This window comes from Edwardsiella ictaluri ATCC 33202 (genome assembly GCF_000264785.1).
Classification (GTDB): Bacteria; Pseudomonadota; Gammaproteobacteria; order Enterobacterales; family Enterobacteriaceae; genus Edwardsiella; species Edwardsiella ictaluri.
Map to the genome: position 1 here is coordinate 1 of NZ_AFJI01000064.1, position 57,671 is coordinate 57,671.

Here is a 57,671-nt window from a genome sequence, read left to right on the forward strand (position 1 = left end):
TCAGGCGGTTTTTTTATGGCTCCGTTCGGCTATAGCGGATCGACCTTCAGGCAGGAGACCGCATGACGGAAGCTGCCCTCCAGCAGCGGCCGGGTCTGTGCACACTCTGGCCCGGCCTGAGGACAGCGGGTGCGGAACACGCAGCCCGATGGCGGATCGATCGGCGACGGCAGCTCCCCCTCCAGCAGCTGAATCTGCTTATTGCGCTCCCTGTCGGGATCCGGCACCGGCACCGCCGACATCAGCGCCTTGGTATAGGGGTGCTGTGGGTTGTGATACACCTCATCATAAGTGCCCAGCTCCACCGCATGTCCCAAATACATTACCAACACACGGTCGGAGATATGCTTCACCACCGCCAGATCGTGCGCGATAAAGATCAGCGACAGCCCCATCTCCCGCTGCAGCGACTGCAGCAGATTGACCACCTGCGCCTGAATCGACACATCGAGCGCCGACACTGGCTCATCGCAGATAATCAGCCGGGGCTCCAGGATCAGCGCCCGGGCAATCCCTATACGCTGACACTGACCACCGGAGAACTCGTGCGGATAGCGGTTGATGAGGTTAGGCAGCAGGCCCACCTTCATCATCATCGCCTTCACCCTGTCGCGCACCTCTCCGCGCGCCATCTGCGGATAATAGGTACGCAGGGGCTCGGCAATAATCTCCCCAATGGTCATACGCGGGTTTAGCGACGCCAGTGGATCCTGAAAGATCATCTGGATATCGCTGCGCACCTCACGCCACTGCTTTTCATTCATTCCCAGCAGATCGCGCCCCAGCCAGCTAACGCTGCCGGAGGTCGCCTTCACCAGGCCGATCAGCGCGCGGGCAAAGGTCGACTTGCCGCAGCCTGACTCGCCGACAACGCCCAGCGTCTCCCCCTGATACAGGCGCAGGGTCACACCGTCCACCGCCTTCAGGCGCTTGGGCGGCTGCCAAAACCAGGCCTTGTTGTCCCGGATATCAAAATGGACTCGCAGATCAGCCACTTCCAACAATATGCTTTTGTCACTCATCGGCCCACTCATGCCAGTTCCTCCACCATTCTGAAGCAGGCGCGCAGGCGCCCATCGCCAAAGGCCGTCAGCGGTGGCGACGCATCACAGCTGGCATCGGCATAGGGGCAGCGCGGCTGAAACGGGCAGCCGGCCGGCAGACGTAGCAGGTTAGGCGGGTTGCCCGGGATGGTCAGCAGCGCCTCCCCGCTCTCTGCATCCAGGCGCGGCACCGCGTTCAGCAGCCCGATGGAGTACGGGTGCGATGGGTGATAGAACACGTCGCGCGCCTGGCCATACTCCATGGTACGCCCGGCATACATCACCAGTACCTTGTCACAGATACCGGCAACGACTCCCAGATCGTGCGTTATCATGATGATCGCAGTATTGAACTCCCGCTTCAGCTCATTGAGCAACGTCATGATCTGCGCCTGCACCGTCACATCCAGCGCCGTGGTCGGCTCATCGGCAATCAGCAGTCGCGGGCGGCACAGCAGCGCCATCGCGATCATCACACGCTGGCGCATCCCACCGGAAAATTCATGGGGGAACATGCGCATGCGCTTGCGCGCCTCCGGCATCTTCACCGCATCCAGCATCCGTACCGACTCATCAAACGCCTGCGCCTTGCTCATTCCTTTGTGCAGCATCAGCACCTCCATCAGCTGCTCACCCGCGCGCATATAGGGGTTGAGGGAGGTCATCGGGTCCTGAAAGATCATGGCGATCTCTTCGGCGCGCAGCCGATTAAGAGCCTTCTCCGGTAAATTTAAGATCTCGCGCCCATCAAAGCTGGCCGAGCCACCGATACGTCCATTCGGCGCCAGCAGTCCCATCAGAGCAAACGCGGTCTGCGACTTTCCCGAGCCAGACTCACCGACGATCCCCAGCGTCTCACCGGCGTCCAGCGAAAAATTAAGGTCGTTGACCGCCGTGACGTCGCCGTCCGGCGTTGCAAAGGTCACACGCAAGGAGCGTACATTCAATAAACCGGATTTCATCTCTATGCCCCTCAACGATCTTTCGGATCGAGGGCATCGCGTAGCCCATCACCGATAAAGTTAAAACAAAACAGCGTGATCACCAGAAAAAAGGCCGGAAAGATCAGCAGCCAGGGAGAGACCTCCATCGAGTTGGCCCCATCGCTCAGCAGGGCGCCCCAGCTGCTGAGCGGCTCTTGGGTACCCAGCCCCAGAAAACTCAGAAACGATTCAAACAGGATCATGCTCGGCACCAGCAACGACGCATATACCACCACCACACCCAGCACGTTGGGCACCACGTGGCGCAGAATAATACGCCACGTCGTTACCCCTCCCACCTGCGCCGCCTCGATAAACTCCTTGCGCTTCAGACTCAGCGTCTGCCCGCGGACAATACGCGCCATGTCCAACCAGGAAACCATGCCGATCGCGATAAAAATCAGCAAAATATTCTGGCCAAAAAAGGTCACCAACAGGATGACGAAGAACATAAAGGGAAACGAGTTGAGGATCTCCAGCATACGCATCATCACGGAGTCCACCTTACCGCCCAGGTAACCGGAGAGCGCACCGTACAGCGTGCCGACCACCACAGCCACCAGCGCAGCGGCAATCCCGACCATCAGCGAAATACGTCCACCAATGGCGACACGCACCAGCAGATCGCGCCCGGAGGAGTCGGTACCAAAATAGTGTCCCCCCTCCAACGCCGGCGCCGCCGACATCATCCCCCAGTCGGTATCGTCGTAGGCAAACGGCGACAGCATCGGGGCGAAGATCACAAACAGGGCAATCAGAAACAGAATACACAGGCTGACCAGCGCCGCACGGTTATGCATAAAGCGGCGCCGTGCATCCTGCCACAGGCTGCGCCCTTCCACGTCCAGCTGTTCGCTGAAGCTGCTCACCGCGGCGGCGCTGTTTTTATTGACTAACATAGGCGCCTCTTTCAGTAACGGATTTTGGGATCGATTACGGCGTACAGCACGTCAACGATAGCGTTAAATACAATCGTCAGGGTGCCTACCAGGATCGTCAGGCTGAGCACCAGTGAGTAGTCCCGGTTCAGTGCGCCATTGACAAACAACTGGCCGATCCCCGGCAGGCCATAGATGGTTTCAATGACCATCGAGCCGGTAATAATGCCGACAAAAGCAGGCCCCATGTAGGAGAGCACCGGCAGCAGCGCCGGGCGCAGCGCATGACGCAGCACAATGCGGTGCAGCGGCAGTCCCTTGGCCCGGGCGGTACGGATAAAGTTAGAGTGCAGCACCTCGATCATCGATCCCCGGGTAATGCGCGCGATACCGGCAATGTAGGAAAGCGAGAGTGCCACCATCGGCAGCAGTATGAACTTCAGGGCTCCGCCGTTCCAGCCGCCGCCCGGCAACCAGTGCAGCGAGATGGCGAAGATCAGCACCAGCAGTGGCGCGACCACAAAGCTGGGGATCACCACCCCGGTCATGGCAAAGGTCATCACCACATAGTCCCAGCGCGAGTTCTGCTTCAGGGCCGCAATGACCCCGGCAGAGACCCCCAACACAACCGCCATGAAAAAGGCGGCAAAACCCAGCTTGGCCGAAACGGGAAAAGAGGCGGCAACCAGCTCGTTTACCGAATAATCCTTATATTTAAACGAGGGGCCAAAATCACCCTTAGAGAGCTGCAGCAGATAGCGGCCATACTGCTTCCAAATGGGGTCGTTGAGATGGTATTTAGCTTCGATATTGGCCATCACCTCCGGCGGTAGCGTGCGTTCCCCGGTAAACGGGCTGCCCGGCGCCAGACGCATCATAAAAAACGAGATAGTGACCAGAATAAAAAGCGTCGGAATCGCTTCCAGAAAGCGACGGAGTATAAATTTTAGCATAGCCCAAACCCTGTACATCAGCCTCGCAGGCTGTCAGCCACGCCGACGGCCGGTCTCCCGGCCGCACGACGAGCAATTAATGTTGAACGATATAAAGATTTTTGTCGTAGACATAATCCAGCGGATCCTTGCCGGTATAGCCACCGACAAAAGGTTTCACCAGACGGGCGTTAACGTAGTAATAGACAGGAACGATAGCCGAATCGCGATCCAACTGCTGCTCAGCCTGCTGGTAGACTGCTGCGCGGCCAGCCTTGTCCGGCGCCTGCAGGGCGTTGGCCATAATGCGATCAAAGGCCGGGCTCTTATAGTGTGGGGTATTATTACTGCTGGTCGACAGCATCATATTGAGGAATGAGCTCGGCTCATTATAGTCGGCACACCAGCCGGCGCGGGAAACATCATAGTTCCCCTGATGGCGCGAATCGAGAAAGGTCTTCCACTCCTGGTTCTCCAGCTTCACATCGACCCCCAGGTTTTTCTTCCAGATCGAGGCGGCGGCAATCGCCAGCTTCTTATGCAGATCCGAGGTGTTGTAGAGCAGATTAAAGGTCAGCGGCTTACCAGGGCCATACCCCGCCTCAGTCAGCAACTTCCTGGCCTCCTGGCTGCGTTTCTCCTGCGACCAGCCAAACCAGGCCGGCTGTGTCAGCACGGCACCATCGGTATAGGGCGGTGTAAAGCTGTATGCCGGCAGATCGCCCTGATTCTTGATTTTGTTAACAATAATATCGCGATCCAGTCCCAGCTTGAGTGCCTCACGCACACGGGGATCGTTAAACGGCGGCTTCTGATTATTGATCTCGTAGTAATAGGTGCACAGATAGGGATCCACTTTCACCTGTTCGGGGATCTCCTTCTTCAGCTTCTGAAACAGCTCGATCGGCATATTGTTATAGGTCATATCGATCTCGCCGGCCCGATAGCGGTTCACATCGGTCACCTCCGATGCGATGGGCAGGAAGGTTACCTTATCGATGATCGTCTTCGCATTGTCCCAATACTGCGGATTTCGCTCCAGCACGATGCGCTCGTTGACGATCCAGTCTTTCAGCTTATAGGCACCATTGCTGACATAATTCTGCGGCAGGGTCCACTTGTCACCAAACTTCTCGACCGCCACCTTATTGACCGGTTTCATCGCATAGTGCGCGGTCATCTCCGGTAGATAAGGAACCGGTTCGCTCAGAGTGACCTGGAATGTATGATCATCCAGTGCCTTGACTCCCAGAGCCGATTTATCCCGCTTGCCGGCGATGATGTCACCAATATTCGCAACGTGGGCATACTGCAGGTAGCTCGCGTAGGGCGATGCGGTCTTGGGATCGGCCATCCGTTGCCAGCTATAGACGAAGTCCTCTGCGGTGACAGGGTCACCGTTGGACCACTTAGCATCCGGACGCAGGTAAAATACCCACACTTTATTATCTTTGCTCTCCCAACGCTGCGCCACGCCGGGGATCGTCTGCCCCTGGCTCTCGTGCTGCGTCAGCCCCTCCAGCAGATCGTTGGTCACGTTGTTTTCCGGCACACCTTCAATCTTGTGCGGATCGAGGGAGGAGACCTCCGAACCATTATTTCTGACCAGCTCCTGTTTGGCAGCCAGCTGTACACCGGCCGGTACCTCGGCAGCCTGAGCTACCACCGCTACGCCAAATGCGCTGAAAATACCGAGGGTTAACATACTTTTTTTAATGATGTGTTTGCTCATTACTACCACTCCCGTATTCAAAAGGAAGCCTGCGGGCAGGCAGGTCAACATCGTTATTTATTCACTGCGGTAATGAAGGAACGGTTCATTCGCTGCAGCTTGCCTTATACCGCCATCGCGGCGGCTGGCATTTATTGTTGCCGGGTAACAAAATAACGGCGACTTAGGCCGTGTGATGATGGATTGGGTCAGCATAACTACCAAGAGCGCGATTTTCTGTAGCATATTGAGCTGACAAGAATGCCGCCTGGAGTACCAACGCCCGTAAGATAGCGTGACATCCTGGGTGAGCCGCCTGATTACCATGTGAGCACCACTGTATTTCGTGCTTTCTCACAGACTGCCCTCCCCCATGATAAAAATCAATTGTAAGTCACTGATATAACATAAAATATAGGATTGTCACATTTTCTGCTGCCTAAAATTTCAATTTTTCGCAAAAAATCAAAACAATATTACAAGAAGTAAGATTTACATAGATAAAAGGACTGATTGAAATTAAGGTAGGTATGAAGAAACACCGGATAATGTACACAATGTTGTCCTCTATGTAGGACAATTTTACAAAAATAGGCACTACGGCGGCGAATTAACCCACCACCAAATACGCTCGCAAAATAAAGATAAGATGATTAAATATATTGTGTAGATATATCTATTACAGGGGCGGCGTCACCGCCGCCCTCTGTCGATTACAGCAGGCCGGGAAAAATAGCTTTCACCCCGGTGACGATGAATTCAATACCCAACGCCATCAGCAGCAGCCCCATGATACGCGTCACGACGTTGATCCCCGACTGCCCTAACAATCGCATCAGCAGTGGCGCAGCACGGAACAACAGCCAACAGCAGAAGGCGAACAGAATGATCGCCAGCGAAAAACCCAATAGATTTTGCCAACCGTGATAGCGGGAGCTCCAGACGATTGTCGAGCTGATGGCACCGGGACCGGCCATTAGCGGTAGCGCCAACGGCACCACGCCAACATTTTCGCGGATAGCCGTTTCCGACTTCTCCTGCTTATTCTGCTTATCCTCACCCAGCTTACCGCTGATCATCGACATGGCGATAGTCATCACCAAGATACCGCCGGCAATACGGAAAGAGTCGATGGAGATACCAAAGACATTCAGTATCGAATCCCCCAGCAGCAGCGCCGTAATCAGAATAATGGCCACTGAAAGATTCGCCGTAAGGTTAGTTCGGTTGCGCGCCGCGGCGGCCTGATAGCTGGTCATGCTGATAAATACGGGCAAGATCCCGACGGGGTTTACCAGGGCGAACAGGCCAATAAAGTATTTGATATACCCGGACAGATCCAGCAGAGGCTGAGTCACTATATGCTCCACAATATAAAGATGATGGTCATCGCGCGTAATGTAATTGAAATGACTGCGCCGATCTATCATTCCACCATAGAATTTTTACTATTTGCCGTCGATCTGCGCAGTATCATCTGCGGCAAAATCCGGTGACGGGATAACGGTTTTGTTGTTTTTTATACGTATAAAGCACTGAGTTTTAGCGTAAGATGATATTTATTCTCAACTAAACCATGCTGAATGGTGTCAGCTTGTCGTATTCGTGATTTTAATCACAAAACAAATACCCAAGAATGAGTAAGCTCGTCTGCATCAAAAAAAGATGGATACGGATGGCCATCTCGGCAAGGTGACAGGGTAATGCGTTCGAGACAATGCCACCTTACCATCCATGTTAAGGTGTTTTAGCAAATTAGCAGCCTGCCAGCAGCAAATGCCCGGCGCAGCAACGCACCAGTATCTATACTGGTCTGCCCTATGCGGCTGATTGACTAAAAAAGTTTAACATTATCAGGAGAGCATTCATGGCTGTAACCAACACCGCTGAACTCGATACGCTGGTCGCCCGTGTAAAAAAAGCCCAACGCGAGTTTGCCAACTTCTCTCAGGAACAGGTAGACAAAATCTTCCGTGCCGCCGCTCTGGCCGCCGCCGATGCCCGTATTCCGCTGGCTAAAATGGCCGTCGCTGAATCCGGTATGGGTATCGTTGAAGATAAAGTGATAAAAAACCACTTCGCTTCCGAATATATCTACAACGCCTATAAAGATGAAAAAACCTGCGGTATTCTGTCCGAAGACGATACCTTCGGCACGATTACCATCGCTGAGCCAACCGGTCTGATCTGCGGTATCGTACCGACCACCAACCCGACCTCCACCGCAATCTTCAAGGCACTGATCAGCCTGAAGACCCGTAACGGCATCATTTTCTCCCCGCATCCGCGTGCCAAACAGGCCACTAACAAGGCCGCCGATATCGTGCTGCAGGCAGCCATCGCCGCCGGCGCGCCGAAAGACATCATCGGTTGGATCGATGAGCCATCCGTCGAGTTGTCCAACGCGCTGATGCACCATCCAGACATCAACCTGATCCTGGCCACCGGTGGCCCAGGCATGGTTAAAGCAGCCTATAGCTCCGGCAAGCCAGCTATCGGCGTTGGTGCAGGCAACACGCCGGTGGTGATCGACGAAACCGCAGATATCAAACGCGCAGTCGCCTCCATCCTGATGTCCAAGACCTTCGACAATGGCGTAATCTGTGCATCTGAACAGTCTGTTATCGTCGTCGACTCCGTCTACGACAAAGTGCGTGAGCGTTTTGCTACCCACGGCGGCTACCTGCTGCAGGGTAAAGAACTGAAAGCCGTTCAGGATATCATCCTGAAGAATGGCGGACTGAATGCCGCCATTGTAGGCCAGCCGGCAGAGAAAATCGCTGAAATGGCAGGAATCAGCGTACCGGCAGGGACCAAGATTCTGATCGGCGAAGTCAGCATTGTTGACGACTCCGAGCCATTCGCACACGAGAAACTGTCTCCAACCCTGGCCATGTACCGTGCCAAGAACTTCGAAGACGCCGTAGAGAAAGCCGAGAAGCTGGTTGCCATGGGTGGTATCGGTCATACCTCCTGCCTGTACACCGACCAGGATAACCAGGGCGTGCGCGTAAACTACTTCGGCGAGAAGATGAAGACCGCCCGCATCCTGATCAATACCCCAGCCTCTCAGGGGGGCATCGGTGACCTGTACAACTTCAAACTGGCGCCCTCCCTGACGCTGGGCTGCGGCTCCTGGGGTGGTAACTCCATCTCTGAGAACGTGGGTCCAAAGCACCTGATCAACAAGAAAACGGTAGCGAAGCGAGCAGAAAACATGTTGTGGCATAAACTTCCTAAGTCTATCTACTTCCGCCGCGGCGCCCTACCGATCGCGCTGGAAGAAGTGGCAACCGACGGTGCCAAGCGCGCCTTTATCGTCACCGACCGTTTCCTGTTCAACAACGGTTATGCCGACCAGGTTACCAACGTACTGAAAGCGCATGGCATCGAAACCGAAGTCTTCTTCGAAGTTGAGGCCGATCCGACCCTGAGCATCGTGCGCAAAGGCGCCGAGCAGATGAACTCCTTCAAACCGGACGTGATCATCGCGCTGGGCGGCGGCTCGCCGATGGATGCGGCCAAGATCATGTGGGTTATGTACGAGCACCCGGAGACCCATTTCGAGGAGCTGGCACTGCGCTTTATGGATATCCGTAAGCGTATCTATAAATTCCCGAAAATGGGTGTTAAAGCCAAGATGATCGCCATCACCACCACCTCTGGTACCGGCTCTGAAGTTACGCCGTTCGCCGTGGTGACCGACGATGCGACCGGGCAGAAATACCCGCTGGCTGACTATGCGCTGACGCCGGACATGGCCATCGTAGATGCCAATCTGGTGATGAACATGCCGAAATCCCTGTGCGCCTTCGGCGGTCTGGATGCGGTAACCCATGCGCTGGAAGCCTATGTTTCCGTTCTGGCCAATGAATACTCTGACGGCCAGGCGCTGCAGGCCCTGAAACTGCTGAAAGAGTTCCTGCCTGCCAGCTACGCAGAGGGTGCCAAAAACCCGGTTGCCCGCGAGCGTGTACACAACGCCGCAACCATCGCCGGTATCGCCTTTGCCAATGCCTTCCTCGGGGTATGTCACTCCATGGCCCACAAACTGGGTTCCGAGTTCCACATTCCGCACGGTCTGGCCAACGCCCTGCTGATCTCTAACGTTATCCGCTACAACGCTAATGACAACCCGACCAAGCAGACCGCATTCAGCCAGTACGACCGTCCGCAGGCCCGTCGCCGCTACGCTGAGATCGCAGACCATCTGGGTCTGAGCGCACCGGGCGACCGCACCGCGCAGAAGATCGGGAGACTGCTGGCCTGGCTGGAGAGCATCAAGGCTGAACTGGGTATCCCCGCCTCTATCCGTGAAGCCGGCGTACAGGAAGCCGACTTCCTGGCGAAAGTGGATAAGCTGTCCGAAGATGCCTTCGATGATCAGTGCACCGGTGCCAACCCGCGCTATCCGCTGATTGCCGAACTCAAACAAATTCTGCTGGATACCTACTACGGCCGCGAGTTTGTTGAGCACGCGCAGGAGGAGAGCAAGGCCGTCGTCACTCCGAAAGCGGAAAAAAAAGCCAAAAAAGCCTGATTAACCCTGCTCCATGCCGATGCACGCTGATGCAATCGGCATAAATCACTGCCACGGGCTCCTTTCACGGGGCCCGTTTCATTGATATCCAAACCGCCTATCTATCACCCCCTGCCCATTACCACTGGCGTCCGTCTCCCCGCGTACCCAGACACCGGTACCGTCGCCGCAGCTCGCGGATAGACATAACCATAGCACCGCGCTCTGCGGCGTATAGAAGCCGCACCGTAGTCCACAGGACGCTGAAGCGGAATACGAGCCGAACATCACGGGCCTACTCTGCATCGAAGGGGCGACAGGGGCCATATCGACGCGAAGGACGCTATCGACAGCACTACGATGCGATGGCCTCAGCGACGCGTGCTGGAGAGACTGAGATAGGGGGAAAAGCGCGCCGCTGAGAGGAACTGCGCGGCGCAGATGGTGATAAGCGATGTGACGTTACCGGGAGGTCACACCGAGCATTTCCTTATAGTGCCGACGACAAACGGAGACATAACGCTCATTGCCGCCGATCACCACCTGCTCACCGTCTTTCAGCGCTCGCCCATCCTGATCCAGCCGCAGCACCATATTCGCCTTGCGGCCACAGTGGCAGATAGTCTTAAGCTCAACCAGCTTATCGGCCCAGGCCAATAAATATTGGCTACCAGGGAAGAGTTCCGCCCGGAAATCAGTACGCAAACCGTAGCACAGCACAGGAATATCTAAATCATCGACCACCATCGACAACGCCAGAACCTGTGCTTTAGTGAGAAACTGACTTTCATCAACCAGAACGCAGTGTACACATTGCTGCTGATGCGCCTGACGGATTTCGGCCAGAAGATCAGTCCCCTGATTATACAGCATTGCAGGTGAGTGCAGGCCGATACGTGAGCTGACCTGCCCCACCGCATAGCGATTATCTATTTCAGCTGTGAATACCAGGGTATGCATTCCCCGCTCGCGGTAGTTATAAGAGGACTGTAACAGTGCCGTGGATTTCCCGGCATTCATTGCAGAGTAATAAAAATAAAGTTGTGCCATCAAACAGCCTTAAACCGAAAAATCACCTAGTATAGGGGGATTCTACCATATATGCAGGGCCGCGTGATGTCCGGGTTATTCCCCGTGACCCGGCTCAGATGATGTGTAAAATCTGTACAGAACACGCTTATCTGTAGGCATAGCTGAGCGCGATTACAGAATAAATATGACATGACGCATACAAATAAGTGATCGACCTAACAGTTGTTTCAGGATGGTTTATGACAAGCGTACCATAAGCGTTTCCCGGGCAATTGTCCGCACAAAAGTAGAATCAGGGTGTATTTATATACATCAAACGGCTAATCAACAGGTAAAACCTGTACACAGAATGGTCTGGCCGACATCATGCGGCGATATAGATAATAGAGTGAAATATTAACAAGGTCAGCCCCTCAATATTTGACTCATACCGACGAATATTTTTCCATTCTTACAAAATTCACTATTGCGTTAAATAAAGTCGCACTCTATTATAAAGATGACGCCCCCACCAATATAATTTGAGATTAGGAAAATGAGCGAAGCATTAAAAATTCTTAACAACATCCGTACTCTCCGCGCCCAGGCCCGTGAATGCACTCTGGAAACTCTAGAGGAAATGCTGGAGAAACTGGAGGTCGTGGTAAAAGAGCGCCGCGAAGAAGACCAGCAAGCTCAGGCCGAGATCGAAGAGCGTACCCGTAAGTTGCAGCAGTACCGCGAAATGCTGATCGCTGATGGCATCGACCCGAATGAACTACTGCAAACCATGAATGCAACCAAGATTACCGGTAAAGCCAAGCGCGCTGCACGTCCGGCTAAATATCAGTATGTTGACGAAAATGGCGAAACTAAAACCTGGACTGGCCAGGGCCGTACGCCGGCCGTGATCAAAAACGCCATTGAAGAGCAGGACAAGTCACTGGATGACTTCCTGATCTAATCTACGCATACGGCATGCCTATGTTAAAAATAGCCTCTGATGAGGCTATTTTTGTTTTCCTCATCCCCCCTGCCCAACGCAACCGCCACGCTCCTCTTATTATTGCTAATGATTGTTTCTACTACGGGCCCCCTGCTGCCATTAGGAATAGTCTCATTCATGAATTTAATCAATTATAGGTATTAACTACCCCATACCTTTGTCTAGTTGCATTATGGCAAAAAAAATGACGCCCCTAAGAGCGCCACTTTTATTTTTTACCAATTTACTTGCTTAAATTCAGCCCCTTGATCCAGGCCGCAAAATCTTCACCCAACGCAGGATGACGCAGTCCATACTCAACAAACGCCTGCATATAGCCCAGCTTATTTCCACAGTCATGGCTACGCCCTTTCAGGTGGTAAGCCTCAACGGTTTCATTCTTCAGCAGCATGGCAATCGCATCCGTTAGCTGAATTTCCTCACCAGCTCCCGGTGGAGTTTTAGACAGCAATGGCCAAATATCCGGAGAAAGAACATAGCGGCCAACGATAGACAGATTAGACGGTGCCTTATCGCGTGGCGGTTTTTCGACCACCGCGCGAATAGCAATGCTTTCCCCTGCAGTCAATTGCGCACCGCAGCAATCCACCACACCATAATTAGATACATCGGCCATCGGCACCGGTTCAACCATAATCTGGCTGGCACCGGTGGACTCATAGCGACGCAGCATCTCACTCAGGTTATCGCTGCTTAAATCTGCGCTGTACTCATCCAAAATAACGTCAGGCAATATCACGGCAAAAGGCTCATCGCCCACCAGCGGATGTGCGCATAGAATAGCGTGACCTAAACCTTTAGCCAACCCCTGACGCACTTGCATAATAGTCACGTGTTTGGGACAAATAGCCTGAACCTCGGCCAGCAGCTGACGCTTAACGCGCTTCTCCAGGATAGCCTCCAGCTCAAAGCTGGTATCAAAGTGGTTCTCGATGGAGTTCTTCGATGAATGCGTGACTAAAATGATCTCATTAATACCGGCGGCAATACACTCATTCACCACATACTGGATCAGCGGCTTATCTACCAGCGGCAACATTTCTTTCGGAATAGCTTTCGTTGCCGGCAGCATACGCGTTCCCAATCCAGCCACCGGAATCACGGCTTTTTTTACTTTTCTCACTGACGTTGACATACAACTCCTCTATACGAATGGCGCATTGTTCGCTCGTCCATAAACGAACGATATGAATGCAAAACTCTCAGCGAGTATACCAGCTCGGTAATCGCGCGCATGTCTTTCATCTGTATTTAAGATCAAATGGATAAACAAACGACAGCACCGAGAATAGCGCCGGTTGATGAAAAAAAGATAGCGGAAAATACCGAAAGACACGGAGGATACCTACCGCGCTAGGCGCCTGGCGCCTGGCGCCGCAGTGGCTGTAGCGCCTGCTGCTCCGGAGCCGCCAGCATCAGACGAAGCTGCCCGACACTGCTCCATATTTGACACTGCCAGCTCCGGCTACGCAGACTGAGCTGGTTCATATGTACGCTCCCCAAGGTTCCCAGCGGCATACCGCCGTTCAGTTGGACCGTACGCTCACCCGCCTCCAGCCGGGCGTGTAACCCAGCGGTAACCAGTACCACGTTGCCGCTGACGGTATGGTAGTACCCCGCCAGCATCGGAAACTGTCCATGCAGCCCCGCTTTACGCAGCAGCTGATTGACACGTTTGAGGATCACTGACATATGCGGCAATGACCGCTCACGGGCAGCCTGCTGGCTCTGCAACAGGGCATTAAAGATAGCGCGGATCATCAACGCCGCGAGAGCGCCATACTCTGCGCTGCGCGTCGTATCCAGGCAATAAAACGCCATCTCCCGCGACGACAGCGGCGCGATATCTAGCACCAGGCCACAGCTTTCCGGATCCGTCAGCTGACGGTAGTTGACTCGGCAGCCGGCGATCATCTGCTGAACCGGTGGCTGGAGCTGGCGCAAAAGCCGTACAGCCTGCACGGGATCACGCTGCAGCGCGGCCCAATCATGGCTCAGGGCATTCTCCTCTAACGCCAGCGAATCGAACAATGCCGGGTAGAGGCAGGTCAGCAGCATCTGTCGAAAGCGGGTAAAATCGCGCACCGGCTTCAGCAGGACATCTTTTGCCCCGAGCCGCATAGCTCGGGCAACATCGCTGACCGACTCCGTCGCCGAAATCACCATCACCGGAGTCTGATTGCCGCGCATCAGCAGGTGACGCAGTAGCTCAATGCCATTCATTTCCGGCATGGATAAATCGCACAGGATAAGGTCGGGGCGACACTGTGCGTACAGCCTCAACGCCTCACGCCCGTTGACTGCTTCGCTGACCCTTACGCCCTGTGTAGCCAGATACCCAGCCAGCAGGCGTCGAAACACGGCATCGTCGTCGACGATCATAATCTGTTTATCGGTGAGCACCTGTGACATAGCCGGCCTCTCATACCCTGACTGATCCTAGTGTGGTTCAATATCGGCACACTTGCCCTGACGACCAGTGAAAATGTTATATATTGCGCGATTCACCGCAGTTTTCTAAAAACCAGATTTTTACTTATCTACAGCAGATATTGGTTATTATGACCAGAATATCAGAATAGAAGCCGGGCGATATTGCGCCTAACCTTTTCTCACCAATAGTTGCAAATGGTTATTCCTATGAAATTACGCCATCCTCTTGATGCGCCCTGCCCCTGCGGCAGCGAGCGCGCATTTTCTGACTGCTGCGCCCCTTATCTGAACGGAGAACAGCGGGCGACAACGCCGGAGCAGCTGATGCGCTCACGCTACAGCGCCTTTGTCACCCACCATGCTGACTATCTGATTGCCACCTGGCATCCCGATTGCCAAATGGCTGCGGAGCGCGATGCGATTATCGCCAGCTTTGACGACACTCAGTGGCTGGGACTCCGCGTTATCGCCAGTATGCCGGGCCGCGATGTACATGAAGGGTTTGTGGAGTTTATCGCCCGCTTCCATACGCCCTCTACACATACAAACGGTGCTATTCACGAACGATCGCGTTTTCTGGATCTCAATCACGCTTGGTACTATGTTGATGGAGCCCGGCCCACGGTAGGACGCAATGACCCCTGCCCGTGCGCCAGCGGCAACAAATATAAAAAATGCTGCGGACGCTAGGCTGCGTCCCGCCCTGAACGGGGGAATTGACACTCCCTTCTCGGTGGACGTCGTGATAACGGCCCGGCAAGAACAAGGATGCCAACACATGTCACAACCCGTTATTCAACGAAAAGTCCTGCGTACCGTCTGCCCCGATGCCAAGGGGCTGATCGCCAAAATTACCAATATCTGTTACAAGCATCAGCTCAATATTATTCAGAACAATGAGTTCGTCGACCACGCCAGCGGGCGCTTCTTTATGCGTACCGAACTTGAGGGGAGCTTTAACGATGCCACCCTGCTGGCCGATCTGGATGACGCACTGCCGCCGGGCTCCGCTCGCGAAATCATCACCACATCCCGTCAGCGCATAGTAATCCTGGTCACAAAAGAGGCCCACTGCTTGGGCGATCTGCTGATCAAGAGCGCCTATGGCGGACTGGACGTCGAGATTGCCGCCGTCATCGGCAACCACGCGACGCTACAGGCGTTAGTCGAAAAGTTTGATATCCCCTTCGTCCTGATCGGTCACGAAGGCCTCAGCCGTGAGGCGCACGATGCGGCCGTTGCCGAACAGATCGATCGCTTTGAACCGGACTATGTGGTACTGGCCAAATATATGCGGGTGCTGACCCCCGGCTTTGTTGCCCGCTACCCTGACCGCATCATCAATATTCATCACTCGTTTCTTCCTGCGTTTATCGGCGCCCGTCCCTACCACCAGGCCTATCAGCGAGGAGTGAAGATCATTGGTGCGACGGCGCACTTTGTAAACAATGATTTGGATGAAGGCCCGATCATCATGCAGGACGTTATTCACGTCGATCACAGCTATACCGCAGAGGAGATGATACGCGCGGGGCGCGATGTGGAAAAAAATGTGCTCAGCCGGGCCCTGTATCGCGTACTGGCTCAGCGGGTGTTCGTCTGTGGCAACCGCACTGTAATTTTCTGATTTGTTCATTTTTTCTCTGTTTTCTGTACGCCCGCACAGCAGTGCGGGCAAAAAAACGGCAAACAATTTTTTTTTCCTCTCCAGCGCTTTACAGCGCGGTGCGATTTGTTATTATGCGCCCCGCTTCCGGTGATAACGAAGCGCGACAATCTGGTGGGGTTCCCGAGCGGCCAAAGGGAGCAGACTGTAAATCTGCCGTCTCAGACTTCGAAGGTTCGAATCCTTCCCCCACCACCATTTCACCTCTTGAAATGGCGTCGCAAAACGCTCTAGCCCAGTGTCCGGCGCTGCCGGTTGACAATATCATTCCAAAAAGGTGGGGTTCCCGAGTGGCCAAAGGGAGCAGACTGTAAATCTGCCGTCTCAGACTTCGAAGGTTCGAATCCTTCCCCCACCACCATTCTTATGTTGTTCTCTGCTATACATCTCAAACGCCTATATCAAACCAGCACCCGATCCGGGGAAGGTGAGAACCTTCGACCAAGGTTCGCGTCGAGCAACGCGAGACAACGTTGCCCCAGGCAACGGCCCGCAGGGCGAGGCGCTACGCGCCGAGTCATCCTTCCCCCACCACCATTCTTATGTTGTTCTCTGTCATCCATTCCAAGCGCTTATTTCAGAGCAGAAGCACATGCGGGGAAGATAAGAGCCTGCACCCCCGCCCTACACAGCGCTTATCCCTTGCCATCCAACCGAATATTCGCTATATCTCACACTTTGCCTGCAAATTAAGGGAAATGATGCGTAATGCGATTTGTGTCTTTTGCGGGGCCAGCGACGGTGTGTCCGATCGCTACGTGGACAGCGCTCGCCATTTGGGGCGTACCTTAGCCCGTCAGGGACGAACACTGATCTACGGCGGCAGCGGTAAGGGGCTGATGGGAGCGCTGGCCAACGCGGCGCTGGAGGCCGGCGGCGAGGTTCACGGCGTGATCCCCCAGTGCTTAGTGGAGGCCGAAACGGCACATCACGGCCTGACGTCACTGGAGATCGTCCCCGATATGCACACGCGCAAAGCGCGTATGGCAGCCCGGGCCGATGGATTCATCGCCCTGCCGGGCGGCATCGGTACCCTGGAGGAGCTGTTTGAGATCTGGACATGGAGTCAAATTGGCTACCACAGTAAACCGGTAGGGCTGCTGGACGTGGGAGGCTATTACCAGCGTCTGTGCGACTTTCTACGCTACAGCGCCGACGAGGGGTTCATTCGCCCCCTCTGCCTGGCGACGCTGTTGTATGATGACAGCGCCGAGCGTCTGCTGGACGCTTTCGATAGCTACCGGCCGCACAACCTGAACCGCTGGGACTGAACGCCCTATCGCCCGATTACCCCCACGCAGGACAAGGTTCAGCTTGCGACCGCCATCTGCTACCATGCGGGCACCTTTATTCAACGGCCAGAATCCATGAAGTTTATCTCTTTCAACATCAACGGGCTGCGTGCCCGCCCCCATCAGCTCGCGGCGATCGTTGAGAAGCATAGCCCGGACGTGATCGGTCTGCAGGAAACCAAGGTACATGACGATATGTTTCCGCTGCAGGATCTGGCACATCTGGGGTATCAGCTGCACTACCATGGCCAGAAAGGCCACTACGGCGTCGCCCTGCTGACCCGAATGGCACCGTTGGCGGTGCGTAAAGGCTTCCCGGGTGACGATGCCGAAGCACAGCGGCGCGTCATCATGGCGGATATCCCCACCGAGCTGGGCACGCTGACCGTCATTAACGGCTACTTTCCGCAGGGCGAAAGTCGCGATCACCCGATAAAGTTTCCGGCAAAGAGCAAATTCTACGCCGATCTGCAACGCTACCTGCAGGATTCACTCACGCCGCAGAACCCGGTGCTAATCATGGGTGATATGAACATCAGCCCACGCGATATTGACATCGGGATCGGTGATGAGAGTCGACGGCGCTGGCTGCGCAGCGGCAAGTGCTCCTTCCTGCCGGAGGAGCGGGAGTGGCTGGATCGGCTGCTGGCGTGGGGTCTGGTCGATACCTACCGTCAGGCCAACCCGCAGGGTGACGACCATTTCTCGTGGTTTGACTACCGCTCCAAAGGGTTTGATGATAACCGCGGTCTACGCATCGATCTGCTGCTGGCCAGTCAGCCGCTGGCCCAGCGCTGTACCGATACCGGCATCGACTATGAGATCCGCGCCATGGAGAAACCCTCGGATCACGCCCCGATCTGGGCCGAGTTCGCACTTTCATGAGCGCGCAGGCAGCGGAAAAAATCCTGCATGTCGTCGCCGCCATCATTGAGCGGCGCGGTGCTATCCTGCTAGCTCAGCGCGGCCAGGGGCAGGATCAGGCGGGGCTGTGGGAGTTTCCCGGTGGAAAGGTCGAGGCGGGAGAGAGCCAGCCTCAGGCGCTGCAGCGTGAACTGGATGAAGAGCTGGGGCTACGCTGCCGGGTCAGCGACTACGTCGCCAGCAGCACACTGCACCTGCCGGGTAAGCGCATCCACCTGCACGCCTGGCGGGTACAGCCGGAAGGGGGCGAACCTGAGGCGCGAGAGCACGCGGCGTTGTGCTGGGTCGCCCCATGCCAGGCGCAGACATACGACCTGGCGCCGGCGGACAGGCCGCTGCTGCAGGCCTATCTGGATCTGCTGGCGCGTTTTCACGCCGATGCCTGAGGCCATCGCGGAGAGAGTCTGGCGCGTTTACCCTTTCTTCAGCACCACCCAACGCAGGTTGTTGGTACTCAGCACCTGCGGATTGGCCTGACACTGCAGCAGCAGGCCATCCGTACTGACAACAGCCCCCTCGGAGTAGTAGCGATCCTGATACAGGCAGCAGCGGCTGCAGTTCACGTTGTTGACCCCGTTGGTATATCCGTTGGCCGGCATCGGCACCACCACATCAATACCGCCGGCGGCAATGGCGGTGGTGGCCCCCTGCTGAGCACCTTTGGTAGAGACGGTGCCCTGAGCCTGCAGCGCCCCGCTCCACAGCAGCGCGACAAACGCCATCATTACGGATTGTTTCTTCATGCTTTTTTCCTCTTATTGGACGCAGTTGTCCCCTTGGTGCGCCGTGACCGGCCGTTTTCAATGGGCGGCAAATCACGGAACGCGCGGGGGTTCACGGCAGTGCGCGCCTGATGGATCAGCTGCTGCAGCGTCTCCACCAGCGGGTGCATAAAGTCCTGATAGCGGCAGCCCCGCTCACTGATCTTCGTCAGCGTCGACTCCCAGTGTGCCGTCATATCCGGGCGACCGGCCATCTCGGGCAAACAGTGGATCAGCGCACTTCCCGTCTGGCTGGCGTGGATATAGCGCCCCTTTTTATGCAGAAACCCGCGGCGAAACAGCAGTTCGATAATACCGGCACGCGTCGCCTCGGTACCTAAACCATCGGTCGCTCGCAGGATTTTCTTTAGCGATTTATCCTGTACAAAGCGGGCGATCCCGGTCATGGCCGACAGCAGTGTAGCATCGGTAAAGTGGCGCGGCGGCTGCGTCTGGCGCGCCATCAGCTCGCCCCGTTCGCAGTGCAGCAGGTCATCGCGGGCCACCACCGGCAGCGGCATTCCCTCGTCTTCGTCATCCCGCTCCTTGGCACCGAGCAGCGCACGCCAGCCGGCCTGAGACAGAAATCGCGCCTTGGCGATAAATCCCCCGCCCTCAATCTCCAGATCGATGACACACTTACGGTACTGCGCATCGGGGCAAAACTGCATCAGATACTGACGGGCCACCAGCTGATAAATATTGCGCTCATCCTCATTCAGCGTAACGCCGCCTGCCCGGGCCGTAGGAATGATGGCATGGTGGGCATCAACCTTGTTGTCATCCCAGCAGCGGTTACGCCGCTGGACGTCGACGCTCTCCAGATTGGCCAGCGTCGGCGCATGGGTGGCAATCGCCGCCATCACCGCATGGCGCCCAGCAAAGTGCTCCTCCGGCAGATGACGGCTGTCAGAGCGGGGATAGGTCAATAGCTTGTGGGTTTCATACAGACGTTGACAGATATCCAGCACCTGCTGAGCGCTCATGGCAAAGCGCTTGGCGGCCTCGATCTGCAGCGCTGACAGGGAGAACGGCAGCGGCGCCACCTCGGACTCACGCTTATCGTTATAGCCGGTCACCCGGGCAGGCTTATCCTGGATCCGGGCGATAACATGCTCCGCCAGCGCGCGGTTGAGCAGACGCCCCTCTTCATCCTGATGGGGCTCACAGGCCTCGCTGGGCTGCCACTGCGCCCAGAAGCGCTCGCCGGATGGCGTCACGATATGCGCCCGCACCTCGTAGTAATCCTTGGCGACAAAGTGCGCTATCTCCTCATCGCGGCGCACCACCAGCCCGAGCACCGGCGTCTGCACCCGGCCCACGGAGAGCACGCCGTTATAGCCGGCGTTGCGCCCCAGCAGGGTATAGGCGCGGGTCATGTTGATGCCGTACAGCCAGTCGGCGCGCGCGCGCGCCAGCGCAGAGACGCACAGCGGCATAAACTCATGGTTATCGCGCAGTCGCTCCAGCGCCCGCGCCACCGCCTGGGGGTTAAGGTCATTGATCAGGCAACGCTGTACCTGACGCCGCTTTTCCGGCGCCAAGGCCAGAAAGTCGAGCACCTCATCCACCAGCAGCTGTCCTTCGCGATCCGGGTCGCCGGCGTGCACCACCTGCTGCGCATCGCGCAGCAGGCGCTCGATCACCTTCAGCTGCTTGGCGCTCGATGCTTTGGGTCGCAGCTGCCACTTCTGCGGTACAATCGGCAGATCGACCAGATTCCAGCGCGCGTAGCGGGCATCGTAGGCGTCCGGCTCGGCCTGCTCCAGCAGATGGCCCACACACCAGGTCACCACGTCACCGTCGCCGCACTGAATATAGCCGTCCGCACGCCGGTGCGGCTTAGGCAACACATCCGCAATAGCCCGCCCCAGGCTGGGCTTTTCCGCAATAAACAGCCGCATCAGTCACCATATGTCTGGCTGAGAGAGAGGAGATATTCCCTGACGGCCCGATAGTCACCGCGAAAAACAACCCGCGCTGCCTTCTTCTCCAACTGGTAGCCGTACATCGGATCATAGTAGTCATGCAGCAGCGGAACCAGCCAGGCCAGGTGCCCCTCACTGCCGCGGCCAGCCTGCTGCTGCTGCAGCGCCCTGACCAAGTGGGCATCCAGCTCAGCGTAACGTTCCAGCCCCAGTCGGCGACGGATGGCAAACAGCCCGTGATGCAGGTACTCCGCATAGGCCTGCCAGCCCGCTTCTCGCCCGTAGGCGCGCTCATACTCCACGCGCATCAGGTCGATATACTCCTCCTGCAGCCGGGCCAGACGGGCCTCAAAGGGCTCATCCACCACCGCCACCGCCGCCTGCAGCATCTGATTATAGAAGCACAGCGGAACATGGTTAGAGCCGATCACCCGCCCCTCATCCTCCAGGATCCAGTGGCGGATACCGGCGCAGTGCTTCTTCAGCAGGGCGATGCCGAGCTGATTCTCAAAGTCGATCTGCGTGCCCTGTGCAACCACGGTACGCCCAAAAGATGAGCCGCGGTGGTGGGCGGCGCCCTCCAGATCGATACCAGCGCGCAGCTCACGCAGCATCCGCGTTTTGCCACAGCCGGTATTGCCGCCGATCAGCACCATCGGCAGCACCGATGCCTGCTCGGTAAACTGCAGGATGGCATGGCGCAGCGCCTTATAGCCCCCCTCGATCAGCGGATAGTCCAGCCCCGACTCGCGCAGCCACTGTTGTACGATATGGGAGCGCAGGCCGCCGCGGAAACAGTAGAGATAGCCCCCGGGGTGACGCTGGCACTGCTCACGCCAGGCCGCGATGCGCGCGGCGCGCACCTCGCCATGGACCAGGCGGTTACCCAGCGCGATGGCGGCGTCCTGCCCCTGCTGCTTGTAACAGATACCGACCGCCTCGCGTTCGCTGTCCAGCATCAGCGGCAGGTTACAGGCGCCAGGAAACGCCCCGGTCTGAAACTCTACCGGGGCGCGCACATCGATTAACGGAATATCATTGGCCAGAATGGAGAGGTAGTCCGTACCATCCGGGCGGGTTACAGCCTTGCCTGTCATCCCTGAACCTCGATCAGCGGTTCACCCGCACGCGGCGCGTGCAGTTCACCGATGGCACTCAGCGTCAGACCATGGCGCAGCGCAACGTCGCGTACCGCCGCCTCGGCCTCCGGCGTTACCGCCAACAGCAGACCGCCGGAGGTTTGCGGATCGCACAGCAGCTGGCGCTGCAGCGAGTCCATCGACCCAACCAGATGCCCATAGCTGTCAAAGTTACGCCCGGTTCCCCCCGGCACGCAGCCCTGGGCGATATATGCCTCGACGCCGGGAAGGCGCGGGATCTGATCAAACCACAGCGTCGCCTGCAGACCGGAGCCCTGGCAAATCTCGCTCAGGTGACCCAGCAGGCCAAACCCGGTCACGTCGGTCATCGCCGTCACGCCCTGAATATCGGCAAAGTCGGCGCCCGGACTGTTCAGCTGACACATGGTATCGCGCGCCAGCCCACGGTGTTCGGGGCGCAGCGCGCTCTTCTTCTCTGCGGTCGTCAGCACACCGATCCCCAGCGGCTTGGTCAGGTAGAGACGACAGCCAGCCTGCGCCGCACTGTTCTTCTTCACCCGCTCGGTGCTGACCGTCCCGGTGACCGCCAGGCCAAAAATGGGCTCCGGTGCGTCAATGGAGTGGCCCCCGGCCAGTGAGATACCGGCTTCGCGACACACCTGGCGCCCCCCTTCGATAACCTGACGGGCAATCTCCGGCGCCAGCTTCTCCAGCGGCCAACCCAGGATGGCGATCGCCATGATCGGTTTACCGCCCATGGCGTAGATATCACTGATGGCATTGGTGGCCGCGATACGGCCAAAATCATACGGATCGTCCACGATGGGCATAAAGAAGTCGGTGGTGCTGATAATGCCAACCCCGTTGCCGATATCGTAAACCGCCGCGTCGTCGCGCGTCTCATTCCCCACCAGCAGGTGGGGATCGACAAACCTGGCCTGCTCACTGTGCAGGATGGACTCCAATACTTTCGGCGAGATTTTGCAGCCACACCCCGCCCCATGGCTGTACTGTGTCAAACGAATGGCCGGCGCAGTCATACCCTACTCCTCTCCATCAAGAAAAATAAAATCGTGCAATAGTAGCGCCCGCGCGGGGAATTGATAAGTCACGCGATCAATAAGCCGCGCGATAGTGCAAAAGCAAACGGTTACATGCACAGGAAATGGCCATTCATCGCGCCCCGGAGAGGCCACTGACTCCGGGGCCGCATGATACGCATTCTGAATGAGTGAGACGGGAAGATCAGAACCGGTGGACAAAGGCGCTGCTATCCAGCGGCTGTACCTTGGCGGCCTTCAGGGTGGGCGTGCCCAGATAGAGGAAGCCGACGATGACATCCTGCTCGCGGCAGCCAAACGCCTGACGCACCCGAGGCTCTTCGGTCCAGTGGCCGCTGCGCCAGATACCGTTAAATCCCTGCGCCTGCGCCGCCATCTGCATCGCCATCACGGCACACCCGGCGGAGGCGACCTGCTCCCACTGAGGCACCCGGCTGTCGCGATTGCAGTGGGCAATCACCGTAACGATCAGCGGCGCGCGAAAGGGGGCGCTGCGGGCCTTCTCAACGCCTTTCTCATCGCTCCCCCCGGCCAGCGCGATGTCGTGTAGCAGCGCGCTCAGGCGCTCTCGACCGTCGCCCTGCACGGTCACAAAGCGCCACGGCTGCAGGCCGCCGTGATCCGGCGCGCGCAGCCCGGCCTGAAAGATGTTTTCCAGCGCCTGACCGGACGGAGCAGGCTCGCTCAGGCGGGAGGCGGAACGGCGCTGCAGCAGGAGCTCTAATGCATCCATGGAACTCTCCAAGTGATAAGTCAAACACATATAGACTATAATGATGTTACAAATAGGTTACGCCAATTATCCCCCTGCGTATCGCAAGATACCAGCCCCGGCATGCGCACAGAGGGCGGACCAGCGCTGCCGGAGGTATATCAACGCTGACTTTTTCCGTCGACGCCGCTAGGATAGCGGGATTGCAATCATTGACCTGGAGTTTACATGCGCATGCTATGGCGCTATATCGCCGGCGCGTTTCGCTGCTGCTGGCAAATACTCAATTTTATTCGTGAGTTTATCCTTAATCTGTTTTTGATCCTGCTGATCCTGATCGGCGTCGGTATCTACCTTCAGTTTCAGGATACGCCCGTCAATCCCACGACCAAAGGTGCTCTGCTGGTGGATCTCAACGGCGTGGTGGTCGATAACCCCGCGCTGAACAGCAAATTCGGACAGCTGGGCCGAGAGCTGCTGGGCATCCGCGGCGCAGCGCTACAGGAGAACTCCCTGTTCGATCTGGTGGATACCCTGCGCCAGGCCAAAAGCGATCCCAATATTACCGGGCTGGTTTTATCGCTGAATAACTTTGCCGGTGCCGATCAGCCGTCACTGCAGTACATTGGCAAGGCGCTGAGCGAGTTCCGTGCCAGCGGTAAGCCGATCCTGGCAGTAGGTGAAAACTACACTCAGGCGCAGTATTTCCTGGCCAGCTATGCGGATAAGATCTACCTCTCTCCCCAGGGCAGCGTCGGGCTGCAGGGAATGGCGACCAATAACCTCTACTATAAGAGCCTGCTGGATAAACTGGATGTCAGCACCCATATCTTCCGCGTCGGCACCTATAAGTCCGCCGTCGAACCGCTGATGCGCGACCAGATGTCACCGCAGGCGCGCAGCGCTGACAGCCAATGGCTCAACGGTATGTGGAGTAACTATCTGACCATCGTTGCCACCAACCGGCACCTTACGCCGGAGCAGGTTTTCCCCGGCGCCGGGCAGATGCTGAAAGGGCTACAGGCCACCGGCGGTGATATGGCGCAGTACGCCGTACTACACCGGCTGGTCGATGGGCTGGCATCGCGCAGCGAGGCCGAAAGCATTCTGTCCAGGCAGTTTGGCTGGGATGCACGCGCGCGCGATTACCGCCATATCAGCATCTATGACTATCCCCTGAAACCGAAGCGTACTGGTAATGGTCAAATCGCCGTTATTTTTGCCAGCGGCCCGATCATCGATGGTGAGGCGACGCCGGGCAGCGTAGGTGGTGATACCACCGCAGCCCAGATCCGCCAGGCGCGTCTCGACCCGGCGATCCGGGCGATAATCCTGCGGGTCAACAGCCCCGGCGGCAGTGTCACCGCCTCTGAAGAGATCCGCTCGGCGCTGGCGGCAGCGCGCGACGCCGGTAAACCGGTGGTGGTCTCCATGGGGGGGCTGGCAGCATCCGGCGGTTACTGGATCTCGACACCTGCCAACACCATTGTGGCCAGCCCCAGCACCCTTACCGGCTCTATCGGGATCTTTGGGGTCATCAATACCTTTGAAAAGCCGCTGGGACTGCTGGGGGTCTATACGGACGGCGTCGCGACCTCGCCTCTGGCCGATACCGCCCTGACCAAAGCGCTGCCGCAGAGCGTCAGCGATCTGATGCAGCTGACTATCGAAAACGGCTATCAGCGCTTTATCAGTCTGGTGGCCACCGCCCGTCATAAAACGCCGGCGCAGATCGATAACATTGCGCAGGGGCGTGTCTGGCTAGGCGTAGATGCCAAAGCCAATGGGCTGGTCGATCGATTGGGCGACTTTGACGATGCTGTTAGCCAGGCGGCGACGCTGGCCGGTATCAAGCAGCCCCAGCTGCAGTGGTATGTCGATAATCCGAGCTTCAGTGAAATGGTGTTCAGCCAGCTGACCAGCTCCGTACAAGCCTCTCTGCCGCAGGCGCTGCAGGGCATGATCCCCGCCTCACTGCTCCAGCTCTCGCGCCAGATTTCGGCGCAGAGCGATTGGGTCGCTTCCCTCAATGATCCGCAGCAGCGCTACGCGCTGTGCCTGAGCTGTAGCGAGATCCGTTAATCCTGCCACCCGCCGGAGCAGCAGCCCATTATTCATGGCTGTTGGCCCGGCGGTCTTTTTTTCTTTTGTATTATCCCTATAATCCCCGCATATTTGCGCATCAGCGCCCCAGCTACGGCGAACTTTCTGTCATGCAAAAAAAATCTATCTATGTGGCCTACACCGGCGGCACCATCGGCATGCAACGCTCCGCACAGGGCTACATCCCCGTCTCCGGGCACCTGCAGCGTCAGTTGGCGTTGATGCCGGAGTTTCACCGCCCCGAGATGCCGGACTTTACCATCCATGAGTATCAGCCGCTGATCGACTCTTCCGATACCACGCCCGCCGACTGGCAGTACATCGCCGACGATATTCAGGCCAGCTACGCCGACTATGACGGCTTTGTGATCCTGCATGGCACCGATACCATGGCATTTACCGCCTCAGCGCTCTCATTTATGTTCGAGAACCTGGCAAAACCGGTGATCGTCACCGGCTCACAGATCCCACTCGCCGAGCTGCGCTCCGACGGGCAGACCAACCTGCTGAACGCCCTCTATCTGGCGGCCAATTATCCCATTAATGAAGTCTCATTGTTCTTCAATAACCAGCTGTTCCGCGGCAACCGGACCACCAAGGCGCACGCCGATGGCTTTGATGCCTTCGCCTCGCCCAACTATCCCATACTGCTGGAGGCAGGGATCAACATTCGCCGTATCGCACCGCTGGTAACGCCGCTGCATCAGGCGCCGTTCCGGGTTCATCCCATCACGCCGCAGCCGATCGGGGTGGTGACCCTCTATCCCGGGATCTCGGCCAATGTGGTGCGCAACTTCCTGCGTCAACCGGTGCGGGCGCTGATCCTACGCTCCTACGGCGTCGGCAACGCGCCACAGAATCCTGAACTGCTCGATGAGCTGATCCGCGCCTCACAGCGCGGTATCGTTGTCGTCAACCTGACGCAATGCTTCTCCGGGCGGGTCAACATGGAAGGCTATGCCACCGGCAACGCCCTGGCCCACGCCGGGGTAATCAGCGGTTTTGACATGACGGTTGAGGCGGCGTTGACTAAACTGCATTATCTATTGAGCCAATCGCTGAGCGCAGACCAAATCCGCCGCCTGATGCAGCAGGATCTGCGCGGAGAGCTGAGCGAGACCCCCTAAGCGTAATATCTCACCGCGACAACGTCGGGAGAGACAACCTAGCCATACAACCACGGGAGGACGACGGATGTCCGCTGCACTTTTGCTGATCGATCTACAGAATGATTTTTGCCCCCATGGCGCGCTGGCGGTTCCCCAGGGCGATGAGGTCATCCCTGTCGCCCTGCAGGCGGTCGCCATGGCGCGTCGGGATGGCACCCCAGTAATCGCAACCCAGGATTGGCACCCGGCGGAACACGGCAGCTTCGCCAGCCGCAGCGGCGGACAGATGGGTGAGGTCGGCAAGCTCAATGGGCTGCCCCAGGTCTGGTGGCCTGACCACTGCGTGCAGAACACCATCGGTGCCGCGTTTCACCCAGCCCTGCGCAATACCGCCTTCGATTTTGTGGTGCATAAGGGAACCGATGCTGCGGTAGACAGCTATAGCGCCTTTTTCGATAACGGGCAGCGCGGTGCCACCGCGCTGGATGCCTGGCTGCGCCAGCACGGTATCACCCGCCTGTGGCTACTGGGTCTGGCAACAGATTACTGTGTGAAGTTTTCGGTGTTGGACGCCCTGCGCCTGGGCTATCAGGTCAATATCATTAGCGACGGCTGCCGCGGCGTGGATCTCACTCCCGGCGATAGCGAACGCGCGCTGGCCGGGATGGTAAAAGCCGGGGCAGCCCTAACCCCCCTCACCACGCTCAGCCACCTGCGCTGAGCGCGCTCCCGCACGGCCGCGCCCTACTTCGCCAACGGCGCGGCAAACAGTGCTTTCAGCGCTTGCTTGCTTTTCATCTCTATCTCCCCGCGGGTATTCACCGTTAAATGCGCCGCTTGGTGATTATGGCGCGACTGGTACAGCATCACCATTTGCAGCGCCTCGCCACGCTGCGACTCACTCAGTCGAGAGCCATCCGGCCACTTACCCAGCTCAACGGCGGTTGCCAGACGCTGGTAGACATCTTCATTCATTATTGAGATCAAGCGCTCAATATCCATATGTCCTCTCCAATATCTTCTTTGCTGAATCGCTTCACCATGGTACTATCACCTCAAGACATCAAGGGGTTACCCCAGGGTCCAGCGGCCATCCTCTCCGGCGCAAAAATGTAGCGCAGCGGAGTTCACACAATAGCGCTCGCCGCTGGGCTGGGGGCCGTCGGGAAACAGATGCCCCAGATGGGCATCGCAGTGCGCGCAGCGGATTTCGATGCGATGCATATGGTGAGAATCATCATCCAGACAGCGAACGGCGTCGGCGCTATAGGGGCGAAAGAAGCTCGGCCAGCCACAGCCGGAATCATATTTACTGTCGGAATAGAATAAGGGACTGTTGCAGCACAGGCAGTGGTATATTCCCTCCTGGCGGTTATGCAGCAGCCTGCCGCTGAACGGCGGTTCCGTACCACACTGCTGAGTGACATAGCGTTGCATTTCAGTTAGTTGATGTGGGGAATGGGAGAGATTCTCTTTAGCCATGTTATGTTCCGCGGCCTGCGCCGATGGGTAGGATTGGGTAGAGACAAAATGCCACTCAACATAACAAAGAGTTAACAATAGATCAGCATCATTTGATCTAAATTGTGCGGCTGGTACATGGCGTGGATGGCTTTTGTGATGAATATCACAAACAGATAGCACGCAGGTTTGAGACTCTCGCCGCCGCCCCCATGTATGATGGGATACGGTGAGTCTGGCATCGTGGATGCTATCTGCACAGTCGCTGCGGCGGCTTTGACGTATAGCAACAATTGACACGATTCCGCTTGACGCTCCATAAGGTTTTTGTAATTTTACAGGCAACCTTTTATTCACTAACCAATAGCTGGTGGAATATATGACTATCAAAGTAGGTATCAACGGTTTTGGTCGTATCGGCCGTATTGTTTTCCGTGCTGCTCAGGAACGTTCTGACATCGAAATCGTTGGCATCAACGATCTGCTGGATGCCAACTACATGGCATACATGCTGAAGTACGACTCTACTCACGGTCGTTTCAACGGCACTGTTGAAGTGGAAGAGGGCCACCTGATCGTTAACGGTAAAAAAATCCGTGTTACCGCTGAAAGAGATCCGGCTAACCTGAAGTGGAATGAAATCGGTGTTGACGTTGTTGCCGAGGCGACCGGTCTGTTCCTGACCGACGAAACCGCACGTAAGCACATCGCCGCCGGCGCCAAGAAAGTCGTCATGACTGGCCCGTCCAAAGATGCTACCCCGATGTTCGTTATGGGCGTAAACCACAAGAACTACGCTGGCCAGGCGATCGTTTCCAACGCATCCTGCACCACCAACTGCCTGGCTCCGCTGGCTAAAGTCCTGAACGACAACTTCGGCATCGTTGAAGCACTGATGACCACCGTTCACGCAACCACTGCTACCCAGAAAACCGTTGATGGTCCGTCCATGAAGGATTGGCGTGGCGGCCGCGGTGCCAGCCAGAACATCATCCCGTCCTCCACCGGCGCAGCCAAAGCCGTTGGCAAAGTAATCCCGGAGCTGAACGGCAAACTGACCGGCATGGCTTTCCGCGTTCCGACCCCGAACGTATCCGTTGTTGATCTGACTGCACGCCTGGCCAAGCCAGCTACCTATCAGCAGATCTGTGAAGTGATGAAGGCCGCTTCTGAAGGCGAAATGAAAGGCGTTCTGGGCTACACCGATGAAGCCGTCGTTTCTACCGATTTCAATGGCGAAGTATGCACCTCAGTGTTTGATGCCGACGCCGGTATCTCTCTGAATGACAACTTCGTGAAACTGGTTTCCTGGTATGACAACGAAACTGGCTACTCGAATAAAGTTCTGGATCTGATCGCGCACATCTCCAAATAAATGCGCATTGTGATCCCGTGATAAAAGGGCGACACTCAGTGTCGCCCTTTTTATTTTGTGTCTGTGGCACCACCTTCACCAAGGAGTCTTACCATGTCCCAGAGCATGTCCGAAAAGATTTTTTCCTTACCGGTTGAACGACAGATCACCCCTTACATCAGCCTGCGTCAACTTGATGCGCTGCCCATCATCGTGGTTAACCATCCGCGGTTGCAGGCTGCCGTCGCCCTGCAGGGCGCCCACCTTCTTCTATGGCAGCCCGGAGGCGAAAAACCGGCACTATGGCTCTCCCCGGACTCCGCCTTCCGCCCGGGCGAGCCGATACGCGGCGGGGTGCCCATCTGCTGGCCCTGGTTTGGGCCGGCCCGGCAGGAGGGCTATCCGGCACACGGCTTCGCCCGTAACCTGCCCTGGACGCTCTGTGCGCATGACGAAGACGCGCAAGGGGTAACCCTGACCCTCACCCTGACAGACAGTGATGCCTCGCGTAAATACTGGCCTCATGACTTTAGCCTGACGGCCCGCTATCGCCTCAGCGACCACTGCAGTATGGAGCTTGAAGCCGATGGCGACTACCGTTGCCAGGCTGCACTGCACACCTACTTCAATATCGCTGATATTAACGCCGTCTCCGTCTCTGGACTGGGCGAGCCCTATCTGGATAAAGTCAACGGCGGTACCGGGGCCATCCAGCAGGGAGCGTTGACCTTCAGCGCGCGTACCGACCGCGTCTATACTGCGCCGGAAGCATTCAGCGTCATTCACGATCGCGGTTTTCAGCGCAGCATCGAAATCCACCACCACCATCACAGCGACGTCGTTGCCTGGAACCCGTGGAGTGACATTGCCGCCGCCATGGCTGATATGCCCAATGACGGCTATCACACCATGGTGTGCGTCGAGACCGCCCGCGTCAGCCAGCCACTGCAGGTCAGCAGCGGCAGCCCTGGCCGTCTGGCCGCTACGCTACGCCTGCGTCCACAGCGCTAAGCCACATCAATCGGCTCTCCGCATGCGCGGGAGCCGGGATACCTGCGCTTGGCAATAGCATTAACGCAGGCTAAAGTGGCCAGGCCGTAGCCTTCCTCTTGGCCTGTCACACACTCGTGTAATCTTCTCATCCACCGGCATCCCTGAAAAAAGCCAGCAACGGACATAGCGGAAGCCCTCTGGCTGACCGGAGGCAACGCTATCCGGCCTACCCGTTCTTACTGTTGTTGTGCCTGTTCTGTCCACATCTGGCGCTGCAGCAAAATAAGCGCACGCTGCCCTATTCCTGCGTGGCGATACGTCTGGTGCCGTACTGACTGCACGCCATGCCCGGCTCTATCCACGCCATTTAAATACCCATCACAGGAAATAATTACTACCATCAATTAAGAGCCTATCCCAGTAGGCATGTATTGTTGCAGCCAGTTTGAACACAGACAGCGCGCAATAACCGGGGCGCACACGCAGTACGTGAGGATTGTGAGCACGACCCAGGAGCAAAATGGCATATCAAATATGCCTAATGGGATAGGATCTAACTCTGTATTTCCTTTGGATTTTATCGATTATACATACAGTAAAAAAATACTTTCCACTACGCGGCTCCCATTCTGCTTCCCCTTACCGTACAGCCGGCGAAGATGGCGATGAAAGACAGTGGGGGTATCGCCTATCTCATCAAAAAGGCGGCAATGACTCCAATGGGTAGAACATATGTTTTTCGATGAAGGCGCCGATGACTTTTCGTGAATCTCGACGGAGCGTGAGAAACAGATCACTTTACGCGCCAATCGCTTAATGCGGGTACGGAGGGTCAGATTGTTACGCCCGATGTGTTAGTGAACATCTTGCCGGTCAGATGTTGCTCCTTCGGCACCGCTTGCCCCTATTGTCGCAGGTAATAACGGCGTCATTTGCAAGCATACCCGTTGAGGATAGCGTTGATCGACAGCACTTCACTGCACCGGGGCAAAATTTCGCTGCCAATCTTTCATTCTACGTCAAAAACGGGAACAGGATCGCCGAGGCGACCCCGCTGATAGTAGCGCGATGCACGCGGCTACGATTAAAAACGGTAGGTCACGCCAGACCACAGCATACCGGTATGATTCTTGGCGATCATCGGGCTGTCCTTGATTTGGCTGCTCAACTGTACCAAGCGGCCGGCGAAAAACGCGTTCCAGTCCGCATTGATGCGATAGTAAGTGGTCAGCTCCAGATAGGGTGACCAACTGTTTTCCGGACTGTACTGCTGCAGACTGCTGCGGCGCGCCTCGCTGTCGGACACGCCGAAGTAGTAGCTATTCTGGTTGGCGCTGTTCCAGGTCACACCGACGCCGGGGGTAAAGCTCCAGTCGCCGTGGTGCAGGGTGTACAGATAGGCCAAATCGCCCACCAGGCCATTACTGTTATCCAGAATATCACCAACGAAGGAGGCACGCAGCGTTCCCCACGCTTCGTGATGGCTATAGCTCAAGCCAGCCATCACGGTCGCGTAGCGGTTATTCAGGCGCTTCATCCGCCAGTCATCGCTGTCGCTGGCGCGAAAGCGCCACGGAGAATAGAACGCGGTGGCGCTCAATTGATCCTGCTGATCCTTCCACAGATAGTAGCCGGCGGTCAGGCTGTGAAAATAGAAGCTGTCACTGTCATAGTTCACCATCGGCACAGGATAAACGCGGTCGTTATCACCGCGGTAAGGATCTGGGGCGACCAGAGCGGAGGCACCAATAGACCATGTACCAGCATGGGCGGCGGCGGTAACCAGCAAGGCCAGTGAGCCCAGCGCAGAAAGCGTATGTTTTTTCACCGTTAACATCATCCAATAAAAAAGAAAAATATGTTGGATGATTATACTAAATCAATGGTTAATCTCACCATTCTTTACCTAAGAAACAATTATTACGCCACTTTTTATCCCATTTTATCTCCCCGTTTACTGCGTACCCAACGAACGCGGAATCGTGCGCCACCGTATCGCCATGTCTAAACTGAGTGCTTGAAATGCCATATAAAAAAAGCCGTAAGCCGCGGGCAAATTCCAAGATGCCAACTAAGCTTGATCTCAGGGGGAGACTACGGTCGGCCTGCCATGTGCGGATGCCACGACGCAACAGCGCATTTTCGCGCGACCGCAGCGACGGGGCATTCTCCTTAACCTGTGCTGAAAAAAGGACGGGCACCGCTATGAAAATATTTGACCAATATCGCAAGCGCTATGAAGCAGCCAAGGATGAGGAGTTCACCCTGCAGGCATTCCTCACTCTCTGTCGCCAGGATCGCGGCGCCTATGCCAATGCGGCAGAGCGTCTTCTGCAGGCCATCGGCCAGCCCGAAATGATCGATACAGCGCAGGATCCTCGCCTCTCCCGCCTGTTCTCCAACCGCGTCATTGCCCGCTACCCTGCCTTTGCCGAATTCTATGGTATGGAGGAGGCCATCGAGCAAATCGTAGCCTACCTGCGCCACGCGGCCCAAGGGCTGGAGGAGAAAAAACAGATCCTCTATCTGCTGGGGCCGGTCGGCGGCGGCAAGTCCTCTTTAGCTGAGCGCCTGAAGGCGCTGATGCAGTGCGTTCCCATCTATGTCCTGAGCGCCAACGGCGAACGGAGCCCGGTCAACGACCATCCCCTGTGCCTGTTCGATGCCCAGGAGGATGGCACCCTCCTCAGCCAGGAGTACGGTATCCCGCCGCGCTATCTGGGCACCATCATGTCGCCGTGGGCCGCCAAGCGTCTACGTGAGTTCGGCGGCGACATCACTCAATTTCGGATCGTCAAAGTGTGGCCATCGATTCTGCAGCAAATCGCGATCGCCAAAACGGAGCCGGGCGACGAAAACAACCAGGATATCTCCGCACTGGTCGGTAAGGTGGACATTCGCAAGCTGGAGCACTACGCCCAGAACGATCCCGACGCCTATGGCTATTCCGGTGCGCTGTGCCGGGCCAACCAGGGGATCATGGAGTTTGTTGAGATGTTCAAGGCGCCGATCAAGGTGCTACATCCGCTGCTGACTGCTACCCAGGAGGGGAACTATAACGGCACCGAGGGGATCTCGGCCCTGCCCTTCAGCGGCATAATCCTGGCGCACTCCAACGAATCGGAGTGGGTGCAGTTTCGCAATAACAAAAATAATGAGGCCTTTCTCGACCGCGTCTATATCGTGAAGGTCCCCTACTGCCTGCGGGTGTCGGAAGAGATTAAGATCTACGACAAGTTGCTGCGCAACAGCGAACTGGCACAGGCTCCCTGCGCGCCGGGCACCCTGGAGACCCTGGCCACCTTCAGCGTACTGTCGCGCCTGAACACGCCAGAAAACTCCAACCTATTCTCCAAGATGCGCGTCTATGACGGCGAAAGCCTGAAGGACACCGATCCCAAGGCCAAGTCCTACCAGGAGTATCGCGACTATGCCGGGGTCGATGAGGGGATGAACGGCCTCTCCACCCGCTTCGCCTTCAAGATCCTCTCCAAGGTTTTCAACTTTGATCATGCCGAGGTCGCCGCCAACCCGGTACACCTGTTCTACGTCCTGGAACAGCAGATTGAGCGCGAGCAGTTCCCCCAGGAGACGGGTGAAAAATACCTTGAGTATCTGAAAGGCTATCTGATCCCCAAATACGTCGAATTTATCGGCAAGGAGATCCAGACGGCCTACCTGGAGTCCTATTCCGAGTATGGTCAGAATATTTTTGACCGCTACATCACCTATGCCGACTTCTGGATCCAGGATCAGGAATATCGCGATCCGGATACCGGACAGCTGTTTGACCGCGAGTCGCTCAACGCCGAACTGGAGAAGATCGAAAAGCCGGCGGGGATCAGTAATCCCAAAGATTTCCGTAACGAAATCGTCAACTTCGTGCTGCGCGCCCGCGCTCACCACAATGGCCATAACCCTAACTGGACCAGCTATGAGAAGCTGCGTACCGTTATCGAGAAGAAGATGTTCTCCAACACCGAAGAGCTGCTGCCGGTGATCTCTTTCAACGCCAAGACGTCCAGCGAAGAGCAGAAGAAACACGATGACTTCGTTCACCGTATGATGGAGAAGGGCTATACCCGCAAGCAGGTCCGCCTGCTGTGCGAGTGGTATCTGCGGGTCCGTAAATCATCCTGACAACCCGCTCCGGGCGGCGCTCTGCCGCCCTTTCCACTTGGCAGACTGGGAGGCACCATGGCCTACTTCATCGATCGCCGCCTGAACGGCAAGAATAAGAGCGCTGTAAACCGTCAGCGGTTCCTGCGCCGCTATAAATCACAGATCAAACAATCGGTCGCGGATGCCATCCGCCGCCGCTCGGTCTCTGACGTAGAGAGCGGCGAATCGGTCACTATTCCACGCGACGATATCAGCGAACCGCTGTTTCACCAAGGGAGCGGCGGCGAACGCCATCGGGTTCATCCCGGAAACGACCACTTTGTTCCCCATGACCACATTGAACGCCAGCAGGGCGGCGGCGCCGGCGGTGGCAGCGGCGATGCCGGCAACGGCGAAGGGGGAGAGGATGACTTTGTTTTCCAGATCTCCAAGGACGAGTATCTGGATCTGCTGTTTGAAGACCTGGCTCTGCCTAACCTGCGCCACAATCACTATCAGCAGCTGACCGAATTCAAAACCCATCGCGCCGGCTACACCGCCAACGGTGTTCCGGCCAACATCAGCGTCGTGCGCTCCCTGCAGAACTCGTTGGCGCGGCGTTCCGCCATGAGCGCAGCCAAGCGGCGTGAGCTGCACCAGTTGGAACAACAACTCGACGCGCTGCAGCACAGCGAACCGGTGCAGCCACTGGAGACCATACGGCTACGCCAAGAGATAGAAACGCTGCGCCAGCGTATTGCCCGGGTACCCTTTATCGACAGCATCGATCTGCGCTACAAAAACTACGAGCGACGCCCTGAGCCCTCAAGCCAGGCGGTCATGTTCTGCCTGATGGATGTCTCTGGTTCCATGGATCAGGCCACCAAAGAGATGGCCAAACGTTTCTATATACTGCTGTATCTGTTCCTGAGCCGAAACTACAAGAATATCGAGGTGGTCTATATTCGCCACCACACCCAGGCCAAAGAGGTCGACGAACAAGAGTTTTTCTACTCTCAGGAGACCGGCGGCACCATCGTCTCCAGCGCATTGAAGCTGATGGATGAGATCATCCGCGCCCGTTATGATCCCGCCCAGTGGAACATCTATGCTGCCCAAGCCTCCGACGGAGACAACTGGGCCGATGACTCTCCCCTATGCCAGCAGCTGCTCACGACCCGCCTGCTGCCGCTGGTACGCTACTATTGCTATATTGAAATCACCCGCCGCGCCCATCAGACCCTATGGCGGGAGTATGAGGGGCTGAGTCAACGCTGCGACAACTTTGCCATGCAGCATATCCGGGAGCCACAAGACATCTATCCGGTCTTCCGGGAGCTGTTCGCCCGTCAGGTCGCCCTCCGCTAACCCACCGCCGCCGGACAGGGCGGCGGGTAACCGTTCCGGTCATCGTCCGCCGCTCGGCAGCAGGAGCATCCTAAACACTCGGTATATCATTAAATTACTTTACAATAGGCCACAGAACGTTTGTCATGTCCCGTGGCCTAAATGGGCACACCTTTTTATTATTTTCATGCTGTAGGAAAGTCATCGCATGCATTTCACCCAAAAAGCCACCCACTGGCGGGAAGTATGGCACCTGATCAGGCCCTACTGGGTTTCAGAGGAAAAAGTCAGCGCCTGGACCCGCCTGTTTACCATCGTCGTGCTGACCCTGGCCACAGTGTATATCAACGTCCTGTTTAACGAGTGGAACCGGGTGTTCTACGATGCCCTGCAAAACCGGAACTATGCGGTATTCAAAGCGCAGCTGATCCGCTTTAGCTACCTGGCGTTTATCTATATCGCTATCGCCATTTTCCGTATTTACCTGACCCAGGGGCTGCAGATGCTGTGGCGTCAATGGATGACCCGACGCTATATGGATAAATGGCTGGGACATCAGGCCTATTATCACACGGAAATGCAACAGTCGATCGATAACCCCGATCAGCGTATCGCTCAGGATCTGAATACATTGACCACCGGCACGCTCTCCCTGACCCTGGGACTTCTCTCCAGTCTGGTGACCCTGTTCTCCTTTATCGCGATTCTGTGGTCGGTCTCCGGTTCACTGTCACTAATGATTGCCGGCCATGCGCTGGAGATCCCCGGCTACATGGTGTGGTTCGCCCTGCTGTATGCAGGACTCGGTTCTATGATGATCTGGCTGGTGGGCCGTCCGTTGGTAGATCTCTCCTTCGATCAGGAGCGCTTTGAGGCAAACTTCCGCTTTGGCCTGATCCGGATCCGCCATAACGCCGACCCCATCGCGCTGTACCACGGCGAACCACAGGAGCGTCAGCAGCTGGACGGCCAGTTTCAGAATATCCGCCGCAACTGGTGGAGTATCATGCGTCTGACCCGACGCCTCAACTTCGCCAGTAACTTTTATGGTCAGTTCGCCATCATCTTCCCGATACTGGTGGCCGCGCCGCGCTATTTCGCCAACGCCATCCAGCTGGGCACTCTGATGCAGATCTCCTCGGCCTTCGGCCAGGTGCAGGGGGCTCTATCCTGGTTTATCAACGCGTTTGACGAGCTTGCCTCCTGGAAAGCCTGCGTTAACCGTCTGGCCGGCTTCAATAAGGCGGTGGAAGAGATTAACGCCCATCCCGGCAACATCCGCCATGGCCAGACCCAGCGCGCCGACGAGGCACTCAATATCAAGGCGCTAACCCTGCAGTTGCACCGGGGACGTACGCTGTTTAACGATGTCAGTCTGCGGGTACAGCGCGGCGATCGTGTGCTGATAACCGGCCCCTCCGGCTGCGGTAAGTCGACTCTGCTGCGCGCCATCGCCGGCGTTTGGCCCTACGGCCACGGCGAGATCCTACGTCCGGATGAGACGACGCTGCGTACCCTGTTCCTGCCACAGCGTAGCTATCTGCCGATAGGCAGCCTGCGTGAAGCCATTTGCTACCCCTACAGTGCCACCACCTATAGCGATGACGAGCTGAAGGCCATCCTGCAAGCCTGTCGCCTGAGCCACCTGTGTGATGCATTAGGCAGCCGCGCCAACTGGTCACAGCAGCTATCCCCCGGTGAGCAACAGCGGATCGCCTTCGCGCGGGCACTGGCGCTGCGCCCGGATATTCTATATCTGGATGAGGCCACCAGTGCGCTTGATGAAGATACCGAGCAGCACGTTTACCGCCTGCTGGAAGAATATCTGCCGGATGTGACACTGATCAGCGTCGCTCACCGTAGCAGCGTCGCGCCGTTCCATACCTTACGCTGGCGCTTTCGCCGGGAAACGGAGGATGACCAAGGGCATGAATTTGCCCCATCACAGGTCGAGGTCTCCGCGCTGAACGCCTGACGCGCACCGACCCCACGTCAGGCAAGCGTGACGATATCGTATATGCTTAACGTAGGACCAGATGCGCAGACGATCGCGTCCGGTCCCTTTTAAGGCATGGTGTGGGCGGGAACGTATTGCACGGCAATTGGTGTAAAAACCAAGGTATTATGCAATAAAAGGCGCTATTAATTTAACTAACTGTGAGCTCAGACACAGCACACAGTGCGCCCCACCGAACACACTAGCAATAGTAAGGAAAATAATGCTAACGTAAGAAAATTATTATCGTGGGCGAATAATTAAACCATTTACATCGTCTACACGCGTCTCGGTGCTGATACTGTTCCAGTCGGACAGTCCCTGAGCCCTTTCTGCCATATCCAGGGGAATTTCACTATGAGTACACTCCTCGATCTGCCCGACGATAGCGTTCTATCCAATGAACACACCCATTTCGAGAATGAAGTTTCACGCGTCATCGGTGAAACCGTCAGCGATTTAATTCATCACGATGGTGATATCATTTTCGGTGATTTAATTCGTGCCTTGGCGCGCTCCGCCCGCGCAGAGGACAGCCAACAGCGTCGCGCCCTGCTGCTTTGCGCCATAGACCGGCTGCTGGGCGATCAGCCGACACAAAGCCTCCGCTCCTGATCGCTGTCACGGGGCCTCGGCCCCCCCTCGCTTTTTTCCGCAACATGTGGCAACACATGGGGCTGGCACAGCAGCCTATGCTGCGTTATGGTGATTAAAGGGCAGATTACCTCAGATCATCTGCCCCTTTCCGCTGGATCGGTACATCCGGAACCGCGATCATTTTCAAGGAGACTTTTTATGACCAAGCCGCATCACATCGCCGAATGGGCACGCGTGCGTGAAACCTCTTTAGAAATTGCCGAAGCCATCTTCGAGCTGGCGCACGGTGACGAAACCCTGGCGCAACAGATTTGGGAAGAAGGAAACGATGATGTTCTGTCGCGGGCCTTCGCCAAAACGGATCAGGACCAGCTCTACTGGGGCGATGAGACCATCTCCCGCGCAGATGTCTAGCCCACACTATCCCCCGTCCGCCCTATCCGCCGCGTTACGCGGTATAGCGGGAAACTGAAAGATCGTCGACACGGATCGTCGGCGTCACGCCGGAGATAATATCCGCCAGCAACTGCCCGGAGCCGCAGGCCATGGTCCATCCCAGCGTACCGTGACCGGTATTGAGATACAAATTCTCCAGCGGCGTCGCCCCCACCAGCGGCGTACCGTCCGGTGTCGCCGGACGCAGACCACTCCAAAAGCTCGCCTGCGGCAACAATCCGCCGCGCGGATAGAGATCGCGAACCACCCTCTCCAGAGTACGACGCCGAGCCAGTGGCAGCGACATGTCAAAGCCGACCACCTCGGCCATACCGCCAACCCGGATACGCCGATCGAAGCGGGTGATCGCCACCTTATAGCTCTCATCCAACACCGTCGAGCGTGGCGCGGCATCGGGGTCGTCGATGGGCAGTGTCAGGGAGTACCCCTTCAGCGGATAGACCGGGATCGCCACGATATCCTGCAACAGCCCGGTAGAGTAGGCTCCCAGCGCGACCACATAGGCGTCCGCCACCAGCGTATCGTGGCCACACTGTACACCCTGTATCCGTGCCCCGCTGCGCAGTAGCCGCAGTACCTGGGTACTAAAGATAAAATGAACCCCGGACTGCGCCGCCTGCTGCGCCAGATGACGGGTAAACAGCTGGCAGTCCCCGGTTTCATCATGAGGCAGATGCAGACCGCCGCTCAAGCGCACACCTGCCACCGCCAGCGCCGGCTCTACCGTCGACAGCTGCGCTGTCGGCAACAGGCGGTAAGGCACCCCGGCCTCACGCAGAACGGCAATATCACGCGCGGCATTCTCATACTGCTGCGGCGTACGGAACAGCTGCAGGGTTCCCAGCTGCCGTCCCTCGTAATCGATGGTCGTCGTCCGGCGCAGCTGCGCCAGGCAGTCACGACTGTATTCGGCCAGCCGAACCATCCGCGCTTTATTTTGGGCATAGTGGGTGCTGTCGCAGTTACGTAACATCTGCCACAGCCAGCGCAGCTGAAACAGCGAGCCATCCAGACTCATCGCCAGCGGCGCATGACGCTGAAACAGCCATTTCAGCGCCTTAAGCGGGATCCCCGGCGCCGCCCAGGGCGCCGCATAGCCCGGCGAGATCTGTCCGGCGTTAGCGGCGCTGGTCTCCAGCCCGGGCCCCTCCTGACGATCGACCACCGTTACCTGATGACCAGCCTGCGCCAGATACCACGCACTGGTCACGCCGATCACACCGCTTCCCAATATCACTACCCGCATCTTCGCTTCTCCGCTGCTGCACACATGCCATATACGCTGTACATCAAGCATATGCAATAACCGGAGCGCATGCTGTGGTAACCCGGCAGTTTTCAGTACGGTAGGCTACGCTTGTATCAGGACGGCATGCTGCGGTCCGTATAATAAGCTTGAGGGAGGTGTATACATGGCCAGGTCAAACGCTGCAACCCGTAACTCCGCGCCGTGCCTGAGCGATGGCCCGGACTGGACGTTTCCGCTGCTTCAGACCTATCTGAATGAGATCGATCGGGTTGCCCGGCACTACCGGCTGGACACCTATCCGCACCAGATAGAAATCATTACCGCCGAGCAGATGATGGACGCCTACTCCAGCGTCGGCATGCCGATCAACTATGCCCACTGGTCCTTCGGCAAAAAGTTTATCGAGACCGAACAGCGCTATAAACATGGCCAGCAGGGATTGGCCTATGAGATCGTGATCAACTCGAATCCCTGTATCGCCTATCTGATGGAAGAGAACACCATTACCCTGCAGGCACTGGTAATGGCCCACGCCTGCTATGGCCATAACTCTTTCTTTAAGAATAACTATCTGTTCCGCACCTGGACCGATGCGGGCTCCATCATCGATTACCTGCTGTTTGCCCGTAACTATATCCGCCAGTGCGAAGAGCGCTACGGCATCGAAGAGGTCGAGAAAATACTGGATTCCAGCCATGCGCTGATGAACTACGGTGTAGATCGCTACAAACGACCGCAAAAAATCTCACTGGACGAGGAGCGCGCGCGCCAGAAGGCGCGCGAAGCCTATCTGCAGAGCCAGGTCAACGATCTCTGGCGTACCCTACCGCGCCGGGAGGCCGGGATACTGGCCAGACAGGAGCAGCACTTCCCCAGCGAACCTCAGGAGAATATTCTCTATTTCCTGGAAAAAAACGCGCCTCTGCTGGAATCATGGCAGCGGGAAATCGTGCGTATCGTGCGTAAGATCAGCCAATACTTTTACCCGCAAAGGCAGACACAGGTCATGAATGAAGGCTGGGCCACCTTCTGGCACTATACCCTGCTCAACCATCTCTACGACGAGGGGCGGGTCAGCGACCGCTTTATGCTGGAATTTCTGCACAGCCACACCAATGTGATCACCCAGCCATCCTATAACAGTCCCTATTACAGCGGCATCAACCCCTACGCTCTGGGATTCGCCATGTATCAAGATATTCGGCGCATCTGTCAGCAGCCTACCCCTGAGGATCGGGAGTGGTTCCCCAATATCGCCGGGCGTGACTGGCTGGAAACGCTGCACTTCGCCATGCGTGATTTTAAGGATGAGAGCTTCATCAGCCAGTTCCTGTCGCCGCGTCTGATGCGCGAGTTCCACCTGTTCAGCGTCCTGGACGACGAGCGTAATACCTATCTGGAGATTGAGGCCATCCATAACCAAGAGGGCTATCAGCTCCTGCGGGAGCGGCTTTCATCCCAGTATAATCTGAGCAACCTCGAACCCAATATTCAGGTCTGGAACGTCGCACTGCGCGGCGATCGCTCGCTGACCCTACGCTATATTCCCCATAACCGGACCCCGCTGGATACCGCCAGCCGCCGGGCGGTCATTAAGCATCTGCAGCGACTGTGGGGCTTTGACGTCTATCTGGAGCAGGTAAACGAAGGTGGCGGCGTAGAGCTGCTGGAGCGATGCCCACCGCATCCTGACGGGATCTAAGTAAAGACCGGGGGGGCCAGGCGCCCCCGGTTAACGGAGATCTGATGAATGCTCCGCCTGATCAGGCGTGCCCATCGGCCAAGTCGCGCGGGATCCCGCTCTGCATTCCATGCCAGATGGCGCCGCTCTCTTTACCGTAGCTGCGGACAAAATCCATCACCCGGTCATACTGGCGGGAGGCTGCCAGCTCGCCGAGACGCGAATAAAACGCCAGTGCCAGACGGCGTGCCTGTGGATTGGAAAAGTAGTAGCGACCGACCCGGGTATACAGACCCTTCAATCCATTGAGGATCAGGCCATAGATCGGATTGCCGCAGGCAAAGGCCAAGGCGCGAAAAATACGATAGTCCAAGTCGGCAAAAGCATCGGCGCTATCCTCCACCGTCGGGGCATCGGCTACAATAGCCTGAACCCTGTCCGGGTGCTGACGCACCGCGGCGCGAATGAAGATAGCGGCAATATTGGTACGTACGGCCAGCACATTATCGATTAGCTGCGGGACGCTATCGTGATCCAAACGTGCCAGCGTCTCCAGAATATTCAGCCCGGAGGTTTCCCAAAAGTTGTTCACCTGCGTCGGCTTACCATGCCGGATGGTCAGCCATCCATCGCGCGCTAAACGCTGCAGCACCTCACGCAGGGTAGTTCGGGTAACGCCAATCAGCTCAGACAACTCACGCTCTGCGGGCAGGATAGAACCGGGAGGGAAACGGTTATTCCAAATACTTTCAATCAAATACTCTTCCGCAAAACCAGCTGGACTCTGCGCCTTAATAACCATGTTGTTAACGTTCCGTCACGACAATAAGAATAAGCAAAAACAAGGTTGCTCATCATACCAGATGGCAACCCGTTGATATAGCGCCGATGGCGCTTACATATGCAAACTGTCTTCACGACAGCACAAGCGAGATCACCAATACAAAATGAGAATAAAATTCATTTTCCATTGAGACTGCGACAACACTCCCTATATAATAATAATCATTATCAATGTAGGGAGGTAGATCATGGACGTCACGGGTATTCTTATCGTCAGCACAGCCGTACTGAGTAGCGCCGCACTGCTGGTCACCCTGTTTGCCGACGGTGGAGCACCGCGTTTCCTGCGCTCTCCTCCTCCCCGCACAGAGCCATGCTGCGACCGCTCCCGACTTCCTGCGCAGGAGGATATACCAACCCCCGTCCTGGGTAATCTTACCCTGTCCCCAACGGCGCAGCCTCGTCTCGGCTCGCTGGAGTTTCCCTTATCCGCACCGCGCATCGCTCTGGGGAATCTGGGATCCATCCCGTAACGTTTTATCCCATTCTATCGCATCGCGATCCCTGAGGTCAGCACACGACTCTAATAATTAATACTTTTCAGCAGATTACGCCTGTCTATAGGCACTTAACCGCGTTACTCCGCATTTCCAACGCCCCCCATTGCAGCTCCACACCAAAACCTGCAAGATTTGCCCTCATCAGTACGCCGCGCTACGCGGCGTCCGATCCGGACGAGGATGATGCCGAGGTAGGACACTTACATTAAGCAGCCCTACAATAATCAAATGATTTATAAGAGATTATATCAAGGTGCCACTTTGCCGCCCGACGAGGAAGTAGTATAGTCTAATAATTTCCCGGCAAAGATATTCTCCGTTCCGCTTTCTGGGATCGCAGCCGATACCGGCAAATCACATAAGAAATCAGGTTTAACAACGTTATGACAATCACATATACCCAGGCCTTCGCGAAGAACTTCCTCGGTAATGCGCCAGGCTGGTACAAAATCGCTATTCTGGCCTTTTTAATCATCAACCCACTGGTTTTTTCCCTCAGCCCTTTCTACGCCGGCTGGCTGTTGGTGATCGAGTTTATCTTCACCCTGGCTATGGCGCTAAAGTGCTACCCCTTGCAACCGGGCGGCCTGTTAGCGCTGGAGGCCGTATTTATCGGAATGACCAGCCCAGAGAAGATCGCCCATGAGGTGGCCGCTAACCTGGAAGTACTGCTGCTACTGATTTTCATGGTAGCCGGTATCTATTTTATGAAGCAGCTGCTGCTGTTTGTATTCACCAAGCTACTGCTTAACATCCGCTCGAAAATAGTCCTATCGCTGGCCTTTTGTCTGGCGGCGGCGTTCCTGTCCGCCTTTCTCGATGCCCTGACGGTGATCGCCGTTGTCATCAGCGTCGCGGTGGGATTCTATGGCATCTATCATCAGGTCGCCTCTGGCGGTGGCAGCAACGTGGCGCTCAGCGACGATAGCCTCCTGACCGACAGCGCCAAACGCGATGCCCTCGATCAGTTCCGCGCCTTTCTGCGCAGTCTGCTGATGCATGCCGGCGTCGGCACCGCCCTCGGCGGCGTCATGACCATGGTCGGTGAGCCGCAGAACCTGATCATCGCCAAAAATGCCGACTGGCATTTTGTGTCGTTTCTGCTGCGCATGGCTCCGGTTACCGTACCGGTCTTCTGCTGCGGTATCCTCACCTGTTACCTGGTCGAGCGATTTTCCCTGTTCGGCTACGGCGCTCAACTGCCGGATCGCGTACGTCAAATCCTGCTCAACTTCGATCGGGAGAGTACCAACAGCCGCAGCCGCCAGGATAAGCTGCGCCTGATGATACAGGCCCTGGTCGGCGTCTGGCTGGTGAGCGCACTGGCCTTCCACCTGGCTGAGGTTGGGCTGATCGGGCTGAGCGTGATCGTACTGGTTACGTCACTGTGCGGGGTCACCGACGAGCACCTGATCGGCAAGGCATTTCAGGAGTCTCTACCCTTCACCGCGCTGCTCACCGTGTTCTTCTCCATCGTGGCGGTGATCATCGATCAGCACCTGTTTACCCCGGTGATCCAGTTTGTGCTGCAGTCACCACCGGATCGTCAGCTGACCTTGTTCTATCTGTTCAACGGCCTGCTCTCGTCGATCTCCGATAACGTCTTTGTCGGTACGGTCTACATTCACGAGGCTAAGGCGGCGCTGGAGTCTGGCGCTATCTCCCTGAAACAGTTCGAACTGCTGGCTGTCGCCATTAACACCGGCACCAATCTGCCGTCGGTAGCGACTCCCAACGGTCAGGCCGCGTTCCTGTTCCTGCTGACCTCCGCGCTGGCGCCGTTGATCCGTCTCTCCTATGGGCGCATGGTCTGGATGGCGCTGCCCTATACGGTGGTGATGACGCTGGTGGGTCTGCTGTGCGTTATCTTCACGCTTGAACCGGCAACGCAGCTCATGTCCCAGTGGCATCTACTGACCCTGCCGCCGGCCCAGGACGTACTCAGCAGCGGGCTATAACTCCCGCACGTCGCGCATTTCAGATAATTTTTTCTGGCAGTGTGCAGGCAATGGTTTACACTGATTACACCTTTTGTGACATGGAAATCGGGTTATGTTGCAATTTTTGAAGCGTTGTTCGCAAGGGCGCGGCGCCTGGCTATTGATGGCGTTTACTGCGCTGCTGCTTGAGTCGACCGCGCTCTACTTTCAGCATGTAATGCTGCTAAAACCCTGCGTCATGTGCATTTATGAACGCTGTGCCCTGTTCGGGATCCTGGGAGCGGGGCTGCTGGGTGCTGCTGCGCCGAAAACCCCGCTGCGCTGGGCCGCACTACTGCTGTGGCTGTACAGCGCCTATCGCGGACTGGAGCTGGCCTGGCAGCACACCATGATCCAGCTGCACCCCTCTCCGTTCAATACCTGTGACTTTTTTGTCTCCTTCCCCGCTTGGTTGCCGCTGGACAAATGGCTTCCATCCGTCTTTTTCGCCAACGGGGACTGCGCTGAACGCCAGTGGCAGTTTCTGAAACTGGAAATGCCGCAGTGGCTGGTCGGGATCTTTACCGCCTATCTGCTGATCGGTCTGCTGGTGCTGATGGCTCAGCTGGTCAAGGAAAAGCGTCGCTCGCTGTTTAATCGCTAGGCTTGTTGCTAACGCCCACCATCCACGTCAAAAGGCACCCTAGGGTGCCTTTTGCTTTTCCCGTCGGGTGTGATGGGGCGCTTAACGGGCGACCAACACCGAGGTACGCGCGTGACGAACGATCGCTGCCGCATTGGAGCCCAGCAAATAGGTTTTCATGCTGGGGCGCCGCGATCCGATCAGGATCAGGTCGGCATCAATACACTGTGCCTCTTTCAGAATTTCGTCATAGATACCGCCCTGACGCACCACCACGCTGATGTTTTCCGCCGGAAGCGGCAGCGTATCAGCCAACGCCTGTAGACGCGAACGCAGATCATCGCCAATCGCATCATCGAACTGATTGGTCTGTGGATTAAAGCGGTTGAGGATAAAATCGGGGATCTGTGCGACGACGTACATCAGGCGCACCCGGATATCCTGGCTGCGGATCACGGCCTTCACCTGATCCAACGCCATCGCCGTCAGCGCCTCTTCTCCCAGATCCAGCGGTAGTAAAATGTTCTGATACATCTGTTCCCCCCTCCTGTTCTGTGATGGTATTCCCGCGGCATACGTAGCATGGCGGCGCAGCAGCGGGCCAAATCATCATACAAATCAGGTGAGGTGACCACAACTGATTTACGCCTCTCCTTCCCCCTGCTGCCACAGCGGCTGACGCATGATATGTTGTTCCCAATCGCTGACCTCGCTTTCACGCTCCGCGATATAGCGCACCGAGATACGCGCCGCATGCATCGCCGCTTTAGACCCGCTCCGCAGCGGATGCCACGTTGGCAACGACGCTCCCTCGCTCAACAGACGATAGGTACAGGTCGGCGGCAGCCATTCGAAAGTCGGCAGATTCTCCCGCGTCAATTTGATGCAGTCTTCTTCATACTCAAAGCGCCGTGCATAGTGGCGACACTGGCACGTCTTAATGTTAAGCAGGTTGCAGGCCACATTAGTAAAATAGATCTCATCAGTATCCTCATCCTGCAGCTTATGCAGGCAGCACTGACCGCAGCCGTCACACAGCGCCTCCCATTCGGCGTCACTCATCTGTTCCAGCGTTTTTTCCTGCCAAAAAGGTGTTGTACCCATGTTCACATTACCCGCAGCTGTGCTATCAAAGTCGCTCTGTATAGACGCTTTACGCGACAGATGCAAGCCTCTTGAGCAATAGCGGGTACCTCACCGTCGCTTCCACGGCGGTCTCAAATTATCCGGGTCGTCAGAATACGCTCGTTCAGACCAATGGTCAGCATGTCGCCGGAGAGCAGCGGACCGACGCCGGCCGGCGTCCCCGTCAGCACCACGTCCCCGGCACGCAGGGTAAAGAAGCGGCTCATATAGCTAATCAACGGCAGGATGGGCGTCAGCATATCGCGCGTATTGCCAGACTGTCGCAATACGCCGTTAACGCTCAGCGTAAGAGCGGCGTTTTGCGCATCGCCGAATTCGCTCTCAGGAATAAAACCGGATATTGGGCAGGATCCATCAAACGCCTTGGCCTTCTCCCAGGGATAGCCGTGCTTTTTGCATTCGCGCTGCACGTCGCGCAGGGTGAGATCCAACGCTACACCATAACCGGCGATGGCGCGCGCCACCCGATCGTCATTCGCCTGGCTCAGCGGTATACCGATCAGCACCGCCAGCTCCACCTCGTGGTGCACCTCCCCCAGCCCGTGGGGGATCACGATTGGCTGACGCAGATCGCACAGCGCACTCTCCGGCTTGAGGAACAGCACGGGCTCCGGCGCGGCCTGGCTACCCATCTCACGGATATGCTCACGGTAATTGTTACCGACGCAGACCACCTTACTGACCGCTAACTCAAGCAGGGCGCCCTGCCAATCACGATGCTGATACATCCCTCACCTCCCCTCAGGCTGGGGTCGCCTGTGGCAACCCGAATCATCAGTCTATCGATTATCCATCGCGGTGGAAGCGCCCCCCCGGGCAGATCGTGATATCGTTCACAGCATTAGGCCGAGAAGCGGGCGGAAATACACTTCATAAGGCCGTTTTGCCCTGAGCATGCAGGTGCCCTTTCAGCAAGTTCTCTGGCGGCGGCGGCAACTGTAGATAATAACCCTGCCCAGCCAGCGCCGCTTTCACCATCGCGATCTCCGCTCCGGCCAGACGCGTGCGGGTGGCCAAATTAAGCACCATTGCCAGCTGAGGCTGGCCGAAACTCTTCAGCAGATCAGGTGGAATCCGGGAAAAATCATCTTTCTTTTCCACATACAGATATGTTTGATCGCGTTTGGAGCTTCTGTAGATCACACAAAGCATTTTTTCCACTCTATTTAATTCTGACGGCGACTTGCCTAGATATACAGCTGACTATAACATGCTTAGATACATCGGAATATCACGCGCGCCGTGGTTATTTCGGAGATTTCCCAGTTGCTGAGCTGAGTAAGGATAGATGTCACAAGCGCCAATAGAACTGAAAGGCAGCAGTTTTACACTCTCGGTTGTCCATTTGCATAATTCTCAACCAGAGGTAATTCGCCCGGCATTAATCGCCAAAGTCGGTCAAGCGCCCGCGTTTTTGAAAAATGCGCCTGTTGTTATTAATATTACTGATGTGAATGGCAGTGTGGAATGGCATGAAATGCTACGCATGTTCAGTGCTGCAGGGCTGCACGTCATCGGCGTCAGCGGCTGTCGCGACGAAACACAAAAACAGGCGGTACTGCATGCGGGATTACCGTTGCTCAGCGAAGGTAAAGGCGCGGTGAAGAAGGCGCCCGTCGCCCCGGCCACTCCCGTCGCGGCGAAAACCAAAATCATCAGTACCCCGGTGCGGTCAGGCCAGCAGATTTATGCGCGCAGCGGCGATTTGATCGTCACCAGTCACGTCAGCGCCGGCGCAGAGCTAATCGCCGACGGTAATATACATGTCTACGGCATAATGCGTGGGCGAGCGTTGGCCGGCGCCGCAGGCGACAGCGGCAGCCAGATCTTCTGCAGCCATCTCTCCGCCGAGCTGGTATCCATCGCTGGTCAGTACTGGCTAAGCGATCAGATCCCGGAAAACTATTATGGGCAGGCCGCCCACCTCACCCTGAGCAGCGGCGCCCTTACTATCCAATCTTTATTCTAGGCCCTTCTTCAAAAAGGATATTTTCATGGCACGCATTATTGTTGTTACATCGGGTAAAGGGGGCGTTGGCAAGACTACATCAAGCGCGGCCATCGCAACCGGACTGGCACAGAAAGGCAAAAAAACCGTTGTTATCGACTTTGACATTGGCCTGCGTAACCTTGACCTGATCATGGGCTGTGAGCGCCGCGTCGTGTATGACTTTGTCAATGTCATCCAGGGTGACGCTACGCTGAATCAGGCACTGATCAAAGACAAGCGCACTGAGAATCTATTCATCTTGCCCGCCTCTCAAACCCGCGATAAAGACGCACTGACCCGTGAAGGCGTAGAGAAAGTGCTCGACGACCTGCAGGAGATGGGCTTTGACTTCATTATTTGCGACTCACCGGCCGGTATCGAAACCGGGGCGCTGATGGCGCTCTACTTCGCCGATGAGGCCGTCATCACCACCAACCCAGAGGTCTCCTCGGTACGCGATTCTGACCGTATCCTGGGTATTCTCTCCTCCAAATCTCGCCGGGCCGAAAACGGTGACGAGCCTATCAAGGAGCACCTGCTGCTGACGCGCTATAATCCGGGCCGGGTCAGCCGCGGCGACATGCTGAGCATGGAGGACGTGCTGGAAATTCTGCGCATTCCACTGCTCGGAGTGATCCCCGAGAGCCCGTCGGTTCTGCGCGCATCCAACCAGGGCGAGCCGGTGATCCTGGACAATGAGTCCGATGCGGGCCTGGCCTACCGTGATACGGTCGAACGCCTGATGGGCGAAGAGCGTCAGTTCCGTTTTGTTGAAGAAGAGAAAAAAGGCTTCCTGAAACGCCTGTTCGGGGGATAAAACATGGCATTACTTGATTTCTTTCTGTCGCGCAAAAAAACGACAGCCAATATCGCCAAGGAACGGCTGCAAATCATCGTCGCGGAGCGGCGCCGGGGAGACAGCGAGCCCCACTATCTCCCTCAGCTAAAGCGCGACCTGCTGGCGGTCATCTGTAAATATGTGCAGATCGATCCCGAAATGGTCAGCGTACAACTGGAACAGAAAGGAGATGATATTTCGGTTCTGGAATTGAATGTCACCTTACCGGAAAACGAAGAAGCGCCGAAATGAGTGATACGCAGTGTTCCCTTATATATTAAGGGAGCAACTGTATAAATAAACAGACAGGTGACTATCATCTGCTTATTATTACGACGTATTTATAGAATAATCTGATTATTATGCTACGGCGCAGATTATCTGCCCGATAAAGTGAATAAATTTTGGTTTATTCTACAATTCAGCTCACCAATACAATAAAGGCAGCGCTAAGGCTGTCTTTATTATTTAGCGTCTGTGTACGCTATTTTTTCAGCATGTCATTCAGCCCATCGGCCAGCAGCTGACCACGCCAGCCGCTCAGCAGATCCGGCTGCTCCGCCTTCAGCTGCCAGTGCACACTCAACAGCTGATTAATCTGGCGCCGAGACGCCAACAGCTCCGCCGTCAGCCCCTGCTGCTCCGCTACCTGCTGCACCAGCGTCTTAATATACTTAAACGCCTGTTTATAGCCCGGGTGGTCGATCAAACGCCCAACGGTGGGCGGTAGCTGTGCCTCTTCCAGCGCAGCGCTGCGTCCGACGATCTCCAGCAGCGCCTTACCGTGATAACGGATCTCTGGTCCGCTGACACCGATTTCACTCAGCTCGGCCATCGATCCCGGCATATAGCGTGCCACCAGCCACAGACTCTCCTCACGCACCACAAAGTTAACCGCCATATCGCGGGCGCGGGCCTGATTCAGGCGCCACTCACCCAGCAGCTGCAGGCAGGCCAGCTGACGCGGACGCAGCTGCCAGGCGTTGGTCATCTCCCGGTAGACCAGCGCAGGATCCGCTGTTTCAGCGCGACGGCGGCACAGAGCCTGACACTCATCGAGTGCCGACGGCAACCAGCCGCAGGCCTCAACCTCTGCCAGCAGCTTATGCGCCATCGGCAGCAGGTAATAGACATCTGCCGCAGCATAGTCACACTGGCGCTCGCTGAGCGGACGGGCCAGCCAATCGGTACGCGACTCGCTCTTGTCCAGATCGACCTGCAGATAGGCGCTGACCATGGCGGCAAAGCCGCTGGAAAGCGGACGACCGCTAAAGGCCGCCAGGATCTGGGTATCGATCAGCGGCTGAGGCAGAGTCTGGAAGTCATGCAGAAAGACCTCCAGATCTTCGCTGCTGGCGTGCAACAGTTTGACGACCTGTGGGTTACGCAGCAGATCGACAAACGGTTGCCAGTCGGAGATCGTCAGCGGATCGATGAGTGACAGCATCTCACCGTCATACAGCTGCACTAACCCCAGCTGGGGATAATAGGTACGGGTGCGGACAAACTCCGTATCCAGCGCGATATAAGGGCAGGCGCTGGCGCGTTCACAGACCTCTTTCAGCGCGCTGCTGGAAGTAATTAACTGATACTTTAGCATTATAATCTCATCAAAACGCCTGCCGCGGCAGAACGTGAACGGGCGGTATCATTTCATTCCGCCCCAAAAAAACAGTGCGCCGACGGCCGCGCCGGCGCACTGCGGTTAACAACCGGAGACAGGGTACGCGTCGAAGCTACCGTTTGTCATCTGCCGCCTGTGCTTCGCGCAGTGTCCGGCGTAAAATCTTCCCTACATTGCTCTTGGGCAGCTCTGTATAAAATACCACCTGCTTTGGCACCTTATAGCCGGTCAGATGGCGGCGACAGTGGCTCACCAACTCATCGCGGGTCAGTCCAGGATCACGCTTTACCACGCACACCTTGACCATCTCCCCCGAGCTTTCGCTGGGAACACCGATGGCCGCACACTCCAACACTTTGGGATGCAGCGCTACCACCTCTTCAATCTCATTGGGATACACGTTAAATCCGGAGACCAGGATCATGTCCTTCTTACGATCGACGATGCGTAAAAAGCCCTGCTCATCCATGGTACAGACATCGCCGGTGGCCAACCAGCCGTCACGCATAATCTCTTCCGTTGCCTCCGGACGCTGCCAGTAGCCGCGCATAACCTGCGGACCGCGCACCTGCAGCTCTCCGGCCTCCCCCGGCGCGACCTCACGGCCTTCGTCATCCACCAAACGGACATCCGTCGACGGTACCGGCAGCCCGATGCTACCGCTGTAGCGCTTCAGATCGTAGGGATTCCCCGCCACCAACGGTGAGCACTCGGTCAGCCCGTAGCCCTCCAGTAAATGGTGACCGGTCAGCTGCTCCCAACGTTCGGCTACCGCCTTTTGCACCGGCATCCCGCCGCCCACCGACAGCCGCAACGACGAAAAGTCCAGCTCGCGGAAGTCTTCATTGTGCAGCAGCGCGTTAAACAGCGTATTCACTCCGGTCAGCGCCGTGAACGGGTATCGGCTCAGCTCACGCACCATGCCCGGAATATCGCGCGGGTTGGTGATCAGCAAATTACGGCCGCCCAGCTCAATAAACAACAGGCAGTTTACCGTCAGGGCAAACACGTGGTAGAGCGGCAGCGCTGTAACCACCATTTCATGCCCCACCTTCAGTAACGGGCTATACGCCGCCTTGGCCTGCTCCAGGTTCGCCTGCATATTGCGGTGGGTCAGCATCGCCCCCTTGGCGACGCCGGTCGTACCGCCGGTATATTGCAAAAAGGCCAAATCATCGTTGACGATATCCGGCTTAACATACTGCATGCGTCGCCCGCGCTGCAGCACACGGCGGAACGAGATCGCGTCCGGCAGATTATATTTAGGCACCAGACGCTTGATGTACTTGACCACAAAGTTAACCAACGTGCCTTTCGCCGTCGGCAGCTGATCGCCCATCCGCGTCAGGATCACGTGGCGAACCTGGGTCGAGAAAACCACCTTTTCCAGGGTATGGGCAAAGTTGGAGACGATGACAATCGCGCTGGCGCCGCTGTCATTCAGCTGGTGCTCCAGCTCGCGCGGGGTATACAGCGGGTTGACGTTGACCGCCACCATCCCGGCACGCAGGATACCGAACAACGCGATCGGATACTGCAGAAGATTGGGCATCATCAGCGCGACGCGATCGCCCTTCTGCAGCCCAAGACCGTTTTGCAGGTAGGCGGCAAAGGCGCGGCTGCGCTCCTCCAGTTTGCGGAAGGTCATTATCTGTCCCATATTGATGAACGCAGGCTGATCCGCGTAGCGTGCTACGGCGTGTTCAAACATGTCCACCAGCGAGGCGTAATGATCCGGATTGATTTCCGCCGGCACATCTACCGGATAGCGTTTAAGCCAAACCTTTTCCAAGGCGCTTCTCCCGTGTTTCTTATCTGTATGAGGGGTACGGATATCGCCCCGCGCGGGCGGTGCCACGCGTATCGAATAGGCGATAGCGCTGTCGAATATGCCCTCCTGGCATTAAAAACAAATAACCCCGCAGGGCGGGGTTTCTTTGTTCACAGCCGACGCATCCACGCGCAATACATGGACAGCAGGCAGCATGTCATTTTATACCTGACGGGCGCCAATGACACCAAAATCTGCCCGCCGCCCCCGACTTTGTCCGCTTTTAACACGCAAACGCGCAGGCTTTGCGCAATCTCCGCGCCGCTAGGGCTGCGGCACCACGACGTTTTCAATCCGCGCCGGCATCGGAGCATACCAGCCCCAGCCCGGGCCAAAGCCCGGCCCCCAGTAATGACGGCGCCAATAGGGATCATAGCCCCAGGGGCCGGGGCCAATCGGCTGCGGCGGCATAATCACCTGCTGATCGACCTGCCAGCGCTGATAGCCGCCGATATCCATGGTGACAAAGTTATAGGGCGTCTGGCCGATCTTTCCCTCTACGCTGCCGGTCAGCGGTCCGACCACCGTCACCAGCTGGCGATTAAAGTTGATCGGGTCAAGAAAGACACTGCTTTTGGCCAGAATGCGCCCCAGTACCGGCTGCCCCAAAATCGGTCGGGCACCGCTGTCCAGCGGCATCACGGCGATCTCCAGGTAGCTGGCCTCTTTCTTGTTGGTGACGCTGACCACCGTGCCGCCGAAACGGGACTCCTGGCCGACGTATAAATCCGGCGCATTATGCACCGCCACAAAGTTCTGCTGCGGCGTCGGTGAGGTGCCACGCACCGACTCCGGTACGCTCACACATCCGGCCAGCAGCAGCGCAGCGGCTACCCCGGCGATGCACTTCATCTTTATCCGCATCATTACGCTCCCCTTTACCTACCGTGCCCAAAGCGACGGCGAGATATGCCCGCCGTTGGCGGCGCCTACACTCTTCTTTGACCCGCCGTTCTGCGCCGGGTTCCCCTGCAGGCGTTAGCCGCGCCCCGGCAGTTTCTTCCAGGTCACTTCATTGCGCAGGTAGATCGGCTGCGCCTGCTCCACCGCCACCGTCTCCCCCGCCTGCCAGGCGTGCAGCGCCAGCGGCAGCATATCTTCGGCGTGAGGCAGCAGCATTTGCCCGTCGCGCAGCATTGGGCCCGCGTCCTGCGCCAGATCGGGATAGGCCTGCCAGCCGGTACCGGCCATCGCCCACTCCCCCTGCAGCGCGGCCAAACGGGCGCCCGCCTGCTGTGGATTAAGCACCGCCTCGGTGGCGCCGCCGTGCCAGACACCGTCGCTATCGCGGCAGTACTCGCCCCAATAAACCTCGCCCATGCGCGCATCGATCGCGCTCACAACCCGGCCCGCCGCCGTACAGCGCCAGGCGCCCTGCGCCATCGTCGCCAGCGTGGAGACGCCGATCATCGGCAGCCCGGCACCCAGTGCCAGTCCCTGGGCGATCCCCACGCCGATACGCACACCGGTAAAGCTGCCCGGCCCGCGGCCAAAGGCCAGCGCATCCAGCTGGGCCAGCGTCACCCCCGCCCCGGCCAGGATCTGCTGCACCATCGGCAGGATACGCTGGGTGTGTTCGCGTGGACAGATCTCAAACAGCGCCAGAGACTCACCGTTATTCCACAGTGCAACGGAACAGGCTTCCGTTGCGGTATCAATCGCTAAAATTCGCGTGGACATGCCAACCTCGGCAAGAAAAGAAATGAATTATCAATGGGCAGAATAATAACACAGCCCCTTAACCCTGTGTTTCTCAATTCACCTTTCCCTCCTCCGGCGCCATGCTTGGCACGGCGCGCAAAAAGTCGATAACCCGCGCCAGATCGCGGGTGCGCGGCGCAGGCGGCAGGCTGCGCAAAAACACCTCGCCATAGGGGCGCATCACCAGGCGGCTGTCGCAGATAATGATGGCCCCGCGATCGCGGCTGTCGCGGATCAGACGCCCCACCCCCTGCTTCAGGGTGATCACCGCATCGGGCAGCTGTACCTGGGTAAAGGGATCGCCCCCACGCAGACGACAATCCTCCATGCGTGCCTTGAGCAGCGGATCGTCCGGCGCGGTAAAGGGCAGCTTGTCGATTATCACACAGCTCAGGGTATCGCCGCGCACGTCCACGCCTTCCCAGAAGCTACCCGTCGCCACCAGCAGCGCGTTACCGGCGGCAATGAAGTCAGCCAGCAGCCGGGACTTTCCGCTCTCCCCCTGCACCAGCACCGGCAGCGTGAGGCTGGCGCGAAAGGCCTGCGCCAGCTCGCGCATCATGGCGTGTGAGGTACACAGAAAGAAACAGCGGCCATTGTTGGCCTCAATCAGCGGCGTCAGCATCTGCGCCAGCTGTGCGGCGGCACCGCGCTGGTTGGACGGTGGCAGGAAGCGTGGCACGCACAGCAGCGCCTGATGAGCATAGTCGAAGGGACTGGGCAGCAGCAGGCTCTGCGCCGCCGTCAGCCCCAAACGCGCACTGAAGTGCGAGACGTCATCCTCCACCGCCAGCGTTGCCGAGGTAAAAATCCAGGCTCCGGGCTTACTGCGCATCAGCTCACTGAATTTCTCCGCCACCGTCAGCGGCGTCAGCGCCAGCACGAAATGACGCGGCGTACACTCATACCAGTATGAGTAGCCGGGCTGCATAACGTCAGAAAGGCGCTTCAGACGGTTGCGGTACAGTGTGGCGCGCTCAAAGGCGGCATCGAGCAGCGCCGAGCGGCCCAGCGACATTTTCATCACGTCGTAGCACAGCTCCAGTGCATCATCCACCAGCACCAGAGAGCGGCGCACCTCGGCCTGCGCGAGGATATCGCGCAGGTTACCGCGAAAGCCCGGATCGCCCAGAACGATGCGCAGATCGAGGCTGCGCTGGGTCAGCAGATCGGCGCTTTTCTGCAGCTGGGCGACGTCCCGCAGCTCGGTACGGTACGCCATGATCATGTCGCGCGCCAGATCCAACAGCTGGCGGCTGGAGAGCTGCTGGCCAAAATATTGACTGGCGATGTCCGGCACCTGATGCGCCTCATCAAAAATGGTCACTTCAGCCTCCGGGATCAGCTCGCCAAAGCCCCCCTCTTTGACTACCAGGTCGGCTAAAAACAGATGGTGGTTCACCACCACGACCTGAGCATCCATGGCACGGCGGCGCGCCTTGACCACATAGCACGCTTTATAGTGGGGACAGTCCCCGCCCAGACAGTTATCGTTATTACTGGTCACCAGCGGCCAGACGGCGCTATCTTCCGCCACCCCATGGCAGTGGCTGATATCGCCATCCCCGGTCTGCGATGACCAGCTGCGCACCCGCATCAGCTCCGCCAGCAGCGCCGGGGCGATATCGCCACCTGCCAACGACTGCTGCTCCAGGCGCTCCGGGCACAGGTAGTTGGCCCGCCCTTTCAGCAGCGCGGTCGCCCCCTGAAAGTTCAGCACCCGCTTCATCAGCGGCAGATCGCGGTTATACAGCTGATCCTGCAGCGCCTTGGAACCGGTCGAAATGATCACCTTATGGCCGCAGCGCAGCGCCGGAACCAGATAGGCAAAGGTCTTACCGGTGCCGGTACCGGCCTCCACCACCAGCGATCCCCGCGCCGCAATCACCGCGCTGATCGCCTGCGCCATCTGACGCTGGGCCTCCCGGGGGGTGAAGCCGGGAATACTCTGGGTTAATAGCCCGTCGGGGGCAAAATCATCGGCCACGGCATCTCTCATCAGGAGGAGTAAAAAGGGGATTATGCCAACTCCGCGGCGCAAGCTCCATCTTCCCGCGCAGATAGCGCGCGACGTGGGGGCGCGGAGGATACAGCCGCGCCGCTTTTGAGTATACTGACGCCGCAGACACCACCACTTATTAAGGGCGAGATTTATGTCTATCGAACGTATCAATCCGGAGCAGCGCTGGTCTGATGCCACCGTCTTCAACAACACCATCTACTTTACCA

The 57,671-nt window shown here is 57.1% G+C and carries 53 protein-coding genes, 2 tRNA genes, 1 other RNA gene and 1 pseudogene (1 of these 57 running past the window's edge); 28 read left to right on the top strand and 29 right to left on the bottom strand.

Features of this window, described 5'->3' with window-relative positions; translation table 11 throughout:
* Positions 1-29 precede the first annotated feature (29 nt).
* The 6 genes from oppF to EIEH_RS09440 all read right to left on the bottom strand — a co-directional run bounded on the left by oppF (position 30) and on the right by EIEH_RS09440 (position 6,905).
* Positions 30-1,022, bottom strand: a complete 993-nt coding sequence (gene oppF / locus EIEH_RS09415) for a murein tripeptide/oligopeptide ABC transporter ATP binding protein OppF (protein ID WP_370447957.1) — start codon at positions 1,020-1,022, stop codon at positions 30-32.
* An 8-nt stretch (positions 1,023-1,030) separates the two neighbouring features.
* Complete coding sequence (oppD, locus tag EIEH_RS09420; protein ID WP_015871008.1) at positions 1,031-2,005, bottom strand: ABC transporter ATP-binding protein; 975 nt, start codon at positions 2,003-2,005, stop codon at positions 1,031-1,033.
* Positions 2,006-2,016: 11 nt separating this feature from the next.
* Entirely contained in the window at positions 2,017-2,925 is a 909-nt protein-coding gene (oppC, locus tag EIEH_RS09425; RefSeq protein WP_015871007.1) for an oligopeptide ABC transporter permease OppC, read from the bottom strand.
* Positions 2,926-2,936: 11 nt separating this feature from the next.
* Positions 2,937-3,857: an oligopeptide ABC transporter permease OppB gene (gene oppB, locus EIEH_RS09430; protein ID WP_015871006.1), complete on the bottom strand. Its 921-nt coding sequence runs from the start codon at positions 3,855-3,857 to the stop codon at positions 2,937-2,939.
* A gap of 76 nt (positions 3,858-3,933) precedes the next feature.
* Positions 3,934-5,568, bottom strand: a complete 1,635-nt coding sequence (gene oppA / locus EIEH_RS09435; RefSeq protein WP_015871005.1) for an oligopeptide ABC transporter substrate-binding protein OppA — start codon at positions 5,566-5,568, stop codon at positions 3,934-3,936.
* 692 nt (positions 5,569-6,260) lie between these two features.
* Complete coding sequence (locus EIEH_RS09440; protein ID WP_015871004.1) at positions 6,261-6,905, bottom strand: YchE family NAAT transporter; 645 nt, start codon at positions 6,903-6,905, stop codon at positions 6,261-6,263.
* Between the two features lie 509 nt (positions 6,906-7,414).
* Here EIEH_RS09440 and adhE point away from each other — a divergent pair.
* Positions 7,415-10,087: a bifunctional acetaldehyde-CoA/alcohol dehydrogenase gene (gene adhE, locus EIEH_RS09445; protein ID WP_015871002.1), complete on the top strand. Its 2,673-nt coding sequence runs from the start codon at positions 7,415-7,417 to the stop codon at positions 10,085-10,087.
* Between the two features lie 441 nt (positions 10,088-10,528).
* Here the strand turns inward: adhE and EIEH_RS09450 are convergent, their stop codons facing one another.
* The gene (locus EIEH_RS09450) at positions 10,529-11,116 is read right to left on the bottom strand and encodes a thymidine kinase (RefSeq protein WP_015871001.1); all 588 of its coding nucleotides are present in this window, start codon (positions 11,114-11,116) and stop codon (positions 10,529-10,531) included.
* Positions 11,117-11,633: 517 nt separating this feature from the next.
* Here EIEH_RS09450 and hns point away from each other — a divergent pair.
* Complete coding sequence (hns, locus tag EIEH_RS09455; protein ID WP_015871000.1) at positions 11,634-12,041, top strand: histone-like nucleoid-structuring protein H-NS; 408 nt, start codon at positions 11,634-11,636, stop codon at positions 12,039-12,041.
* A 265-nt stretch (positions 12,042-12,306) separates the two neighbouring features.
* Here hns and galU read toward each other — a convergent pair whose 3' ends face one another.
* Together galU and rssB are read right to left on the bottom strand one after the other, a co-directional pair.
* Positions 12,307-13,218, bottom strand: a complete 912-nt coding sequence (gene galU, locus EIEH_RS09460) for a UTP--glucose-1-phosphate uridylyltransferase GalU (protein ID WP_015870999.1) — start codon at positions 13,216-13,218, stop codon at positions 12,307-12,309.
* 218 nt (positions 13,219-13,436) lie between these two features.
* Positions 13,437-14,495, bottom strand: coding sequence for a two-component system response regulator RssB (gene rssB / locus EIEH_RS09465; protein ID WP_015870998.1), 1,059 nt, complete (start codon positions 14,493-14,495; stop codon positions 13,437-13,439).
* A 228-nt stretch (positions 14,496-14,723) separates the two neighbouring features.
* Here rssB and EIEH_RS09470 point away from each other — a divergent pair, with 228 nt between their 5' ends.
* The 8 genes from EIEH_RS09470 (at position 14,724) to EIEH_RS09500 (ending at position 18,784) form a co-directional block, all read left to right on the top strand.
* Positions 14,724-15,206, top strand: coding sequence for a YchJ family protein (locus EIEH_RS09470; RefSeq protein WP_015870997.1), 483 nt, complete (start codon positions 14,724-14,726; stop codon positions 15,204-15,206).
* Between the two features lie 88 nt (positions 15,207-15,294).
* Complete coding sequence (gene purU, locus EIEH_RS09475) at positions 15,295-16,143, top strand: formyltetrahydrofolate deformylase (RefSeq protein ID WP_015870996.1); 849 nt, start codon at positions 15,295-15,297, stop codon at positions 16,141-16,143.
* 152 nt (positions 16,144-16,295) lie between these two features.
* A tRNA-Tyr gene (locus tag EIEH_RS09480) sits at positions 16,296-16,380 on the top strand.
* A gap of 78 nt (positions 16,381-16,458) precedes the next feature.
* Positions 16,459-16,543 (top strand) — tRNA-Tyr (locus EIEH_RS09485).
* Between the two features lie 46 nt (positions 16,544-16,589).
* A non-coding RNA gene (locus tag EIEH_RS16915) (RtT sRNA) lies at positions 16,590-16,719 on the top strand.
* Between the two features lie 164 nt (positions 16,720-16,883).
* Positions 16,884-17,453 (top strand): LOG family protein, encoded by a 570-nt coding sequence (locus EIEH_RS09490; RefSeq protein WP_035609371.1) that lies wholly within the window; start codon positions 16,884-16,886, stop codon positions 17,451-17,453.
* A 96-nt stretch (positions 17,454-17,549) separates the two neighbouring features.
* Positions 17,550-18,359 (top strand): exodeoxyribonuclease III, encoded by an 810-nt coding sequence (xthA, locus tag EIEH_RS09495; protein WP_015870993.1) that lies wholly within the window; start codon positions 17,550-17,552, stop codon positions 18,357-18,359.
* On the top strand, positions 18,356-18,784 hold the full coding sequence (locus tag EIEH_RS09500; protein ID WP_015870992.1) for a pyrimidine (deoxy)nucleoside triphosphate diphosphatase: 429 nt from the start codon (positions 18,356-18,358) through the stop codon (positions 18,782-18,784). Before xthA ends, EIEH_RS09500 begins: the two co-directional genes overlap by 4 nt.
* 27 nt (positions 18,785-18,811) lie before the next feature.
* Here EIEH_RS09500 and EIEH_RS09505 read toward each other — a convergent pair whose 3' ends face one another.
* From EIEH_RS09505 to EIEH_RS09525, 5 genes are all read right to left on the bottom strand, one after another.
* Positions 18,812-19,141 carry a DUF1496 domain-containing protein gene (locus EIEH_RS09505; protein WP_015870991.1) on the bottom strand — a complete coding sequence of 110 codons (330 nt, stop codon included), beginning with the start codon at positions 19,139-19,141 and terminating at the stop codon, positions 18,812-18,814.
* On the bottom strand, positions 19,138-21,063 hold the full coding sequence (locus tag EIEH_RS09510; RefSeq protein ID WP_015870990.1) for a DNA topoisomerase III: 1,926 nt from the start codon (positions 21,061-21,063) through the stop codon (positions 19,138-19,140). The genes EIEH_RS09505 and EIEH_RS09510 overlap by 4 nt, the downstream gene beginning before the upstream one ends.
* The gene (mnmH, locus tag EIEH_RS09515; RefSeq protein WP_015870989.1) at positions 21,063-22,184 is read right to left on the bottom strand and encodes a tRNA 2-selenouridine(34) synthase MnmH; all 1,122 of its coding nucleotides are present in this window, start codon (positions 22,182-22,184) and stop codon (positions 21,063-21,065) included. Before mnmH ends, EIEH_RS09510 begins: the two co-directional genes overlap by 1 nt.
* Positions 22,181-23,227, bottom strand: coding sequence for a selenide, water dikinase SelD (gene selD / locus EIEH_RS09520; RefSeq protein WP_015870988.1), 1,047 nt, complete (start codon positions 23,225-23,227; stop codon positions 22,181-22,183). Before selD ends, mnmH begins: the two co-directional genes overlap by 4 nt.
* Before the next feature lie 205 nt (positions 23,228-23,432).
* Positions 23,433-23,981, bottom strand: coding sequence for an NAD(P)H nitroreductase (locus EIEH_RS09525; RefSeq protein ID WP_015870987.1), 549 nt, complete (start codon positions 23,979-23,981; stop codon positions 23,433-23,435).
* Positions 23,982-24,188: 207 nt separating this feature from the next.
* On the opposite strand from EIEH_RS09525, the gene sppA reads away from it, so the two are divergent.
* From sppA to pncA, 3 genes are all read left to right on the top strand, one after another.
* Complete coding sequence (gene sppA, locus EIEH_RS09530; protein WP_015870986.1) at positions 24,189-26,042, top strand: signal peptide peptidase SppA; 1,854 nt, start codon at positions 24,189-24,191, stop codon at positions 26,040-26,042.
* Between the two features lie 131 nt (positions 26,043-26,173).
* Positions 26,174-27,190, top strand: a complete 1,017-nt coding sequence (gene ansA / locus EIEH_RS09535; RefSeq protein WP_015870985.1) for an asparaginase — start codon at positions 26,174-26,176, stop codon at positions 27,188-27,190.
* Between the two features lie 67 nt (positions 27,191-27,257).
* Positions 27,258-27,893: a bifunctional nicotinamidase/pyrazinamidase gene (gene pncA / locus EIEH_RS09540; RefSeq protein ID WP_015870984.1), complete on the top strand. Its 636-nt coding sequence runs from the start codon at positions 27,258-27,260 to the stop codon at positions 27,891-27,893.
* 23 nt (positions 27,894-27,916) lie between these two features.
* Here pncA and EIEH_RS09545 read toward each other — a convergent pair whose 3' ends face one another.
* Both EIEH_RS09545 and msrB read right to left on the bottom strand, forming a co-directional pair.
* Entirely contained in the window at positions 27,917-28,174 is a 258-nt protein-coding gene (locus tag EIEH_RS09545) for a YeaC family protein (RefSeq protein ID WP_015870983.1), read from the bottom strand.
* Between the two features lie 69 nt (positions 28,175-28,243).
* Positions 28,244-28,654, bottom strand: coding sequence for a peptide-methionine (R)-S-oxide reductase MsrB (gene msrB / locus EIEH_RS09550; RefSeq protein WP_015870982.1), 411 nt, complete (start codon positions 28,652-28,654; stop codon positions 28,244-28,246).
* A 358-nt stretch (positions 28,655-29,012) separates the two neighbouring features.
* Between msrB and gapA the strand changes: the two genes are divergently transcribed.
* Together gapA and EIEH_RS09565 are read left to right on the top strand one after the other, a co-directional pair.
* The gene (gapA, locus tag EIEH_RS09560; RefSeq protein WP_015870981.1) at positions 29,013-30,008 is read left to right on the top strand and encodes a glyceraldehyde-3-phosphate dehydrogenase; all 996 of its coding nucleotides are present in this window, start codon (positions 29,013-29,015) and stop codon (positions 30,006-30,008) included.
* Between the two features lie 105 nt (positions 30,009-30,113).
* Positions 30,114-30,998, top strand: coding sequence for a D-hexose-6-phosphate mutarotase (locus tag EIEH_RS09565; RefSeq protein WP_015870980.1), 885 nt, complete (start codon positions 30,114-30,116; stop codon positions 30,996-30,998).
* A 678-nt stretch (positions 30,999-31,676) separates the two neighbouring features.
* Here the strand turns inward: EIEH_RS09565 and EIEH_RS17685 are convergent.
* Positions 31,677-31,884 (bottom strand): annotated as a pseudogene (locus EIEH_RS17685) (IS1 family transposase); the annotation flags it as partial.
* Between the two features lie 180 nt (positions 31,885-32,064).
* Complete coding sequence (locus EIEH_RS09570; protein ID WP_370447956.1) at positions 32,065-32,817, bottom strand: MipA/OmpV family protein; 753 nt, start codon at positions 32,815-32,817, stop codon at positions 32,065-32,067.
* Between the two features lie 368 nt (positions 32,818-33,185).
* Here EIEH_RS09570 and EIEH_RS09575 point away from each other — a divergent pair, with 368 nt between their 5' ends.
* The 5 genes from EIEH_RS09575 to EIEH_RS09595 all read left to right on the top strand — a co-directional run bounded on the left by EIEH_RS09575 (position 33,186) and on the right by EIEH_RS09595 (position 39,435).
* The gene (locus EIEH_RS09575) at positions 33,186-35,120 is read left to right on the top strand and encodes a PrkA family serine protein kinase (protein ID WP_015870977.1); all 1,935 of its coding nucleotides are present in this window, start codon (positions 33,186-33,188) and stop codon (positions 35,118-35,120) included.
* Between the two features lie 57 nt (positions 35,121-35,177).
* Positions 35,178-36,449 carry a YeaH/YhbH family protein gene (locus EIEH_RS09580; protein ID WP_015870976.1) on the top strand — a complete coding sequence of 424 codons (1,272 nt, stop codon included), beginning with the start codon at positions 35,178-35,180 and terminating at the stop codon, positions 36,447-36,449.
* 187 nt (positions 36,450-36,636) lie between these two features.
* Positions 36,637-38,403: an ABC transporter ATP-binding protein/permease gene (locus EIEH_RS09585; protein WP_015870975.1), complete on the top strand. Its 1,767-nt coding sequence runs from the start codon at positions 36,637-36,639 to the stop codon at positions 38,401-38,403.
* Between the two features lie 378 nt (positions 38,404-38,781).
* Entirely contained in the window at positions 38,782-39,039 is a 258-nt protein-coding gene (locus EIEH_RS09590) for a hypothetical protein (RefSeq protein ID WP_015870974.1), read from the top strand.
* A gap of 180 nt (positions 39,040-39,219) precedes the next feature.
* Positions 39,220-39,435 (top strand): YccJ family protein, encoded by a 216-nt coding sequence (locus EIEH_RS09595; protein ID WP_015870973.1) that lies wholly within the window; start codon positions 39,220-39,222, stop codon positions 39,433-39,435.
* A gap of 34 nt (positions 39,436-39,469) precedes the next feature.
* On the opposite strand, the gene EIEH_RS09600 is transcribed toward EIEH_RS09595, so the two are convergent.
* A complete protein-coding gene (locus tag EIEH_RS09600; RefSeq protein WP_015870972.1) occupies positions 39,470-40,723 on the bottom strand; it encodes a D-amino acid dehydrogenase in 1,254 nt (417 codons plus the stop codon).
* 166 nt (positions 40,724-40,889) lie between these two features.
* On the opposite strand from EIEH_RS09600, the gene EIEH_RS09605 reads away from it, so the two are divergent.
* Positions 40,890-42,428, top strand: a complete 1,539-nt coding sequence (locus EIEH_RS09605) for a SpoVR family protein (RefSeq protein WP_015870971.1) — start codon at positions 40,890-40,892, stop codon at positions 42,426-42,428.
* 61 nt (positions 42,429-42,489) lie between these two features.
* On the opposite strand, the gene fadR is transcribed toward EIEH_RS09605, so the two are convergent.
* The gene (gene fadR, locus EIEH_RS09610; RefSeq protein WP_015870970.1) at positions 42,490-43,209 is read right to left on the bottom strand and encodes a fatty acid metabolism transcriptional regulator FadR; all 720 of its coding nucleotides are present in this window, start codon (positions 43,207-43,209) and stop codon (positions 42,490-42,492) included.
* A gap of 229 nt (positions 43,210-43,438) precedes the next feature.
* Here fadR and EIEH_RS17690 point away from each other — a divergent pair, with 229 nt between their 5' ends.
* The 3 genes from EIEH_RS17690 (at position 43,439) to dsbB (ending at position 46,333) form a co-directional block, all read left to right on the top strand.
* A complete protein-coding gene (locus EIEH_RS17690; protein ID WP_071525717.1) occupies positions 43,439-43,723 on the top strand; it encodes a hypothetical protein in 285 nt (94 codons plus the stop codon).
* Positions 43,724-44,133: 410 nt separating this feature from the next.
* Positions 44,134-45,708: a sodium/proton antiporter NhaB gene (gene nhaB, locus EIEH_RS09615; protein WP_015870969.1), complete on the top strand. Its 1,575-nt coding sequence runs from the start codon at positions 44,134-44,136 to the stop codon at positions 45,706-45,708.
* Positions 45,709-45,802: 94 nt separating this feature from the next.
* Positions 45,803-46,333: a disulfide bond formation protein DsbB gene (gene dsbB, locus EIEH_RS09620; protein ID WP_015870968.1), complete on the top strand. Its 531-nt coding sequence runs from the start codon at positions 45,803-45,805 to the stop codon at positions 46,331-46,333.
* Positions 46,334-46,414: 81 nt separating this feature from the next.
* Here the strand turns inward: dsbB and EIEH_RS09625 are convergent, their stop codons facing one another.
* The 4 genes from EIEH_RS09625 to EIEH_RS09640 all read right to left on the bottom strand — a co-directional run bounded on the left by EIEH_RS09625 (position 46,415) and on the right by EIEH_RS09640 (position 48,610).
* The gene (locus EIEH_RS09625) at positions 46,415-46,846 is read right to left on the bottom strand and encodes a universal stress protein (RefSeq protein ID WP_015870967.1); all 432 of its coding nucleotides are present in this window, start codon (positions 46,844-46,846) and stop codon (positions 46,415-46,417) included.
* A gap of 108 nt (positions 46,847-46,954) precedes the next feature.
* Positions 46,955-47,416: a YcgN family cysteine cluster protein gene (locus tag EIEH_RS09630; protein WP_015870966.1), complete on the bottom strand. Its 462-nt coding sequence runs from the start codon at positions 47,414-47,416 to the stop codon at positions 46,955-46,957.
* Positions 47,417-47,529: 113 nt separating this feature from the next.
* Complete coding sequence (locus EIEH_RS09635) at positions 47,530-48,186, bottom strand: fumarylacetoacetate hydrolase family protein (protein ID WP_015870965.1); 657 nt, start codon at positions 48,184-48,186, stop codon at positions 47,530-47,532.
* A 142-nt stretch (positions 48,187-48,328) separates the two neighbouring features.
* Positions 48,329-48,610, bottom strand: a complete 282-nt coding sequence (locus EIEH_RS09640; RefSeq protein ID WP_015870964.1) for a YcgL domain-containing protein — start codon at positions 48,608-48,610, stop codon at positions 48,329-48,331.
* A gap of 136 nt (positions 48,611-48,746) precedes the next feature.
* Here EIEH_RS09640 and minC point away from each other — a divergent pair, with 136 nt between their 5' ends.
* From minC to minE, 3 genes are read left to right on the top strand one after another with little or no spacing between them, the layout of a single operon-like run.
* Positions 48,747-49,427, top strand: coding sequence for a septum site-determining protein MinC (gene minC / locus EIEH_RS09645; protein ID WP_015870963.1), 681 nt, complete (start codon positions 48,747-48,749; stop codon positions 49,425-49,427).
* A 25-nt stretch (positions 49,428-49,452) separates the two neighbouring features.
* Positions 49,453-50,265 carry a septum site-determining protein MinD gene (gene minD / locus EIEH_RS09650; RefSeq protein WP_015870962.1) on the top strand — a complete coding sequence of 271 codons (813 nt, stop codon included), beginning with the start codon at positions 49,453-49,455 and terminating at the stop codon, positions 50,263-50,265.
* Between the two features lie 3 nt (positions 50,266-50,268).
* Positions 50,269-50,538 (top strand): cell division topological specificity factor MinE, encoded by a 270-nt coding sequence (gene minE / locus EIEH_RS09655; protein ID WP_012848314.1) that lies wholly within the window; start codon positions 50,269-50,271, stop codon positions 50,536-50,538.
* 232 nt (positions 50,539-50,770) lie between these two features.
* Here minE and rnd read toward each other — a convergent pair whose 3' ends face one another.
* From rnd to EIEH_RS09680, 5 genes are all read right to left on the bottom strand, one after another.
* Positions 50,771-51,886 (bottom strand): ribonuclease D, encoded by a 1,116-nt coding sequence (gene rnd, locus EIEH_RS09660; RefSeq protein WP_015870961.1) that lies wholly within the window; start codon positions 51,884-51,886, stop codon positions 50,771-50,773.
* A gap of 136 nt (positions 51,887-52,022) precedes the next feature.
* Positions 52,023-53,702 (bottom strand): long-chain-fatty-acid--CoA ligase FadD, encoded by a 1,680-nt coding sequence (gene fadD / locus EIEH_RS09665; RefSeq protein ID WP_015870960.1) that lies wholly within the window; start codon positions 53,700-53,702, stop codon positions 52,023-52,025.
* A gap of 303 nt (positions 53,703-54,005) precedes the next feature.
* Positions 54,006-54,608, bottom strand: a complete 603-nt coding sequence (locus EIEH_RS09670) for a Slp family lipoprotein (RefSeq protein ID WP_035609376.1) — start codon at positions 54,606-54,608, stop codon at positions 54,006-54,008.
* Between the two features lie 111 nt (positions 54,609-54,719).
* Positions 54,720-55,421, bottom strand: a complete 702-nt coding sequence (tsaB, locus tag EIEH_RS09675; protein ID WP_015870957.1) for a tRNA (adenosine(37)-N6)-threonylcarbamoyltransferase complex dimerization subunit type 1 TsaB — start codon at positions 55,419-55,421, stop codon at positions 54,720-54,722.
* 73 nt (positions 55,422-55,494) lie between these two features.
* Complete coding sequence (locus EIEH_RS09680) at positions 55,495-57,429, bottom strand: DNA repair helicase YoaA (RefSeq protein WP_015870956.1); 1,935 nt, start codon at positions 57,427-57,429, stop codon at positions 55,495-55,497.
* A gap of 166 nt (positions 57,430-57,595) precedes the next feature.
* Between EIEH_RS09680 and EIEH_RS09685 the strand changes: the two genes are divergently transcribed.
* Positions 57,596-57,671: the start of a RidA family protein gene (locus EIEH_RS09685; RefSeq protein WP_015870955.1), read on the top strand. The gene runs 269 nt beyond the window's last position; 76 of the gene's 345 nt are visible here — the first part of the coding sequence; its start codon is at positions 57,596-57,598; the stop codon falls past the right edge of the window.

Coding starts and splice junctions, on each gene's coding strand:
- oppF (WP_370447957.1), bottom strand. CDS start 1,022: ATGAGTGACAAAAGCATATTGTTGGAAGTGGCTGATCTGCGAGTCCAT.
- oppD (WP_015871008.1), bottom strand. CDS start 2,005: ATGAAATCCGGTTTATTGAATGTACGCTCCTTGCGTGTGACCTTTGCA.
- oppC (WP_015871007.1), bottom strand. CDS start 2,925: ATGTTAGTCAATAAAAACAGCGCCGCCGCGGTGAGCAGCTTCAGCGAA.
- oppB (WP_015871006.1), bottom strand. CDS start 3,857: ATGCTAAAATTTATACTCCGTCGCTTTCTGGAAGCGATTCCGACGCTT.
- oppA (WP_015871005.1), bottom strand. CDS start 5,568: ATGAGCAAACACATCATTAAAAAAAGTATGTTAACCCTCGGTATTTTC.
- adhE (WP_015871002.1), top strand. CDS start 7,415: ATGGCTGTAACCAACACCGCTGAACTCGATACGCTGGTCGCCCGTGTA.
- EIEH_RS09450 (WP_015871001.1), bottom strand. CDS start 11,116: ATGGCACAACTTTATTTTTATTACTCTGCAATGAATGCCGGGAAATCC.
- hns (WP_015871000.1), top strand. CDS start 11,634: ATGAGCGAAGCATTAAAAATTCTTAACAACATCCGTACTCTCCGCGCC.
- galU (WP_015870999.1), bottom strand. CDS start 13,218: ATGTCAACGTCAGTGAGAAAAGTAAAAAAAGCCGTGATTCCGGTGGCT.
- rssB (WP_015870998.1), bottom strand. CDS start 14,495: ATGTCACAGGTGCTCACCGATAAACAGATTATGATCGTCGACGACGAT.
- EIEH_RS09470 (WP_015870997.1), top strand. CDS start 14,724: ATGAAATTACGCCATCCTCTTGATGCGCCCTGCCCCTGCGGCAGCGAG.
- purU (WP_015870996.1), top strand. CDS start 15,295: ATGTCACAACCCGTTATTCAACGAAAAGTCCTGCGTACCGTCTGCCCC.
- EIEH_RS09490 (WP_035609371.1), top strand. CDS start 16,884: ATGCGTAATGCGATTTGTGTCTTTTGCGGGGCCAGCGACGGTGTGTCC.
- xthA (WP_015870993.1), top strand. CDS start 17,550: ATGAAGTTTATCTCTTTCAACATCAACGGGCTGCGTGCCCGCCCCCAT.
- EIEH_RS09500 (WP_015870992.1), top strand. CDS start 18,356: ATGAGCGCGCAGGCAGCGGAAAAAATCCTGCATGTCGTCGCCGCCATC.
- EIEH_RS09505 (WP_015870991.1), bottom strand. CDS start 19,141: ATGAAGAAACAATCCGTAATGATGGCGTTTGTCGCGCTGCTGTGGAGC.
- EIEH_RS09510 (WP_015870990.1), bottom strand. CDS start 21,063: ATGCGGCTGTTTATTGCGGAAAAGCCCAGCCTGGGGCGGGCTATTGCG.
- mnmH (WP_015870989.1), bottom strand. CDS start 22,184: ATGACAGGCAAGGCTGTAACCCGCCCGGATGGTACGGACTACCTCTCC.
- selD (WP_015870988.1), bottom strand. CDS start 23,227: ATGACTGCGCCGGCCATTCGTTTGACACAGTACAGCCATGGGGCGGGG.
- EIEH_RS09525 (WP_015870987.1), bottom strand. CDS start 23,981: ATGGATGCATTAGAGCTCCTGCTGCAGCGCCGTTCCGCCTCCCGCCTG.
- sppA (WP_015870986.1), top strand. CDS start 24,189: ATGCGCATGCTATGGCGCTATATCGCCGGCGCGTTTCGCTGCTGCTGG.
- ansA (WP_015870985.1), top strand. CDS start 26,174: ATGCAAAAAAAATCTATCTATGTGGCCTACACCGGCGGCACCATCGGC.
- pncA (WP_015870984.1), top strand. CDS start 27,258: ATGTCCGCTGCACTTTTGCTGATCGATCTACAGAATGATTTTTGCCCC.
- EIEH_RS09545 (WP_015870983.1), bottom strand. CDS start 28,174: ATGGATATTGAGCGCTTGATCTCAATAATGAATGAAGATGTCTACCAG.
- msrB (WP_015870982.1), bottom strand. CDS start 28,654: ATGGCTAAAGAGAATCTCTCCCATTCCCCACATCAACTAACTGAAATG.
- gapA (WP_015870981.1), top strand. CDS start 29,013: ATGACTATCAAAGTAGGTATCAACGGTTTTGGTCGTATCGGCCGTATT.
- EIEH_RS09565 (WP_015870980.1), top strand. CDS start 30,114: ATGTCCGAAAAGATTTTTTCCTTACCGGTTGAACGACAGATCACCCCT.
- EIEH_RS09570 (WP_370447956.1), bottom strand. CDS start 32,817: ATGTTAACGGTGAAAAAACATACGCTTTCTGCGCTGGGCTCACTGGCC.
- EIEH_RS09575 (WP_015870977.1), top strand. CDS start 33,186: ATGAAAATATTTGACCAATATCGCAAGCGCTATGAAGCAGCCAAGGAT.
- EIEH_RS09580 (WP_015870976.1), top strand. CDS start 35,178: ATGGCCTACTTCATCGATCGCCGCCTGAACGGCAAGAATAAGAGCGCT.
- EIEH_RS09585 (WP_015870975.1), top strand. CDS start 36,637: ATGCATTTCACCCAAAAAGCCACCCACTGGCGGGAAGTATGGCACCTG.
- EIEH_RS09590 (WP_015870974.1), top strand. CDS start 38,782: ATGAGTACACTCCTCGATCTGCCCGACGATAGCGTTCTATCCAATGAA.
- EIEH_RS09595 (WP_015870973.1), top strand. CDS start 39,220: ATGACCAAGCCGCATCACATCGCCGAATGGGCACGCGTGCGTGAAACC.
- EIEH_RS09600 (WP_015870972.1), bottom strand. CDS start 40,723: ATGCGGGTAGTGATATTGGGAAGCGGTGTGATCGGCGTGACCAGTGCG.
- EIEH_RS09605 (WP_015870971.1), top strand. CDS start 40,890: ATGGCCAGGTCAAACGCTGCAACCCGTAACTCCGCGCCGTGCCTGAGC.
- fadR (WP_015870970.1), bottom strand. CDS start 43,209: ATGGTTATTAAGGCGCAGAGTCCAGCTGGTTTTGCGGAAGAGTATTTG.
- EIEH_RS17690 (WP_071525717.1), top strand. CDS start 43,439: ATGGACGTCACGGGTATTCTTATCGTCAGCACAGCCGTACTGAGTAGC.
- nhaB (WP_015870969.1), top strand. CDS start 44,134: ATGACAATCACATATACCCAGGCCTTCGCGAAGAACTTCCTCGGTAAT.
- dsbB (WP_015870968.1), top strand. CDS start 45,803: ATGTTGCAATTTTTGAAGCGTTGTTCGCAAGGGCGCGGCGCCTGGCTA.
- EIEH_RS09625 (WP_015870967.1), bottom strand. CDS start 46,846: ATGTATCAGAACATTTTACTACCGCTGGATCTGGGAGAAGAGGCGCTG.
- EIEH_RS09630 (WP_015870966.1), bottom strand. CDS start 47,416: ATGGGTACAACACCTTTTTGGCAGGAAAAAACGCTGGAACAGATGAGT.
- EIEH_RS09635 (WP_015870965.1), bottom strand. CDS start 48,186: ATGTATCAGCATCGTGATTGGCAGGGCGCCCTGCTTGAGTTAGCGGTC.
- EIEH_RS09640 (WP_015870964.1), bottom strand. CDS start 48,610: ATGCTTTGTGTGATCTACAGAAGCTCCAAACGCGATCAAACATATCTG.
- minC (WP_015870963.1), top strand. CDS start 48,747: ATGTCACAAGCGCCAATAGAACTGAAAGGCAGCAGTTTTACACTCTCG.
- minD (WP_015870962.1), top strand. CDS start 49,453: ATGGCACGCATTATTGTTGTTACATCGGGTAAAGGGGGCGTTGGCAAG.
- minE (WP_012848314.1), top strand. CDS start 50,269: ATGGCATTACTTGATTTCTTTCTGTCGCGCAAAAAAACGACAGCCAAT.
- rnd (WP_015870961.1), bottom strand. CDS start 51,886: ATGCTAAAGTATCAGTTAATTACTTCCAGCAGCGCGCTGAAAGAGGTC.
- EIEH_RS09670 (WP_035609376.1), bottom strand. CDS start 54,608: ATGATGCGGATAAAGATGAAGTGCATCGCCGGGGTAGCCGCTGCGCTG.
- tsaB (WP_015870957.1), bottom strand. CDS start 55,421: ATGTCCACGCGAATTTTAGCGATTGATACCGCAACGGAAGCCTGTTCC.